56 protein-coding genes (2 of these 56 running past the window's edge) are annotated in these 55,472 nt (G+C 75.8%); 26 read left to right on the forward strand and 30 right to left on the reverse strand.

The window, feature by feature from the left end; all coding sequences use genetic code 11:
* Together NF338_RS09170 and NF338_RS09175 are read left to right on the forward strand one after the other, a co-directional pair.
* Positions 1-392, forward strand: partial view of an MBL fold metallo-hydrolase gene (locus tag NF338_RS09170; protein WP_264030466.1) — the end only. It extends 451 nt beyond the left edge of the window; 392 of the gene's 843 nt are visible here — the last part of the coding sequence; the start codon falls outside the window, past its left edge; the stop codon is at positions 390-392.
* Positions 389-652 (forward strand): DUF2510 domain-containing protein, encoded by a 264-nt coding sequence (locus NF338_RS09175; protein ID WP_264030467.1) that lies wholly within the window; start codon positions 389-391, stop codon positions 650-652. Before NF338_RS09170 ends, NF338_RS09175 begins: the two co-directional genes overlap by 4 nt.
* Before the next feature lie 46 nt (positions 653-698).
* Here the strand turns inward: NF338_RS09175 and NF338_RS09180 are convergent, their stop codons facing one another.
* The 7 genes from NF338_RS09180 to NF338_RS09210 form a co-directional block, all read right to left on the reverse strand.
* A complete protein-coding gene (locus tag NF338_RS09180) occupies positions 699-1,952 on the reverse strand; it encodes a phospholipase D-like domain-containing protein (RefSeq protein WP_264030468.1) in 1,254 nt (417 codons plus the stop codon).
* Positions 1,953-2,055: 103 nt separating this feature from the next.
* Positions 2,056-2,325, reverse strand: a complete 270-nt coding sequence (locus tag NF338_RS09185) for a Rho termination factor N-terminal domain-containing protein (protein ID WP_264030469.1) — start codon at positions 2,323-2,325, stop codon at positions 2,056-2,058.
* A gap of 143 nt (positions 2,326-2,468) precedes the next feature.
* The gene (locus NF338_RS09190) at positions 2,469-3,938 is read right to left on the reverse strand and encodes a PQQ-like beta-propeller repeat protein (protein WP_264030470.1); all 1,470 of its coding nucleotides are present in this window, start codon (positions 3,936-3,938) and stop codon (positions 2,469-2,471) included.
* A 33-nt stretch (positions 3,939-3,971) separates the two neighbouring features.
* Complete coding sequence (locus NF338_RS09195) at positions 3,972-5,033, reverse strand: tyrosine-type recombinase/integrase (RefSeq protein ID WP_264030471.1); 1,062 nt, start codon at positions 5,031-5,033, stop codon at positions 3,972-3,974.
* 115 nt (positions 5,034-5,148) lie between these two features.
* Positions 5,149-5,856 carry a histidine phosphatase family protein gene (locus tag NF338_RS09200; RefSeq protein WP_264030472.1) on the reverse strand — a complete coding sequence of 236 codons (708 nt, stop codon included), beginning with the start codon at positions 5,854-5,856 and terminating at the stop codon, positions 5,149-5,151.
* A gap of 225 nt (positions 5,857-6,081) precedes the next feature.
* Positions 6,082-6,552, reverse strand: coding sequence for a hypothetical protein (locus NF338_RS09205; protein ID WP_264030473.1), 471 nt, complete (start codon positions 6,550-6,552; stop codon positions 6,082-6,084).
* A gap of 153 nt (positions 6,553-6,705) precedes the next feature.
* The gene (locus NF338_RS09210; RefSeq protein WP_264030474.1) at positions 6,706-7,269 is read right to left on the reverse strand and encodes a TetR/AcrR family transcriptional regulator; all 564 of its coding nucleotides are present in this window, start codon (positions 7,267-7,269) and stop codon (positions 6,706-6,708) included.
* Positions 7,270-7,373: 104 nt separating this feature from the next.
* On the opposite strand from NF338_RS09210, the gene NF338_RS09215 reads away from it, so the two are divergent.
* Together NF338_RS09215 and NF338_RS09220 are read left to right on the forward strand one after the other, a co-directional pair.
* A complete protein-coding gene (locus tag NF338_RS09215) occupies positions 7,374-8,207 on the forward strand; it encodes an oxidoreductase (RefSeq protein ID WP_264030475.1) in 834 nt (277 codons plus the stop codon).
* 65 nt (positions 8,208-8,272) lie between these two features.
* Entirely contained in the window at positions 8,273-8,695 is a 423-nt protein-coding gene (locus NF338_RS09220; protein ID WP_264030476.1) for a hypothetical protein, read from the forward strand.
* Positions 8,696-8,741: 46 nt separating this feature from the next.
* Here NF338_RS09220 and NF338_RS09225 read toward each other — a convergent pair whose 3' ends face one another.
* Positions 8,742-9,266: a putative immunity protein gene (locus NF338_RS09225; RefSeq protein ID WP_264030477.1), complete on the reverse strand. Its 525-nt coding sequence runs from the start codon at positions 9,264-9,266 to the stop codon at positions 8,742-8,744.
* Positions 9,267-9,552: 286 nt separating this feature from the next.
* On the opposite strand from NF338_RS09225, the gene NF338_RS09230 reads away from it, so the two are divergent.
* Positions 9,553-10,311 (forward strand): DinB family protein, encoded by a 759-nt coding sequence (locus tag NF338_RS09230; protein WP_264030478.1) that lies wholly within the window; start codon positions 9,553-9,555, stop codon positions 10,309-10,311.
* 6 nt (positions 10,312-10,317) lie between these two features.
* Here the strand turns inward: NF338_RS09230 and NF338_RS09235 are convergent, their stop codons facing one another.
* A complete protein-coding gene (locus NF338_RS09235) occupies positions 10,318-10,815 on the reverse strand; it encodes an AAA family ATPase (protein ID WP_264030479.1) in 498 nt (165 codons plus the stop codon).
* Positions 10,812-11,591, reverse strand: coding sequence for a class I SAM-dependent DNA methyltransferase (locus NF338_RS09240; RefSeq protein ID WP_264030480.1), 780 nt, complete (start codon positions 11,589-11,591; stop codon positions 10,812-10,814). The genes NF338_RS09235 and NF338_RS09240 overlap by 4 nt, the downstream gene beginning before the upstream one ends.
* Before the next feature lie 99 nt (positions 11,592-11,690).
* On the opposite strand from NF338_RS09240, the gene NF338_RS09245 reads away from it, so the two are divergent.
* A complete protein-coding gene (locus NF338_RS09245; protein WP_264030481.1) occupies positions 11,691-12,131 on the forward strand; it encodes a pyridoxamine 5'-phosphate oxidase family protein in 441 nt (146 codons plus the stop codon).
* Positions 12,132-12,157: 26 nt separating this feature from the next.
* Here NF338_RS09245 and NF338_RS09250 read toward each other — a convergent pair whose 3' ends face one another.
* The 3 genes from NF338_RS09250 to NF338_RS09260 form a co-directional block, all read right to left on the reverse strand.
* Positions 12,158-12,907 carry an SHOCT domain-containing protein gene (locus tag NF338_RS09250; protein ID WP_264030482.1) on the reverse strand — a complete coding sequence of 250 codons (750 nt, stop codon included), beginning with the start codon at positions 12,905-12,907 and terminating at the stop codon, positions 12,158-12,160.
* 150 nt (positions 12,908-13,057) lie between these two features.
* Complete coding sequence (locus NF338_RS09255; RefSeq protein ID WP_264030483.1) at positions 13,058-13,696, reverse strand: CE1759 family FMN reductase; 639 nt, start codon at positions 13,694-13,696, stop codon at positions 13,058-13,060.
* Between the two features lie 170 nt (positions 13,697-13,866).
* Positions 13,867-15,054, reverse strand: a complete 1,188-nt coding sequence (locus tag NF338_RS09260; protein ID WP_264030484.1) for an LLM class flavin-dependent oxidoreductase — start codon at positions 15,052-15,054, stop codon at positions 13,867-13,869.
* Positions 15,055-15,419: 365 nt separating this feature from the next.
* On the opposite strand from NF338_RS09260, the gene NF338_RS09265 reads away from it, so the two are divergent.
* Positions 15,420-15,764 (forward strand): RNA polymerase-binding protein RbpA, encoded by a 345-nt coding sequence (locus tag NF338_RS09265; RefSeq protein ID WP_021483180.1) that lies wholly within the window; start codon positions 15,420-15,422, stop codon positions 15,762-15,764.
* Positions 15,765-15,863: 99 nt separating this feature from the next.
* Here NF338_RS09265 and NF338_RS09270 read toward each other — a convergent pair whose 3' ends face one another.
* The 10 genes from NF338_RS09270 to NF338_RS09315 form a co-directional block, all read right to left on the reverse strand.
* A complete protein-coding gene (locus NF338_RS09270; protein ID WP_264030485.1) occupies positions 15,864-16,676 on the reverse strand; it encodes a polyprenol monophosphomannose synthase in 813 nt (270 codons plus the stop codon).
* Positions 16,673-18,409: an apolipoprotein N-acyltransferase gene (lnt, locus tag NF338_RS09275; protein WP_412846477.1), complete on the reverse strand. Its 1,737-nt coding sequence runs from the start codon at positions 18,407-18,409 to the stop codon at positions 16,673-16,675. The genes NF338_RS09270 and lnt overlap by 4 nt, the downstream gene beginning before the upstream one ends.
* A 309-nt stretch (positions 18,410-18,718) precedes the next feature.
* On the reverse strand, positions 18,719-20,359 hold the full coding sequence (locus NF338_RS09280) for an amidohydrolase (protein ID WP_264030486.1): 1,641 nt from the start codon (positions 20,357-20,359) through the stop codon (positions 18,719-18,721).
* 126 nt (positions 20,360-20,485) lie between these two features.
* Positions 20,486-23,479 carry a DEAD/DEAH box helicase gene (locus NF338_RS09285; protein ID WP_264030487.1) on the reverse strand — a complete coding sequence of 998 codons (2,994 nt, stop codon included), beginning with the start codon at positions 23,477-23,479 and terminating at the stop codon, positions 20,486-20,488.
* Between the two features lie 9 nt (positions 23,480-23,488).
* Positions 23,489-24,574: a diacylglycerol/lipid kinase family protein gene (locus tag NF338_RS09290; RefSeq protein WP_264030488.1), complete on the reverse strand. Its 1,086-nt coding sequence runs from the start codon at positions 24,572-24,574 to the stop codon at positions 23,489-23,491.
* A 43-nt stretch (positions 24,575-24,617) separates the two neighbouring features.
* On the reverse strand, positions 24,618-25,361 hold the full coding sequence (tatC, locus tag NF338_RS09295; protein WP_087472063.1) for a twin-arginine translocase subunit TatC: 744 nt from the start codon (positions 25,359-25,361) through the stop codon (positions 24,618-24,620).
* Between the two features lie 36 nt (positions 25,362-25,397).
* Positions 25,398-25,664 carry a Sec-independent protein translocase subunit TatA gene (gene tatA / locus NF338_RS09300; protein WP_264030489.1) on the reverse strand — a complete coding sequence of 89 codons (267 nt, stop codon included), beginning with the start codon at positions 25,662-25,664 and terminating at the stop codon, positions 25,398-25,400.
* Positions 25,665-25,721: 57 nt separating this feature from the next.
* Positions 25,722-26,048 (reverse strand): hypothetical protein, encoded by a 327-nt coding sequence (locus NF338_RS09305; RefSeq protein ID WP_087472958.1) that lies wholly within the window; start codon positions 26,046-26,048, stop codon positions 25,722-25,724.
* A gap of 10 nt (positions 26,049-26,058) precedes the next feature.
* The gene (locus tag NF338_RS09310) at positions 26,059-27,072 is read right to left on the reverse strand and encodes a helix-turn-helix transcriptional regulator (protein ID WP_264030490.1); all 1,014 of its coding nucleotides are present in this window, start codon (positions 27,070-27,072) and stop codon (positions 26,059-26,061) included.
* Entirely contained in the window at positions 27,065-28,171 is a 1,107-nt protein-coding gene (locus NF338_RS09315) for a helix-turn-helix transcriptional regulator (protein ID WP_264030491.1), read from the reverse strand. The genes NF338_RS09310 and NF338_RS09315 overlap by 8 nt, the downstream gene beginning before the upstream one ends.
* Before the next feature lie 36 nt (positions 28,172-28,207).
* On the opposite strand from NF338_RS09315, the gene NF338_RS09320 reads away from it, so the two are divergent.
* The 10 genes from NF338_RS09320 to NF338_RS09365 all read left to right on the forward strand — a co-directional run bounded on the left by NF338_RS09320 (position 28,208) and on the right by NF338_RS09365 (position 37,975).
* Positions 28,208-29,377, forward strand: coding sequence for a DUF3866 family protein (locus NF338_RS09320; RefSeq protein ID WP_264030492.1), 1,170 nt, complete (start codon positions 28,208-28,210; stop codon positions 29,375-29,377).
* A complete protein-coding gene (locus NF338_RS09325; protein ID WP_264030493.1) occupies positions 29,374-30,171 on the forward strand; it encodes a DUF4129 domain-containing protein in 798 nt (265 codons plus the stop codon). The genes NF338_RS09320 and NF338_RS09325 overlap by 4 nt, the downstream gene beginning before the upstream one ends.
* A complete protein-coding gene (locus tag NF338_RS09330; RefSeq protein ID WP_264030494.1) occupies positions 30,168-30,731 on the forward strand; it encodes a hypothetical protein in 564 nt (187 codons plus the stop codon). The genes NF338_RS09325 and NF338_RS09330 overlap by 4 nt, the downstream gene beginning before the upstream one ends.
* The gene (locus NF338_RS09335; protein ID WP_264030495.1) at positions 30,728-31,735 is read left to right on the forward strand and encodes an AAA family ATPase; all 1,008 of its coding nucleotides are present in this window, start codon (positions 30,728-30,730) and stop codon (positions 31,733-31,735) included. The genes NF338_RS09330 and NF338_RS09335 overlap by 4 nt, the downstream gene beginning before the upstream one ends.
* A complete protein-coding gene (locus NF338_RS09340) occupies positions 31,732-33,087 on the forward strand; it encodes a DUF58 domain-containing protein (RefSeq protein ID WP_264030496.1) in 1,356 nt (451 codons plus the stop codon). Before NF338_RS09335 ends, NF338_RS09340 begins: the two co-directional genes overlap by 4 nt.
* A complete protein-coding gene (locus NF338_RS09345) occupies positions 33,084-33,638 on the forward strand; it encodes a hypothetical protein (protein WP_264030497.1) in 555 nt (184 codons plus the stop codon). The genes NF338_RS09340 and NF338_RS09345 overlap by 4 nt, the downstream gene beginning before the upstream one ends.
* Positions 33,639-33,741: 103 nt before the next feature.
* Positions 33,742-34,320 carry a Dps family protein gene (locus NF338_RS09350; protein WP_264030498.1) on the forward strand — a complete coding sequence of 193 codons (579 nt, stop codon included), beginning with the start codon at positions 33,742-33,744 and terminating at the stop codon, positions 34,318-34,320.
* A 178-nt stretch (positions 34,321-34,498) separates the two neighbouring features.
* The gene (locus NF338_RS09355) at positions 34,499-34,993 is read left to right on the forward strand and encodes a VOC family protein (RefSeq protein ID WP_264030499.1); all 495 of its coding nucleotides are present in this window, start codon (positions 34,499-34,501) and stop codon (positions 34,991-34,993) included.
* A gap of 734 nt (positions 34,994-35,727) precedes the next feature.
* Positions 35,728-37,176 carry an argininosuccinate synthase gene (gene argG / locus NF338_RS09360; RefSeq protein ID WP_204541653.1) on the forward strand — a complete coding sequence of 483 codons (1,449 nt, stop codon included), beginning with the start codon at positions 35,728-35,730 and terminating at the stop codon, positions 37,174-37,176.
* Between the two features lie 142 nt (positions 37,177-37,318).
* A complete protein-coding gene (locus NF338_RS09365; RefSeq protein WP_264030500.1) occupies positions 37,319-37,975 on the forward strand; it encodes a YigZ family protein in 657 nt (218 codons plus the stop codon).
* A gap of 119 nt (positions 37,976-38,094) precedes the next feature.
* Here NF338_RS09365 and NF338_RS09370 read toward each other — a convergent pair whose 3' ends face one another.
* Complete coding sequence (locus NF338_RS09370; RefSeq protein ID WP_264030501.1) at positions 38,095-39,516, reverse strand: UTP--glucose-1-phosphate uridylyltransferase; 1,422 nt, start codon at positions 39,514-39,516, stop codon at positions 38,095-38,097.
* 94 nt (positions 39,517-39,610) lie between these two features.
* On the opposite strand from NF338_RS09370, the gene NF338_RS09375 reads away from it, so the two are divergent.
* Entirely contained in the window at positions 39,611-41,152 is a 1,542-nt protein-coding gene (locus NF338_RS09375) for a lipase maturation factor family protein (protein ID WP_264030502.1), read from the forward strand.
* Positions 41,153-41,191: 39 nt separating this feature from the next.
* On the opposite strand, the gene NF338_RS09380 is transcribed toward NF338_RS09375, so the two are convergent.
* The gene (locus NF338_RS09380; RefSeq protein ID WP_264030503.1) at positions 41,192-41,812 is read right to left on the reverse strand and encodes an L-threonylcarbamoyladenylate synthase; all 621 of its coding nucleotides are present in this window, start codon (positions 41,810-41,812) and stop codon (positions 41,192-41,194) included.
* A gap of 65 nt (positions 41,813-41,877) precedes the next feature.
* Positions 41,878-42,858, reverse strand: coding sequence for a threonine/serine dehydratase (locus NF338_RS09385; RefSeq protein ID WP_264030504.1), 981 nt, complete (start codon positions 42,856-42,858; stop codon positions 41,878-41,880).
* Positions 42,859-42,952: 94 nt separating this feature from the next.
* Between NF338_RS09385 and NF338_RS09390 the strand changes: the two genes are divergently transcribed.
* The 3 genes from NF338_RS09390 to NF338_RS09400 are packed head-to-tail and all read left to right on the forward strand — an operon-like array spanning position 42,953 to position 45,878.
* A complete protein-coding gene (locus tag NF338_RS09390; protein ID WP_264030505.1) occupies positions 42,953-43,861 on the forward strand; it encodes a LysR family transcriptional regulator in 909 nt (302 codons plus the stop codon).
* Positions 43,862-43,908: 47 nt separating this feature from the next.
* Entirely contained in the window at positions 43,909-45,021 is a 1,113-nt protein-coding gene (locus NF338_RS09395; RefSeq protein ID WP_264030506.1) for a Dyp-type peroxidase, read from the forward strand.
* A complete protein-coding gene (locus NF338_RS09400; RefSeq protein ID WP_253049496.1) occupies positions 45,018-45,878 on the forward strand; it encodes a family 1 encapsulin nanocompartment shell protein in 861 nt (286 codons plus the stop codon). Before NF338_RS09395 ends, NF338_RS09400 begins: the two co-directional genes overlap by 4 nt.
* 9 nt (positions 45,879-45,887) lie before the next feature.
* Here NF338_RS09400 and NF338_RS09405 read toward each other — a convergent pair whose 3' ends face one another.
* Complete coding sequence (locus NF338_RS09405) at positions 45,888-46,742, reverse strand: UbiA family prenyltransferase (RefSeq protein ID WP_264030507.1); 855 nt, start codon at positions 46,740-46,742, stop codon at positions 45,888-45,890.
* Between the two features lie 102 nt (positions 46,743-46,844).
* On the opposite strand from NF338_RS09405, the gene NF338_RS09410 reads away from it, so the two are divergent.
* Genes NF338_RS09410 through NF338_RS09430 form a run of 5 tightly spaced genes read left to right on the forward strand, consistent with a single transcriptional unit; the run spans position 46,845 to position 50,635 of the window.
* Entirely contained in the window at positions 46,845-47,981 is a 1,137-nt protein-coding gene (locus NF338_RS09410) for a type III polyketide synthase (protein WP_264030508.1), read from the forward strand.
* Complete coding sequence (locus NF338_RS09415) at positions 47,978-48,523, forward strand: isoprenylcysteine carboxyl methyltransferase family protein (RefSeq protein WP_264030509.1); 546 nt, start codon at positions 47,978-47,980, stop codon at positions 48,521-48,523. The genes NF338_RS09410 and NF338_RS09415 overlap by 4 nt, the downstream gene beginning before the upstream one ends.
* Positions 48,520-49,611, forward strand: coding sequence for an NAD(P)/FAD-dependent oxidoreductase (locus tag NF338_RS09420; protein WP_264030510.1), 1,092 nt, complete (start codon positions 48,520-48,522; stop codon positions 49,609-49,611). The genes NF338_RS09415 and NF338_RS09420 overlap by 4 nt, the downstream gene beginning before the upstream one ends.
* Before the next feature lie 46 nt (positions 49,612-49,657).
* Positions 49,658-50,212 carry a hypothetical protein gene (locus NF338_RS09425; RefSeq protein ID WP_264030511.1) on the forward strand — a complete coding sequence of 185 codons (555 nt, stop codon included), beginning with the start codon at positions 49,658-49,660 and terminating at the stop codon, positions 50,210-50,212.
* Between the two features lie 60 nt (positions 50,213-50,272).
* Positions 50,273-50,635, forward strand: coding sequence for an ACT domain-containing protein (locus NF338_RS09430; RefSeq protein WP_264030512.1), 363 nt, complete (start codon positions 50,273-50,275; stop codon positions 50,633-50,635).
* Between the two features lie 69 nt (positions 50,636-50,704).
* Here NF338_RS09430 and NF338_RS09435 read toward each other — a convergent pair whose 3' ends face one another.
* The 3 genes in view from NF338_RS09435 to NF338_RS09445 are tightly spaced (at most 16 nt apart) and all read right to left on the reverse strand, a layout consistent with a single transcriptional unit that may run on beyond the window.
* Entirely contained in the window at positions 50,705-51,415 is a 711-nt protein-coding gene (locus NF338_RS09435) for a GNAT family N-acetyltransferase (RefSeq protein ID WP_264030513.1), read from the reverse strand.
* Complete coding sequence (locus NF338_RS09440) at positions 51,412-53,724, reverse strand: penicillin acylase family protein (RefSeq protein ID WP_264030514.1); 2,313 nt, start codon at positions 53,722-53,724, stop codon at positions 51,412-51,414. The genes NF338_RS09435 and NF338_RS09440 overlap by 4 nt, the downstream gene beginning before the upstream one ends.
* Before the next feature lie 16 nt (positions 53,725-53,740).
* Positions 53,741-55,472: the 3' portion of a GNAT family N-acetyltransferase gene (locus tag NF338_RS09445; protein WP_264030515.1), read on the reverse strand. The gene runs 743 nt beyond the window's last position; the window shows 1,732 of its 2,475 coding nt (coding positions 744-2,475); the start codon falls outside the window, past its right edge; its stop codon occupies positions 53,741-53,743.

Raw genomic sequence — 55,472 nt, forward strand, 5'->3', positions numbered from 1 at the left:
TCGGGGGGAGGCGGCTCGACGTGCTCCTCGCACCGGTGGCCGCGCCCTGGCTCAAGCTCGCCGAGACGATCGACTTCGTGCGCGGGCTCGACCCGCGCGTCGTCGTGCCGGTCCACGACGCCCTGCTCTCGGCCGCCGGGCACGGCATGGTCGACCGTCTCCTCGGGGAGCAGCGCACGGGCGGGACGTACACGTACCGGCCGCTCGCGCCCGGTGAGGCGCTCGACGTCGCCGCGGGGAGCCTCGACGGGGTCGGTGACGCCGCGGCCCGCGCGCTGCGCGACGAGCACCCGGAGTACGGCGAGGTGGCCCTGCTCGAGGCCGACGAGACCGTGCCGCCGCGCCCCGAGGAGGAGGCGGCCGACGTCGCCCGCGCCGAGGCCGACCGGTGAGCGACTCCCCGGCGCCGGGCTGGTACCCGGACCCGTGGGGCGTGCGGGCCGAGCGGTGGTTCGACGGGCGCGCGTGGACGCCGCACGTCCGCGACCGCCCCGCGGGCTCCGGCGGCAGGCCCCGGATGCACCCCGGCGCGATCGTCGCGATCGTGCTCGGCGTGGTCCTCGCGCTGGCCGTCGTCGCGGCGGTCGTGGGGTTCTTCGTCGTCATGGTGCAGGGCGTGATCTGCGGCGAGGCGCCCCACTACTGCGACTGACGCGCCGCGGCTCCCGCACCAGCCCCTGACCCGTGCGGAGCTCGCGTCAGAGCAGGGGCCGCAGGGGCGTGAGGACGACCTCGCTGAGCTTCGCCGCCACCGAGCGGGAGTCCCACTCGGCCAGCGTCAGCTCGCGCGAGTTCGACAGGTCGACGTCGAACACCTTCTCCATCTGCGCGGCCACCCCGGGGTCGGTGATCTCGAGGTTCACCTCGTAGTTCCCGGTCAGGGAGAGCCGGTCGATGTTGGCCGTCCCGATCGTGGTCCACGCGCCGTCGATGGTCGCGGTCTTCGCGTGCACCATCGCGTCCCGGTACAGGTGGATGCGGACCCCGCCCTTGAGCAGCGCCGTGTACAGGCCGCGTGACAGCCAGTCCGCGAGCACGTGGTTGGAGCGCTCGGGGACCAGCACGCGGACGTCGACCCCGCGCGCGGCGGCCGCGAGGAGCGCCGCGAGGATCTCCCGGTCGGGGATGAAGTACGCCTGCGTGATGTAGACGTGCGAGCTGGCGCGGTCGATCGCGTCGAGGTAGATGCCGCGGATCGGGAACACGAGGTGCGCGGGCGCGTTGCGCGCGGCCCGCAGCCGCGGCTCCCAGTGCACCGACCCGGGGTCGGCGAGCAGCGGCTGACCAGGGGCGCGGTTCGCGTTCCAGAAGTCGACGAACGCGTTGCGGAGCTCCCACGCGCTCGGGCCCACGAGACGGATGTGCGTGTCCCGCCACTGCGTCGCGTACAGGGCGCCGATGTTGTACCCGCCGACGAACGCGATCTCGTCGTCGACCACGAGGATCTTGCGGTGGTCGCGGCCCGACTTGCGCACGTTGAGCATGAGGATGCCGGGGCGGAACACCGGGTAGCGGATCACGTGGATCGGCTCCGGCAGGTCGAAGAACGCTTGCGGCACGACGAGGTTCGCGAACCCGTCGTAGACGACGAACACCTCGACGCCGCGCTCGCTCGCCTCGACCAACGCCTGCTTGAACTCCTCGCCGAGCGCGTCGGCCTTCCAGATGTACGTCTCGAGCAGGATGCGGCGCTGCGCCCCGCGGATCGCGCCGAGCATCTCCCGGTAGACGTCCTCGCCGTAGGTGAAGACGGTCGTCGTGGTGCCCGCGACCTCGACGTCGGCGGGGGAGGAGCGGGGGAACGACGCCTCGGTGGTGTTGCGGCGCTTGCGGATCGCGTCGGCGGTGACGAGCACGCCCGCGACCGTGATCGGCGCCGCGACGGCGACCACGAGCGCGCGGGAGAGCAGACGGCGGGCGGTGCGCAGGGCGGAGTCGGGCGACAGGTGCACGGACTCACCGTAGCGGGCACGCTTCCGGGCGCGACCCCAGGACAGGCGCGCCGCGGGTGAGATCCCGCACCTCCGTCGCTCCCGGGTTCCTCGCGCGCCCGGGTCAGTGCGAGCGGAGGGCCTTGATCAGCTCGGCCTTGCGCATCGAGGAGCGGCCCTCGATGCCGATCTCCGCGGCACGCTTGCGCAGCTTCTCGACCGTCCAGTCGTCGTAGTCGCCGGCCTTGCCGCCCTTGCGTCCGACGCTCCTGCGGGACGAGCCCGCGGCGGCGTTCGCGATGCGCGCCGCCTTCTCCTTCGAGTCGCCCTCGTCGCGCAGCCTCTCGTACAGCTCGGGGTCCTTCACGCTCGGTCCGGGGTCGCGCTTCGGCACGGCGTCCTCCCTCGTCTCGAGCCGGCCACCTCGGCGCGGGGGCCGGTCTCCCGCCAGGCTCGCCCCGCCCTCGCCCGCTCGCACGCGGACCTCACCCGACCACCTCGCCTCGGTACCTCGTCCGAGCGCCTCATCCGAACACCTCATTCGAGCACCGTGACGCGCGACGAGCTCGGGTCCACGTGCACGACCCGCCCCGCCACCGCGGCGAAGCCGTGCGGGTCCGCGTCGTACCCGGCGTGCCAGCGCACCGACCCGTCGTCGAGGGACAGGCCGACCAGGAGCGAGCGTCGAGGGGCGTCCGGGTCGGGCACGACCACGGCGAGCGTCGCGCCGTCGGTGAACGCGGCCGTCACTCCGCCCGCGAGATCCGGTCCGGACCCGGGGCCGTCCGCGGACGCTCCCGGTGCGGACGGCGGCCACGACCACACCCGCTTGCCCGTGCGGGCGTCCAGGGCGACGAGCGCTCCGCCGGTGGCGAGCACCGCGCGGTCGTCGGTGAGCGCCACGGCCTGCACGACCGGCAGGTTCGCGCGCCACACCTCGCGCGGCGCGTCCGTGCCCGGGCCGGGCGCGGACACGAGCGCGCGCACCCTGCCCGGGGTCGTGACGAGCCAGGTGGTCGCGGCGCTGCCGGGTCCAACGAGAGGAACGAGGAGTCGCCCGGCGACGGAGGCACGGAGCGTGCCGTCCGGGGCGACGAGCTGGGTGGACTCGGTGCGGTCGGACAGCCGGACGGTCGTGCGCCAGGACGTGCCGTCCACGCGGGGCACGACGGCCGTCGTGATCGCGTCGCCGCGGGCGTCCAGGCGGTTCCCTGCGAGGGTGAGGACCGCGCTGAGACGGCATCCGCGGACGACGAGCAGGTCGTTCTCGACCGTGACCGCGGCCTGGCCCGCGACCTGGGGCCGGCACATCGCGGTGCGCTCCGCGTCGTCGGGCTGGATCTCCCGCTGCCAGCGCACGCGGGCGGTGCGGGCGTCCTGGAGCGCGAGGTGGACGACGCCGCCCGTGCGCGACCAGCGCAGCACGGTCGCGTCGGGGGCAGGGACCGCGCGGCCGAGGTCGTCGCCGAGGGGGACCGGGTCCGCCGTCGGACCGCCCGGGCCGAGGTCGTGCGCGACCGGTGCGAGGGCGGGGCCCGTCAGGCACGTGACGACGGCGGGGTGCGGAGCCGGGGCCGACGTCTCGCCGACGGCGGGCCCGCACCAGGCCGTCGGGTCGAGGGCCCGCCAGCGACGCGTGCCGGACGCGACGTCGTACCCCTCCACGCCGGCGCCGGTGACCACGGCGAGGACCGCGTCGCCGCGGTCGCCGACCACGACGAGCCGGGGGGCGGCGGCGTCCGTCTCCCACGCGGGCTCGGGTGGCACCGCGAGCGAGACCACGGCCCCGGGCCGGGCGAGGCGTTCCCGCTCCGCGGTGGTCGTGCGCCACGTCCCGACGGCGACGAGGGCGAGGACGAGCACCAGGAGGGTCGCGACGACGCGCAGGAGCAGCGCACGTCGTCGGGCCGGTGCCGCAGGCCCGCGTGCCCCCTCCGCGGGCGCGCCGCGCCCGCCCGGTGCGGGCTCGTCCTCCGGGACGAGCTCCACCCGGTGGAGCGAGGCCATACCGACGACGCTACGCGCCCCGCAGCACGGGCGTCAGGTCTCGGCCGGCTCGAGCGCCGCGGAGAGCGGGTGGGCGCGGATGGCGGCGGCGAGCTCGCCTTCGATCCGGTCGAGGTACACGCCCGTGGTCGCGATGGACGCGTGCCCGAGGAGCTCGGCCACGACCTTCACGTCCCACCCCTCGGCGGCCAGCAGGGTCGCGGTCGTGTGGCGCAGGGCGTGCGGCGTGGCCTCGCGCCGGAACTGCGCGGGCATGCGCTCGACGCAGCGCCGCAGGAGGCCACGGACCGCCTGCGCGTCGATGCGGCGGCCTCGCCAGGACAGCAGGAGCGCGCGCCGCGCGTCCGGGTCGTCGGGGCGGCGGGCGAGCAACGCGGGGCGCAGGCGCTCCAGGTACTCCTCGAGCGCGGAGGAGAGCGGAGGAGAGAGCGTCACCGTGCGGACGTGACCACCCTTGCCCTGGATGCGCCAGCGCGTCTGGTCGGGCTCGCGGGAGAAGTCGTCGAGGTTCGCGCGCTCCAGCTCGGAGACGCGCGGGCCGAGGACGAGCAGGAGCGCGACGACGAGGCGGTCGCGGAGCTGGAGGTCCTGGTCGCGCCGTGCCGCGCCCGGGTCTCCCGGCGTCCGGGCCGCGGAGACCTCGAGGAGCGACGCCGCGGAGCCTGCGGACAGCGCCGTGCGCGCGACGCGCAGCCCGTCGCGCAGGCGGGCTGGGGGAGAGGCCCACTGCATCGGGTCCGCCTGGACCCAGCCCTCGCGCGCCGCGTGGGAGAAGAAGCGGGTGACCGACTGGCGGAAACGGTTGACCGTCGCGGCGGACCGGCCCGAGCTCCCCGGCTTGCGCGACGCGTCCGCGTACCGGCCGTCGGGAGTGGTCTGGTAGCGCAGGAGGACGTCGTCGACGTCCTCGCCGGCGACGTCGTCCAGCACCCGGGCCGGGCCGGCGAGCCGCGCGAACTCCGCCACGTCCCGCTCGTAGCTGCGGCGCGTCGTCGGCGACAGGACGCCCCGCAGGGTCTGCGCGGCGACGGACGAGAGGTAGCGGTCGGCCGCCTCGGCGACGGTGATCCGCTCGAGGCGGGGCGGGGCGACCATGAGCAGGCCTCCTTCGGGGTGCGGTCGCCGCCAGCCTAGGTCGTGCCACCGACAACGATCCGACCGCTCGCCGCCCTGACCTGCGCCGACGCGCGGGGAGACGGAGGCAGTCGGCTCAGCGATCCTCGCCGAGGTGCGCGACGTCGCCCACGCTCAGCACCCCGCGGTTGTGGAAGAACCCGTCCTCGCGCAGGGTCGTGATGCTCCCGGAGGCGACCGGGAACGTGACGCTCCCGGCGGCCTCGACCGGCATCCCGATCCAGGCCGCGACGACGAACGTCGCCGCGAACCCGTGCGTGACCACCACCACCTGGTGGTCCGTGGCACGGCGGAGCAGGTCCGTCGTCGCCGCGTACACCCGCAGCGCGACGTCGAGCCTCGTCTCCGCGCCCGCGATGCCCACGTCGTGGCGCAGGCGGTCGCCCACGGCCGGCGGCGGGACGAAGCGCGCGTCGAGCCAGTCCTGAGGACGCCCGCCCGCCTCGCCGTAGGACGCCTCGCGCAGTCGGGCGTCCAGGCGGGGGACGGTGTCGAGCGCCGCGCCGATCGCGCTCGCGGTGCGGCGCGTGCGCAGGAGGTCGGACGTGACGACGTCGACCGCGGCGTCGTCCGGGATCCGGGCACGCAGCGCGGCCGCGACCAGAGCCGCCTGGCGTGCGCCCCGTGCGGTGAGGTCGGAGTCGTGGACGCCGCCGACCAGGCCCTCGACGTGGTGTGCAGCCTCGGGGTGGGTGACGACGTGGATCGTGCGTTCGCGCGCGCCGACGACCTCGGCGAGCGGCGGGGGAGGGAAGGGCGTCCGGGGAGGGGTGGAGTCGGGCACGCGCCCAGGGTGGCACACGCTCGGGCACCGGGAGCGAGAAGGAGGGCCGGAGAGCGGGGACCGCTCTGCGGGGTCCGGCGCGCCGGAGTGCTCTGAAGGACGCGCCGACGGTGGCGTGCTGTGCCACCGGCGAGCCACCTGCCGCAGCAGAGGTCGCGAGGATCAGCGACGACGCGTCACCACGCTGTTGACCTAAACACAATGGTTTGCGATGTATGTCCGATTCTAGGCATCGTAACCCAGAGTGCGGTCCCGCACCAGGCGTCGCCGGGGCGCACGGACGTCCGGGGCGTCCGACGGCTCGAACTCGTCCTGGGGCGCATCGGTGCCGCCGGACCCGGCCCGCGGCGCGCGCGCGGGGGACACCGAGCGCCAGGCCCAGACGGCGACGGTCGTCGCGCCCGCGGCGACGCCGACGAGGACGAGGACGAACGCCACCAGGGTCAGGGCGAGCGCCGGGACCCAGGCCAGCGTCACGAGCGTCGTCGCGACGAGCCGTCGAGGACGACGGCCGTCCGGTGCGAGCCCGGCGAACGGCGACGTCGCGGCGAACGTCCCGGAGACGGTTCCTGACGACGCCCGGGACGGCGCGAGCGCCACCAGGCCTGCGAGCAACCTCCGGCCGTCGCTCCGGTCCGCGCTACCGTCGCCGGAACGGTGCGTGCCGAGCCGGGGTGCGTACGTCGTCGTGCTCATGACGAAGGGGAGCGCGCGGGGGCCCTCCGTGATGCGCCAGGGGCGCCTCTTCGACAGCGAAATGACATAATGTACATTATCGGCGTCCTGACGGAGCGGGCCGCATCGACCCGAACCGCGTGCTGACATGCACCGAGACGCCACGCGGGTGAGTCACGCCGACGTGGTGATCCCGGGGAGGATCAGCTCCAGCCATCGCTGCCGCACAGAGGCCGGCTGATCCATCGGCGCCGTGCCCACGAGCAGATAGATGTCGGCGACCGTCACGCTCGGCCTGATGTCGCCCGCGCGCTGCGCGAGACGGATCAGCTCGCCGATCGCGGCGCCGGCCCGCTCTTCGTCCGGCTGTTCCCCGTGACCTTCCACGCCGAGCGCCCTGGCTGCGACCTTCACCGCGTGGTTGTGCGCGGTCGACTCCGCGACGCGATCGAGGAACCCCACGACCTCGTCGACCGCGCGCGCACCCTGACGCGCACGCTCCAGCGCAGCCTCGGCGTCGTCGGCGACCTCGGCGACGTACTCGGCGATCACCGCTGCCACGAGATCCGTCTTGTTCGGGAAGTGCCGGTAGAGCGTGCCAACGGCAACGCCCGCCGAGCGTGCGATCTCGTCCATCCCCGCGTCCTGCCCCGAGGCGCTGATCTGTTCCCGGGCTGCCGCCAGGATGCGGCCGCGGTTGCGGGCGGCATCGGCTCGTAGCGGTCGGGGCTGGCTCATCAGCGCTCCTCCAACTGAGATGTTGCCTCACGCTTGCGTAATGGTGAATCACGGTTCAGTATATATGGTGAACCGTGATTCACCTTACGTCGGGAGAGAGAACCATGACACCCAAGGTCGCCCTCGTCACCGGAGCCTCCTCGGGCATCGGCGAGTCCACCGCTCGCACACTGCAGAGCATCGGGTACACCGTCTACGGCGCCGCGCGCCGAACCGACAGGCTCCAGGAGCTCGCCGCAGACGGCGTCCGCCCGCTCGAGATGGACGTGACCGACGAGCAGTCGATGAAGGACGGGGTGGCGTCGATCGTCGCCGACACCGGCCGGATCGACGTGCTCGTCAACAACGCCGGCTACGGCTCCTACGGCGCGATCGAGGACGTCGACATGGACGAGGGCCGCCGCCAGTTCGAGGTGAACGTGTTCGGCGCGATGAGCCTCGTCCGGCTCGCACTCCCCCACATGCGCGAGCAGCGCGCCGGGACGATCGTGAACATCACGTCCATGGGCGGCAAGATCTACACCCCGCTCGGCGGCTGGTACCACGGCACCAAGTTCGCCCTCGAAGCGCTCAGCGACTGCCTGCGCCTGGAGCTCACCCCCTTCGGCATCGACGTCGTCGTCATCGAGCCCGGCGGGATCGCCACCGAGTGGGGCAGCATCGCGGCGGACAACCTCGAGAACACCTCGGCGAACGGCCCGTACCGGCGGCAGGCCGCCGCGGTGGCCAGGTCGCTGCGGTCGGAGGCCAACGCCCACCGCAACTCTCCGCCGTCGGTCGTCGCCGACGCGATCGCCAAGGCGGTCACCGCACGACGCCCGAAGACCCGCTACGCGGTCGGGTACGGCGCCAAGCCCCTCATCACCGCCGGCAACATCCTCAGCGACCGACAGTTCGACGCACTCATCACCCGCGCCACCGGGGTGCCTCGGAACTGACACCCGGACCCCCTCCCCCGGTGGCATCCGTCGCCGGGGCGGGCCTCGGGTGTCTACTGGCTGCCATGGGAACCGTCGTCCTCGAACCGTCCACCCGGTGCGCGATCGACGCCGTCACCGCGCTGCGCCTCGTGCACGACGACGTCGGCCTCGGCGCGCGGCGCCCGCTCGTCGGCCCTGCGGTCCTGCGCAGCCACGCGCTGTCGATGCTCTACGGCGACGTGCGCCGCGGCGTGCTCGACGAGAAGACCGCGCGCGCCCGCCTGGAGGGGGTCGCGACGCTGAAGGTCCGGCTGCTCGGCGACCGCGTCTCGCGGGCCACCGCGTGGCGGATCGCCCGTGATCTCGACGCGGACGACACGGCGGTCGCCGAGTACGTGGCGGTGGCCGTGCTCCAGGCCGACGTCCTCGTGGCCGGCGACGCGGACGTCGCTGCCGCGGCGGAGGGCCGCATCCCCCTCGCCACGTACGACGACCTCCTGCGCTGAGGCCTGGGACACCCGACCGGCCCGCGTCCCGGCGAACGGCCCGGCCTCAGTCGTCGAACACGTCCCAGCAGATCGCGCTGCGCCGCCGCTGGTCGTCGAGGACGAGCTCGCGCAGCTCCGCCGGGACGCGCTCGCGCTGCCAGTCCCGCTCCGCGAGCCGCGCGGTCTCCGGGTCCTCGCCTCGGGCGGCGGCGTCCGCGGCGGCGGCCCGTATGGCGTAGGCCGCCGCGCCGAGGTCGTGCGCCGCGACGTGCGCGACCGCCACCGCCTGCCCGGCCGCGAGCGCCACGTACTTGATGGGTGCGGGCTGGTCGCGCCCGGCGGCGTTGGTGACGAACGCGGTGCTGTGGGCGGTCTTCATGGGGACCTCGCCGCGGATCCACGCGCGGGCGACGTCGAGGGCGTCGCGGGGTCGGGTGTCGCCGGGTCGGGCGTCCTCGAAGATGGGCAGGACGTGCTCCGTGCACTCGACGGCCCACCGGGCGAGCTGGCGGTGGTGGTCGTCGGTGAGGGTGCCGCCGCGGCGGAGGGTGATGAGTCGGGGGTCGCGCTCGGTGGGCAGGATCGGCATGTCTCGATGTTCCCCCGTGCCCGTGCCCGACGGCCAGCCGGTGACCGGCGCGGTGGTGCCGGGTCGGTGCGGTCGGGAGGTCGTAGGGGCTTGGTCGTGTCGTCCTCTGGTGGGGTGCGGGTGGGGCGGCTTACGGTGCGTTCGTCGTCCCCGCTCGTCGTGACCGTCGAAGAGGCGCATGCCTCTCCCCCGCCCGGACGCCTCGGTGCAGCGCTGTCGCCGCACCAGGGCCTCTCCCCCGGGTGGTCGGGTTCCTCGGGTGGGTCACATCCACGAGGAGGCGCTCATGGCCCGGTTCGCACGCACGGACGACCTGCGGGGCGCGACGTTCGACGGCGTGGACCTGCACGGCGCGCGGTTCGTGGAGTCCGACCTGTCCGGCGTGGTCATGCGGGGCGTGCAGGTGGAGGGGGTCGACATCGACGCGCCCTGGCTCTCGGACGGCGACGCGACCTTCCGCGTGAACGGGGTCGACGTGACGGGCTTCGTGGAGGCGGAGCTGGACCGACGGTTCCCGGGGCGGGAGCTGCGTCGTGCCGGCGACCCGGAGGGGCTGCGCGCGGCGTGGGCGGCGCTGGAGGCGACGTGGGCGGCGACGCTCGAGCGGGCGGCGGTGCTGCCCGCGAGCGCCGTGGACGTGTCGGTGGACGGCGAGTGGTCGTTCGCGCAGACGTTGCGGCACCTGGTGCTGGCGACGGACGCGTGGTTGGGGCGGGCGGTGCTGGAGGTGGAGCAGCCGTTCCACCCGTTGGGTCAGGCGGGGCCGCAGGCTGCGGAGGACGGGCTGGACGTGTCGCTGTTCGTGACGGGGACGCCGTCGTACGCGGAGGTGCTGGAGGCGCGCGCGGGCCGGGTCGCGATGGTGCGGGACTTCCTGGCAGGGGTCACGCCGGAGGAGCTGGTGGAGGTGCGGCGCAACCCGTGGTCGCCGGAGTTCCCGGAGACGACGTTGTCGTGCGTGCACGTGATCCTCGAGGAGGAGTGGGAGCACCACCGCTTCGCGGTGCGTAACCTCGGTGAGATCGAGGGGTCGCTCGGTGCGTGAGGGTTCCTACGGTCCGCCGTCGACGACGCGGAGCGGCCCCTCCTGCGGGGTCGGCTCCTCGAAGCCGTCGAGGTAAGCGGCCGCGAGGTCCTCGGGGACGAGGACGTCGTCGGGCCCGGTGCCGCGTCGTCGTGCGAGCCGGGCGAGGAGGACGGCGCGCGGGGTCCGGACGTGGTGCACGACGGGTCGGACCCCGAGGGGTGCGAGGAGCTCGCGGTAGCGGTCCCGGGAGGCGCGGGACCAGAAGGACGTGTCGACGACGACGGGCACGCCGTCGGCGACGAGCGCGGTGAGGCGGGTGCTCAGGGCGGCGTGGACCTCGTCGGCGACGTCGGCCGGCAGGGGGTGGTCGCGGTGCCCGCGCCGCCACGCCTCCGCGTCGAAGGAGAGCAGGACGTAGCCGTTCCGGGCGAGGCTGCGGGCGTAGGTCGACTTGCCGGATCCCGCGGGGCCGCAGACGAGGACGACACGGTCGCCGGGGTACGCGCTGTCCTCGGTGCTCATGAGGCGTCCGCCGTCGTGCGCCGGTACACGGACACGTGGGAGCGGGACTCGGCGGTGAACGGCTCCTCCGCCCATCCGGCGTGCCGGGTCTCGGGCTCGAGCCCGGCGAGGCGGGCCATGAGGTCGAGCTCGGCGGGCCAGACGTACCGGTGGGGCGAGCGTCCTACCGTGGCGCTGCCGTCGTCGTCGAAGCGGACGTGGTGGGACACGACGTGCTGGTGCAGGACGTCGTAGGTGTCGACGCCGAGGTAGCCGGGCTCGTCGTGCCAGACGGTCGCGGTGCGGCCGGGCGGGAGGGCGCGCAGCTCGGGGACCCAGAGCTCGACGACGAACCGGCCCCCGGGAGCGAGGTGGCGGGCGGCGTTGCGGAAGCACTCGACCTGGGCGTCCTGCGTGAGCAGGTTCGCGATCGTGTTGTCCACGAGGTAGACGAGCGTGTGCTCCCCCGGCACCCGGGCGGTGGCCATGTCACCGACGATGACGGGCAGGGTCGTCTCGTCGACCTTCTCGCGCAGCCCGGCGACCATGTGCCGGGAGATCTCGATGCCGGTGACGGGCACGCCGCGCGCGGCGAGCGGGATGGCGACCCGGCCGGTGCCGACGGCGAGCTCGACCGCGCTCCCCTGGCCCGCGAGCGCCGCGAGCCGGGCGACGGCGGGATCGAGGACGTCGGGCGCGAACACGCCCTGGCCGGGGGTGTCGTACCGGGCGGCGGTGTCGGCGTCCCAGAGGCGTTCCTGGTCGGTGCCGGCGAGGTCGGTGCGTGTGTCCGTCATCGTGCGACGGTGTCAGACGGCGTCCGTGGCGGTCCAGGGATTTCGTGTCGCCGGGGGCCTTCCGTGTGTTCCGCCCAGCCGGGACGTTACGGTGGCGGCATGGATCGTGAGGAGTTCGTCGGCTATGTCCGTTCGCAGGGGTGGGGCGTCGTCGCGTCGCTCGGCGACGACGGCGGGCCCCAGGCCGCGTTCCTCGCGGTGGCGGCGACTGGCGCGGGCGAGCTGGTGTTCGACGCGCGCGCGACGTCGCGCAAGGTGGCGAACCTGGCCCGGGACCCGCGCGTCGCCGTGACGGTGGGCGGGACGGACGGCACGACGCTGCAGTGCGAGGGCCTGGCGGACGTCCCGGTCGGTACGGACCGGGACCGGTGTGCCGCGGCGTACGTGGCGGCGTTCCCGCAGTTCGCCGGGTCGCTGGCCGACGACGGCATCGTCCTGCTGCGGGTCGTGCTCGCGTGGGCGCGGTACGGGGACTTCCGTGATGGTGGGTCCGTGATGACGGCGGTCGACGTGACCGGGTGGGGCCCGACCAGGGACTGACGGCGGCCGGTCCCCGATCGGACCCGTCAGCCGAGCAGCGCCTGCTTCGCGCGTGCGAACTCGGTGTCGGTGAGGTCGCCCGCGCGGTGCAGGGCGGCGAGCCGTTCGAGGCGGGCGACGAGCGCCGCTCCCCCGTCGCCGGTCGGAGCGCTCGCGGCGGGTGCGCCGCGCCCGACGACGCGCCACAGGGTGCGCGCGAACACGCCGGGGCGTCGGGCGGTGCCCGCCTGGCCGGGCTGGAGGCGCGGCACGCGCGGCGAGGGGACAGTCCGGTCGTCGACGACGACGCTCCCGGGCCGGGTGTCCGCGAGCGAGCGCGCGAACCGGGCGAAGCGGGCGGACGACCCGTCGAGCAGGACGGCGCGGGTCGACCGCGACCCGGGGTGCTCGTCGCGCCACGTCACGACGACGGTCGGCCCGTCCCCGGTGACGGTCACGACGGGTCGCCCGGCGGGCTCGAGGACGGTGTCGTCGCCGCGGACGAGGCGCAGCCGTGCGCCGTCCCACACGAGCCGGCCGCCCGCGACGTGGAACATGGCCGGGTAGCGGGGCGCGGCGGCGAAGCGGGACGCGTCGGGGGCCCTGCCGGGGACCGTCACGACGCCGACGGGTCGCCTCCGTGGCGGGGCCGGGGGTCGGGTGTCGTCCGCGTGGGTGGCGAGCGCCTCGACGACCGGGACCGCGACCGTGACGGGGGCGACGGGCTCGGCGTCGGGCCCCGGGGCGGGGCGCGCAGGGTGCGCCTCGGTGTGGCCCTCGGTCGCGCTGGTGCTCATGGTGCTCCCCTGTCGTCGTCGGTCCCCCGATCCTGCCGCGCGACACCCTCCGAGAGCAACCCCTCGGGTGGTGTCGTCGCAGGTCAGGGAGACGTGAGCGCGCCCCCGGCCGGGAGCACGGTGACCGGGGGCGCGCAGTCAGGGAGCGGGTCAGAGCCCGCCGAGGAGCGCCGTGAAGTCGGGCGTGGCCGCGAACGGGTCGGCGGGCCCGGAGTTCTTGCGCAGGGCGACCTTCTCCGCGAGCTCGCGGCCCGCGCGCGCGATCCGGGCGGGCAGCCCGCCGCCGGCGTCGGCCTCGGCGGCCGCCCAGTCGTCGGTCGCGGCGAACACGGACGTCGTGGCGACGTCCGCGCGCAGGTAGGTGAACAGCGGCCGCAGCGAGTACTCGAGCGCGAGCGAGTGGCGGGCGGTGCCGCCGGTCGCGCCGAGCAGCACGGGCGTGCCGGTGAGCGAGTCCTTGTCGAGGACGTCGACGAACGACTTGAGCAGCCCCGAGTACGTGGTGGTGAACAGCGGGGTGGTCACGACGATCCCGTCGGCGGCGGCGAGGCGCTCGAGGACCCCGGCGAGCTCGCCCGTGGGGAACCCGGTGAGCATGGCGTCGACGACGGCGTGCGCGTGGTCGCGCAGCTCGACGGTCTCGACCTCGGCGCTCACGCCGAGGCCCTGGAGCTCGCGCACGGCGGCCTCGCCGAGCCGGTCGGCGAGCAGGCGCGTGGAGGACGGCTTGGACAGCCCGGCGGACACCACGACGAGGCGGCGGTCCGGGGCGGGGGTGCTGGCGGTCATGCGGTGCTCCTGGGGTGTGGCGGGTCGTGCGGGGCCGGCCCGTCACCGGGCCGGGTGGTGCGAGGTGCCCGACGGCGGCCGGTCGAGCGGGTGCGCGGGGCACCCCTCGACCGTACGCCGTCGGGCGGCCGGTCCCGCGGCCGGTGACGTCGGCCGCGGGACGGCGTGGGTCACAGCCCGAACGCGGCGCCGGCCTTCGCCAGCTCCTGGTCGTCCTCGGCGGTGCGCCCGGTCCAGCGGTCCTCGGTGCCGCCGACGTGCGCGGCGCCCTCGGTCCCGGAGGCCCTGGCGGCGGCGACGCGCTCGGCGTGGCTCGGCGGGTTCGCCGGCACGTGCGCGGGGCGCGCGGCCTCCATCTCCTTGCGGAGCACGGGCACGACCTCGCCCGCGAGGAGGTCGATCTGCTCGAGCACCGTCTTGAGCGGCAGGCCGGCGTGGTCCATGAGGAACAGCTGGCGCTGGTAGTCGCCCACGTGCTCGCGCATCGCGGCGTACCGGTCGATGACCTGCTGCGGGGAGCCGACGGTGAGCGGCGTCTCGCGCGTGAAGTCCTCCATCGACGGGCCGTGCCCGTACACGGGCGCGTTGTCGAAGTAGGGCCGGAACTCGTCCCACGCCTTCTGGGAGTCCTTGCGCAGGAACACCTGGCCGCCGAGACCGACGATCGCGGTGTCCGCGGGGCCGTGGCCGTGGTGCTCCCAGCGCTGGCGGTAGAACTGCACCATCTGCTTCGTGTGGCTGATGGGCCAGAAGATGTTGTTGTGGAAGAACCCGTCGCCGTAGTAGGCGGCCTGCTCGGCGATCTCGGGGCTGCGGATCGACCCGTGCCACACGAACGGCGGCACGCCGTCCAGCGGGCGCGGGGTCGAGGTGAAGCCCTGCAGCGGGGTGCGGAACTTACCCTCCCAGTCCACGACGTCCTCGGTCCACAGGCGGCGCAGCAGCGCGTAGTTCTCGATCGCGAGCGGGATGCCGTTGCGGATGTCCTGCCCGAACCACGGGTACACCGGGCCCGTGTTGCCGCGCCCCATCATGAGGTCCATGCGCCCGTCGGAGATGACCTGGAGCATCGCGTACTCCTCCGCGAGGCGCACGGGGTCGTTCGTCGTGATGAGGGTCGTGGACGTCGACAGGACGATGTTCTTCGTCACACCGGCGAGGTAGCCGAGCATGGTCGTCGGTGAGGACGGGACGAACGGCGGGTTGTGGTGCTCACCCGTGGCGAAGACGTCCAGGCCCGCCTCGTCCGCGTGCTTCGCGATGGTCAGCATCGCGCGCACGCGCTCGGTGTCGTCGGGGGTCCGGCCCGTCGTGGGGTCCGTCGTGACGTCTCCGACGGTGAAGATGCCGAACTGCATGGTGTGCTCCCGTGAGTCCTAGGTCGATGCGTTTGCATGTACATGGCGCTCAACCGGGGACCCCCCGGGTTTGTTCCGGGCCCCTGCGACCCCGGTGTGAGCGTGCGCACGTCCGGCCCCGCCAGGGCCTCGACGAGTTGCGTCGGGCATCGAAACCCGGGAGCCTGGGACCGCGACGCGCCGAGGCGGACCGGCTCGACGCCGTGGGGGCGGCCCGGCCGCGGAGACCCGCGACGTTCACCGGACCTTCACGACGCGCCGGAACACCGACCGACGGCGAGGCGTTGCCTCTCGTAGACCGGGCCGCTGTCCGCACCCCACCGGGAGCGCCCCACCCACCCCCGAAGACCCCTCAGGAGGACACCATGGCCGACCGTTCGCTGCGCGGGATGAGCATCGGTGCGAAGAGCATGGAGTCGGACGAGGGCGTCGACTTCGCCCCCCGCTTCCAGGCGCACTACGACTGCCCCAACGGGCACACCATCATCCTGCCGTTCTCGACCGACGCCGAGGTCCCCCCGGTGTGGGAGTGCCGCTGCGGCGCCGAGGCGCTGCTGCGCGACGCGGAGCGCCCCGAGCCCAAGGCGGGCAAGCCCGCCCGCACCCACTGGGACATGCTGCTCGAGCGCCGCACGATCTCCGAGCTCGAGGAGCTGCTCGACGAGCGCCTCGGCCTGCTGCGCGCCGGCAAGCTGCGCCGCAGCGCCTGACGGCCCCGCCGCAACGGAGAGGCCCGGACCCCCTCGGGGGTCCGGGCCTCTCACGTTTCCCGCGTCCCGTCAGCCGGACCGGGGCGCCCGTCGGGCGGCTCAGCGCGCGCCGCGCCGACCTGCGAGGGAGCGCACCGCCCCCGCGAGCTGGGCCGCGCGACGGCGCGCACCCCACACGGTGACCTTCCACAGCGCCTCGCTGACGATCGCGCGGCTCATCTTCGACCGGCCCGCGGTGCGCTCCACGAACGTGATCGGCACCTCGACCACCCGCCCGCCCGTGCGCTCGACCCGCCAGGCCATGTCGACCTGGAAGCAGTAGCCGTGCGACTCCACGCTCGCGAGGTCGACGGCGCGCAGCGCGTCGGCGCGGTACGCGCGAAAGCCCGCCGTCGCGTCACCCAGCCCGAGCCCGAGCGCGAGCCGCACGTACACGTTGCCCGCCCGGGAGAGCACCTCGCGGTGCCACGGCCAGTTCTCCACCCGCCCGCCCTGCACCCAGCGCGACCCGATGACGAGGTCCGCGCCGCCGCCGCGCTCCCCTGTCGCGGCGAGCGCGGCGAGCAGGGACGGCAGCTGCTCGGGCTGGTGCGACCCGTCGGCGTCCATCTCGACCAGGACGTCGTACCCGGCGGCCAGGCCCCAGCCGAACCCCGCGACGTACGCGGCGCCCAGCCCCTCCTTGCCCGCGCGGTGCAGCACGTGCACGCCCGGGTCTGCGGCTGCGGCGGCGTCGGCGAGGTCGCCTGTCCCGTCGGGGCTCGCGTCGTCGACGACGAGCACGTCCGCGTCCGGCACCGCGGCGCGCAGCCGCGCGAGCGTGCCCGGCAGGGTCAGCGCCTCGTCGTACGTGGGCACGACGACGAGCACGCGGCCGGCAGCGCCGGCACGCGTCCCGGGGTGCCCGCTCACGGCGCCTCGTCCACGGCGCCCGCGGCGGCGCGCGACGCACGGCGCTCGCGGACGACGCTCCCGACCCCCACGGCCAGGAGGCCGAGCGCGAGGAGCTCGACGACGCGGCCCGGCCAGTCCCCCGCCCGCACGGCCGGGGTCAGGCTCGTGCGCAGCGGCAGGTCCGCGACCAGCTGGTCGGCGGTGAACAGCCCGGTGCTCTGCAGGAGCTCGCCGTCGGGGGCGATGACGCCGCTCACGCCGACGGTCGAGACCTGCACGGTCGCGCGCCCGGTCGACACGGCCCGCAGGCGCGACATCGCGAGCTGCTGCGTGGACTCGGCGGTGTACCCGAAGGACGCGTTGTTCGTCTGCACGACGAGCACCTCGGCGCCCGCGTCCACGGCGTCGTTCACGAGGCCGTCGTAGGCGACCTCGAAGCAGATGACGACGCCGAGCGGCACGGTGCGCCCGAGGCGCTCGGACGCGAGGTCCACGACCCCGGTCTCGGTGCCGGGGATCATGTCGATGCTCACGCGGTCGACCTGGTCGGAGAAGATCCGCAGCAGGGACCGCAGGGGGATGTACTCGCCGAACGGCGCGGGGTGCTGCTTGGCGTACCGGTCCACGACGCCGGCGCCGGGCTCCCACAGCAGCGACACGTTGTACCGGCCGCCCGTGTCCGGGTACTCCTGCGCGCCGACGAGGATCGGGGCCTCCACCTCGCGCGCGGCGTCGTCGATGGCCCGGGCCACGTCGGGCGCGGTCTGCGGGTCGAGGTCGGAGCCGTTCTCGGGCCACAGGACGACGTCGAGGTCGCCGGGCTCCACCTGGTCCAGCAGCGCGACGGTCCCCTGCAGGTGGTTGTTCAGCACCTCGGCCCGGTTCGCGAACGACCCGAGCCCGGGCTCGCCCACGTTGCCCTGCACGGCCCCGACGGCGAGCGTGCCCGCCTCGGCGCGCGTGTCGAGCGGCACGAGGAGGGGTGCGGCCACGAGCGCGCCGGCCACGACGACCGGGACGACAGCCCCCGTCACGACGTCGCGGCGGCGCACCAGCGCGAGCACGGCGACCGCGAGCAGGGACCCGGCGAGCGCGACGAGCAGGGACACGAGCACCTCGCCCCCGAGCCACGCCGCGCGCCCGAGCGGGGAGTCCGCCTGGGAGAACGCGAGCCTGCCCCAGGGGAAGCCGCCGAACGGGACCTCGGTGCGCGCCTGCTCGACACCGACGAACAGCAGCGCGAACGCGACCGCCTGCGCCCACGGGCGCCCGGCCAGCCACGACCACCGCCGCGCCCACACCCACGCGGCGCCCAGCACGCCGACGAAGCACGCCTCCATGACGGACAGCGCGACCCACGGCACGGTCTCGGTCGCGTAGTTCGCCCACCACAGGTGCGGCAGGAAGAACGCGAGCCCCCACACGAGCCCGACGAGGAAGCCCCACCGCGCGCCGTCGCGCCGCAGCGCCCAGAACAGCGCGGCGACGCCGACGAACGCGAGGGGCCACCACCCGCGGTCGGGGAACGCCGCGTCGGTGACGAGGCCGCCCGCGAGAGCCAGGAGCAGCGTGAGCGGGCGCGACGGGGGCCCGACGAGGGCGCTGCCGTCCGCCGTGCCGGGAACGCGACGGGCGGTCGCGCCGGAGCCGGTCTCGGGGGTCGCGGTGGCCGGGGAGTCCGGCGCGGTGGCATCCGGACCAGCGGGACGGGGTCGCCCGGCCGGGGCGGCCGTGGGCTCGGGGGCGTGCACGGGTGCACCCTACGCCACGCACCTGCGCCGGAGCCGGAGAGACCGGCGGCCCGGCGGGTGAACACCGGATGGTCGCAGGGGGCCGGCGGAGGGCCGACGACGGGTGAGCGTGTGCGGGCTCGCGCGCCCTTCGGCCCGTACCCAGCCGCCACCGGCGGAGCACGTTTTCTACTGAGCGCGCGAGCCCGGCCAGGTACCCGGCGCGGCACGCCGAGGGGTCGTCGTCGGTGGCTGATCCCCCTGCGGCCGCGGGGGCCGGAACACCCTGTCGAACCTACTCCGGCTCACGGCCCTGTCAAGCGGTAGCGGTCAGACGAACGTGTCGAACAGCGGGACGCCGTCGCGCACGGTCTGCAGGCACCGCGGACGCGGGACGTCCGGACCGAGCTCCGGCAGGAGCGGCTGCCCGGCGCGCGCGTCCGTGCTCCAGGACGACGTCGTGCGCCCGAGCGCGCCCTGCACGACGAGATGCTCGCCCCGCCACACCGCCAGGTGCGCCGGCGCCCCGACGCGCAGCTGCCCGGCACCCGTGTGGTCCAGGCCCGCGATGCGCCACCCGCCGCGCGTGTGCGCGCGGAACGCGGCCCGCGCAGAGATCTGCTGGTCCGGGTCGACGTGCGACATCGCCGCGAGCACGCCCGCCCACGGGTCGAGCCGGGTCACCGGCGCGTCCGACCCGAACGCCAGCGGCACGCCCGCCCCCGCGAGGTCCGCGAACGGGCTCAGGCCCTCGGCGCGCGTCGCGCCCACGCGCGCCGCGTACATGCCCTGCGGCCCGCCCCACGCGGCGTCGAACCCCGGCTGGATGCTCAGGCTCACGCCGAACAGCAGGAGCGACGCCAGCGCCGTCGCGTCCACGAACAGCGCGTGCTCCACCCGGTGCCGCGCCGCGCGCACCGCGCCCTGGCCGTGGACCTCCGCGGCGACCTCGAGCCCGAGGACGAGCTCGTCCATCGCGCGGTCCCCGATGACGTGGAAACCGCCCTGCGTGCCCGCCGCCCCGACCGCGGACAGGTGGTTCGCGATCTGCTCCGCGCTCAGGTAGAGGTTCCCCCGGTCGGTGGGGTCCGGCCCGTCCTGGTAGGGCAGGCGCATCGCCGCGGTGCGCGACCCGATCGACCCGTCCACGTTGAGGTCGCCCGCGAGTCCCGTCAGACCGGGCACGTCCGCGAGGACCTCCCGCGCGTCGTCGACCGTGGTGCACAGCTCGCCCCGGTACCCGACGACGTGCGCCAGCCCCGAGGACGCCTCGCCCGTGAGCGCGAGCAGCTCGCGCAGCCCGGCACGTGTGTCGATGTAGGGGGCGCTCATCTCGTGCACCGACACGATCCCCTGCTCCGCCGCGGCGCGCAGCGCCGCCCGGTACAGGTCGGTGCGCCGCGCGGGCGACACGTCGCGCGCGACGTCCCGGGCGACGTGGTGCGCCTCCCCCGTGACCCAGCCGGACTCGTCCCAGCCCGGCCGCTCCGCCAGGGCGCAGCGCCGCGCGAGCGTCGTGGAGACCACGGCCGAGTGCACGTCGACCCGCGCCGCGTACACCGCGCGACCGCCCGCGGCGGCGTCGAGCTCGTCGCGCGTCGGCGGCCGGCCCTCGGGCCAGGACCGCTCGTCCCAGCCGAACGCGAGCACGACGTCGTCGTCCCCGACGTCCGCCGCGGCCTTCGCGACCGCCTCCAGCGCGGCCGTGAGCGTCGTCACGCCGGCGCTCGCGGACAGGTCGACGCCCGCGAGGGCGAGCCCGACCTCGAACAGGTGGACGTGCGCGTCGACGAACCCGGGAGCGACGAGCGCGCCGTCGAGGTCGATCACGCGGTCGGCGCGGGCGGCGAGCCCGTCGGCCGTGTCGTCGGCGCCGATCCAGGCGATGACGCCGTCGTCGACGAGGAGTGCTTCCGCGAACGGGTCGGCCTGGGAGTGGATCACGCCGCCGCGGTACAGGGTTGAGGCCACAATCCTTCACGATACCGCCACAACCGCCCGAAACTCACCGTTCCGGTGTGACGTCCGTGCAGGTCGCGACGGGTGTCGTGAACGTCACGCACCGTCCCGGCTTCCCGGGGTTCCCGCTCGGTCGGCTCAGACGCTCGAGTACGCGACGACGCCGCGCCGCAGCTTCTCGATCGCCTGGTGCGCGGTGCGCCGCACGGCGGGCGTGGGCGCGGCGGTCGCGACCTGGTCGAGGACGTCGATCACCTGCTTGCACCAGCGCACGAAGTCGCCGGCCGCGATCTCCGAGCCGCGCAGCACGGCGTCGAGGCTGCGGCCCACGGCCCAGCGGTGCACGGCCGTGACGAGGCCCTCGTCGAGGGCGCCGGTCGCGTCGATGTCGTGCGCCTCCTCCAGGTCGTCCACCTCGGACCACACGCGCGTGGTCGCCTCGAGCGCGCGGGCGAGCTTCCCGTGGGGCCCGCCGGGCACGTCGGGCTCGCCGTGGTCCTCGCGGCGCCCCGCGTACACGCACGTGGACACGACCGCCGCGAGGGCGGGGGCGTCGAGGTCCTCCCACACGCCGCGGCGCAGGCACTCGGCGAGCAGCAGGTCGTTCTCGGCGTACAGGCGCCGCAGCCACTGCCCGTCGCGCGTGACGCGCAGCCCGGCGCGGCCCGGCCCCGGTCCGACCGCGCCGCCGGAGCCGGCCCCGTCGTCGCGGGACCCGTCCGCGGGTTCCTCTGCGTCCAGGGCGTCCTCGAGCGGCGCGACCGGGTCGTCCGCGGCGTCGCCCGGGGCGAGGTAGCCGAGGGTGAGCAGGACGTCGCAGATGCGGTCGAACACGCGCGCGATGGACCCGGTGCGGCCCTCGACGCGGCGCACGAGCTGGTCGTGCTCCTTCTTCAGTCGCGCCCACCGCTCGGCCCAGCGCGCGTGGTCCTCGCGGTCGGGGCAGTCGTGGCACGGGTGGGCGCGCAGCTGCGCGCGCAGGCGGGAGAGCTCGGCGTCGTCCGCGGCGGCGGACCGGGAGCGGGCGGTGCGCCCGGGTCGGGCGCCGGGCTCGTCGAGCGCCCCGAGGGCGTTGCGCAGCGTGGAGGCGAGGTCGCGCCGCTGCGCGGGCACGCGCGGGTTGAACGTCTTGGGGATGCGGACGCGTCCCACGGTGCGGATGCCGCCGGGCGCGTCGGCCACGGTGAGCTTCTTCACCTGCCGGTCCTGCGTGAGCACGGTGGGGCGCGGGCCGTCGAACCCGGCCCCCTCCCCCGCGTCGAGCACGACGACGTAGCCCGCGCGCCGCCCGGACGGCACCTCGACGACGTCCCCGGGGCGCAGCCGCTCGAACGCGGCCACGACCTCCGCGCGGCGCGACCTGCTCGCGGCGCGCGACAGGTCGCCCTCGCGCGCGGTGATGCGCCGCCGCAGCGCCGCGTACTGGGCGAAGTCGCCGCGGTCGCACGTCATGGCCTGCGCGTACCCGTCGAGCGCCTCGGCGTGCGCCTGCGCCTGCTTCGCGAGCCCGACGACGCCGCGGTCGGCCTGGAACTGGGCGAACGACGTCTCCAGCACCTCGCGCGCCCGGTCCCGCCCGACCTGCGCGACGAGGTTGACCGCCATGTTGTACGTGGGCCGGAAGCTGGAGCGCAGCGGGTACAGGCGCTTGGACGCCAGTCCCGCGAGGTGCACGGGGTCCAGGCCCGCGTGGTCGACGACGACGGCGTGCCCCTCGACGTCGATGCCGCGCCGCCCCGCGCGCCCGGTGAGCTGGGTGTACTCGCCGGGGGTGACGTCGACGTGCGCGGTGCCGTCCCACTTGACGAGCTTCTCCAGCGCGACGGACCGGGCGGGCATGTTGATGCCGAGCGCGAGCGTCTCGGTCGCGAACACGACCTTGACGAGTCCGCGGCTGAACAGCTCCTCGACGGTCTCCTTGAACACGGGCAGCATCCCGGCGTGGTGCGCCGCGATCCCGCGCGCGAGCGACTCGGTCCACGTCCAGTACCCGAGCACGTCCAGGTCCTCGGCGGGAATCGTCTCGGTGCGCTCCTCGGCGACGCGCCGGATCTCCGCCTCCTCCGCGGGCGAGGTCAGGCGCAGCCCGGCGGCCAGGCACTGCTGCACGGCGCCCTCGCACCCCGCGCGCGAGAAGATGAAGTAGATCGCGGGCAGCAGCCCGTCCGCGTCCAGGGCGTCCACGACGGCGAACCGGGCCGGGGTGCGGCGCGCCCCGACCGCCGACCGGTCCGGACCGGGGCGGCGCCCGCCCCGCCCCCGGTACCCGCGGTCGCCCGGGCCGCGCCGCCCGCCGGGGCCCGACGCGCTCGTGCGCGGCGCCGCGCGGAACGCGGCCAGCAGGTCCGGGTTGATGGGCGGGTTCACGCCCGGGTCCGTGGGGTCCACGTGCCCCGCGTACAGGTCGAGCAGGTCCGCGCCGAGCGCACGCCCGCCGCCGGCGTGCGCGACCCCGGTCGCCGGGTTCGCGGACGCGACGAGCACGTGCTGCCACAGCGGCACGGGCCGGCGCTCGCTGACGACGACGGTCGTGTCGCCGCGCACCATCTCCAGCCAGTCGCCGAACTCCTCCGCGTTCGACACGGTCGCGGACAGGGAGACGAGCTGGACGTCGTCGGGCAGGTGGATGATGACCTCCTCCCACACCGGCCCGCGGAACCGGTCGGCGAGGTAGTGCACCTCGTCCATGACGACGAACGCGAGGCCGTCGAGCGTGCGCGAGCCCGCGTACAGCATGTTGCGCAGCACCTCGGTCGTCATGACGACGACGGGCGCCTCCCCGTTGATCGTCGTGTCGCCGGTGAGCAGACCCACGGAGTCGGCGCCGTAGCGGCGCACGAGGTCGCCGTACTTCTGGTTGGACAGCGCCTTGATCGGGGTGGTGTAGAACGCCTTGCGCCCGCCCGCGAGGGCGAGGTGGACGGCGAACTCGCCCACGACCGTCTTGCCCGCGCCCGTCGGTGCGGCGACGAGGACGCCGCGCCCCTCCTCGAGCGCCTCGCACGCGCGCTCCTGGAAGTCGTCGAGGGGGAAGTCGAGGACCTGCCGGAACTCCGCGAGCCGGGTGCGGGACGCCGCCTGGCGGGCCCGGGACGCGGCGTAACGGGCGGCGGGCGATTCAGCGGCCGTCATGGTGCCAGCCTACGGTCCGGCACCGACCTCCAGGACGTGCAGCGCGCCCGGGACCACGTCGACCCGCAGCGGCAGGGGACCCAGGTGCTCCCCGTCGGCGAACGCGTGCGGCGGGGTCGCGCCCGCCTCGGTCGCCGCGACCGTCACCGACGTCGCGCGCAGCGTCCCCACCCCGGGGTTCGCCAGGTGCCGTCCCGCGTACATGCCGGGGAAGATGCGCGTCGCGCCCCAGCGCCCGAACGGGCCGGCGACGACGACGTCGAGCAGGCCGTCGTCGAGCGCCGCGCCCGGCGCGATCCGGATGCCGCCGCCGATGCGCGGCCCGTTCGCGACCGACACGAGCGCGCCCGGCGACTCCCACACCACGGTCCGCCCGCCCTGCGCGTCGCGCCCGTCGGGGCTCGTCCCGACGGCGGCGCCGTCGAGCAGGAGGGGCGCCCCGGCGAGCAGGTCGGGCAGCTCGTCGCCCGCGGGCACGCCGCGCAGCGTGACCCGGTACCCGTAGGGGCGGTACCGCGTGATCTCCGTGAGCGCCGAGCGCGCGTACCGCGACCGGCCGCGCGGCCAGGTGGCCGCGTTGGCGTGCGCGTTGACGGCCGCGTCGATCCCCGCGGACAGCACGCCCGCGTACCAGCGCGGGGCGGGCAGGTGCTCGCCCGTGACCCGCGCGGCGTCGACGGCGCGCACGGACGGGGCGGCGCTCGCGGCGGTGCCGAGGGCCGCGAGGAGGGCGTCCACGCACCGGTCCGTGCGGGTCGTGGGCAGCCCGAGGCCATGCGCGAAGTCGTTGCCCGTCCCGACCGCGACGATGCCGAGCGGGACGCCGGTCCCGGCGGTCGCGTTGACGCCGAGGTGCACCATGCCGTCCCCGCCGACGACGACGAGGGCGTCCACCCCGGGCCGCGCTCCCGCGCCGTCGCCGCCCGGGCCGCGCACGGCGGCGTCGGCCGACTCCTGGGCGAGGGGCAGGCTCGGAGCGCTGAGGTCGACGACGGCGTGCCCGGCGGCGCGCAGCGCGGCGGCGGTGCGTTCCCCGGCCGCGCGGCCGCGGCCGCGCCCCGCCGTCGGGTTGACGACGAGGGCGACCGTGCTCACGCGCGGCCCCCGCGCCCACGGGGGCGCGGCCGGGGCGTGACGCTCACAGGGCGAGCCGTGCGGCGTCGAGCTTGTCGACGCGCCGGTCGTGGAGGTAGCTGATGCCGAGCGCCGCGAAGTACAGGCCGCAGATGGGCAGCGCGACGAAGATCATCGTCAGCGCGTCCGGGGTGGGGGTCATGACGGCCGCGAACACGAACGCGACGAGCACGGCCCACCGCCAGCCCTTGGCCATCGCGGACGCCCGCATGATCCCGGCCGCGTTGAGCGCGACGAGCACCACGGGCATCACGAACGCGAGCCCGAACGCCAGCACGAGGCGCATGACGAAGCTCAGGTAGCCCTGCGCGTCGGCCAGGTTGGTCGCGCCGTCGGGCACGAACCCGGCAAGGATGTCGACCGCGTGCGGCAGGACCCACCACGCCAGGAACGCGCCGCCGAGGAACAGCGGGACCGACGCGCCGAGGAACGCGAACGCGTACCGCTTCTCCCGGGTCGTCAGACCCGGGGTGATGAACGCCCACAGCTGGTACAGCCACCACGGGCACGTGACGATGACGCCGAGGAAGAGGGAGACCTTGACCTTCATGTCGAGCGCGGAGGCCAGGCCCGAGAAGTTCAGGCTGATGACCTTGCCCTGCTCCTCCGCCGCCTTGAGCAGCGGCGCCTGCAGGGCCTCGAGCAGCGGCTCGTAGAGGAACCACCCGACGATCGCGCCGACCACGAGGCCGCACGCGGCGAGGAAGAGTCGCTTGCGCAGCTCCAGGAGGTGCTCGCGGAGCGGCATCCGCCCCTCGGGGTCACGGGAAGTACGTGACACCGACTATCCCTTCGAGGTGTCGCCCGGTTCGGGCGACGTCGTCCCTCCGGTCACGGTCGGCGCGGAGGTGCCGGTCGACGCGGACGTCGTGCCGGCGCCACCCGCCGCGGGCGGCGTGGTGTCGTCCTCGCGCAGGTCCTTGACCTCGCTCTTGAAGATCTTCAGCGACTGCCCGACGCTCTTGGCCAGGTCGGGGAGCCGACGCGCACCGAACAGGAGCAGGATGACGACGACCAGCACGATGATGTGCCAGGGCTTGAGCATGCCCATGGGCTAACTCCTCCTCGAGGCGAACGGCGCTACGCGAGCGAGTCTACGCGGTGAACCCTACGCGTTGAACCGGCGCCAGCGGGACCAGACCTGCTCGTCGCGCCGCCGCCGCTGCACACGCCGCTCCGCCCGCTCGGCGCGCAGCAGGTCCACGCGCTCCTGGAGCACCACGGGGTCGTCGAACAGCGTCGGCGCGGTCGAGGGCTGCGCCTCCTCCAGCGCGCGCGACAGCTCGTCCGCCCGCGCGCTCATGTCCGCCGCGACCTGCGAGGCGCGCGACAGCTCGCGACCCAGCCCCTTCACCGACCGCCACAGGTGCCGCGCGAGGAAGAACGCACCGACGAGCGTGCCCACGACGAGGAGCGTCCAGACCCAGAACCACATGCCGCCCACCCTAGCCAGCGGCCCGGTCGCCGGACGGGTCGGCTCCCGGGCCGCCGTCGGTGTCGCCGGGCAGGTCCGCGTACGCGGACAGGGCGGCGCTCGCGGCCTCGCGCACGTCGCGGGCAACCGACGCCGGCTCGACCGCGAGGACGTGCCGCGCCCGCTCGGTGAGGAGCTGGCGCAACCACACCGGGTTGGTGACGCGCAGGCGCACCTCGAACGCGCCGTCCGGCAGGTTGCGCACGGACTCGACGGGGACCTGCTCGGCGACGGCGCGCGCAGGGCTGGCGAACGTGATCGTCGCGAGCGGCGCGTCGCCGGTGGGGGTGAAGTCGACGTCCGGGTCGACGTCGTGGCCCTCGACGGCCTGGTCGAGCTCGGTGGCGGCGAGGATGCGGTCGACGCGGAACGTGCGGCGCCCGCGGGCGCGGTGGCACCACGCGAGCAGGTACGCGTGCTGGTCCTGCGTGTGCAAGGACACGGGGTCGACGTCGCGCTCGGACTCCTCGTCCGCGGCCGTCACGTACCGGATCCGCAGGCGGTGCCCCGCGACGAGCGCGCTCGTGATCGCCGCGACCACACGCGGGTCGCCCTCGGGGGCGAGCTGCACGTCGAGCGCCGCCGCCGCCTCGCCGGTCGCGTCGGTGAGCTTGCGCAGCACCGACTCGACGACGCCCGCGCGCTCGGGGTCGGCCTGCACCGCCGCCGTCTCCCGCATGGCGCGCAGCGCCGCGATGAGCGCGACCGCCTCGCGCGTGCCGAGGCGCAGGGGCCGGGTCATGCCGCGCGCCTCGGTGAGCCGCACGACGCCGCGCTCGATCGAGTCGGCGTCGAAGTCGATGAGGTCGTCCGGCCAGTACCCGGGGGTGCCGGACACCCACAGGGCGTCGACGTCGTCCAGGACCTGGCGCTCGCTCACGCCGAAGTGCCGGGCGAGCTCGCCCACCGGCACCGGCCCCGCCCCGTCCAGGTACGCGACGATGCCCAGCAGGCGCACCAGCCGGTCGTCCGCGCGCTCAGCCACGCCCTGCCACCTCCGTCGTCCCCTCGCCCGCGCCCGCCCCGGCGTCCTGCGCGGAGCCCAGCGCCGCCGCGTCCCGCAGCCGTCGAACGACCGCCGCCCGCAGGTCCGGCGGCCCGAGCACCAGCACCGCGTCCCCGTACCCCACGACCTCGTCCGCCAGCGCGTACCGCACGTCGTACGCCACCTCCAGCACGTCACGACCCGCGCCGTCGCCCGCCCGCGCGTCCGGCACCGACCCCACGACCGTGCCGCGCGCCCGCAGCGCGCCCGCGCGCTCCGGCACGACCGCCAGACGCGCCACGCCGCCCGCGTCGCGCGTGCCCAGCGCCGCATCCACGTCCACGTCGGTCGGCACCTCGAACGCGTCGCGCGGGCCCGTCGCCCGCACCCGGCCCTCGACCCGGCTCAGCCGGTAGGACCGCGGCGCCGCCCGGTCCAGGTCGAACCCGACCAGGTACCAGCCGCCGCGCCGCGCCGCGATCCGCCACGGCTGCGCGCGCCGCGCCCGCACCTCGCCCGTGCTCGCCGCCCGGTACGTGAACGACACCGCCCGCCGGGCCGAGATCGCGTCCATGAGCGTCGCGTACGCGTCCCCCACGGGCCGCACCTGCGGCGCCAGCCCCGCCACGACGTCCATCGCGGTCTCCCCCGCGCCCGCCGCGCGCAGCTTCGTCAGCGCCCGCGAGATGTCCGTGCGCAGCGTCTTGTCCTGCCAGAACTGCGTCGCCAGCGCCAGCACGCCCAGCTCCGCCGGCGTGAGGTCCACCGCGGGCAGCGCGTACGCGTCCTGGTCGATCCGGTACCCCACCTCGTCCGCGTGCCCGCCCGCGTCCACCGTGACGATCGGGATGCCCAGGTCGCGCAACGTGTCCTTGTCGCGCTCGAACATCCGTTCGAACGCGTCCGGGGACGGGGCGTCGCCGTACCCCGCCACGCTGGTCCGGATCTGCTGCTTCGTCATCGACGCGTTCGTGTTCACCAGCGCGATCACGAGGTTCAGCAGGCGCGCGGCCGGGTTCGTCGGCGACGACCCCGACGACGGCGGCGCAGAGCCGGGCACGGGATCGGGCGCGGCGGAGGGGGGCGTGGGCTCGGACATCGGGGACCACGCTAGTCGGTCGATAGGGTGTGCCGCGTGATCACCTGGCGGACCGCGACCGTGGTGTCGCACGCGAAGACCTGGACCGGCGCCCAGGAGCTGCACGTGCGGCTCCACGACCCCCTGCCCGGGCGCGACGACGAGCCCGACGCCACCGTGCGCGCCCTCGCCTACACCCAGCTCGTCGGCACCCCCCAGCCCGGCGACCACGTGCTCCTCAACGTCTCCGCCCTCGCGCGCGGCCTCGGCACCGGCGGGTACGCCCTCGTCGTCGGACCCGCCCAGCCCGGCACCCCCCTCCCGCCCGACCCCGCACCCGGACCCGGCCACCTCGTCAAGGCCCGCTACACCCCCCTCCAGGCCCTCGTCCTCGGCGTCGACGAGCAGGAGTCCCCCCACCACGACACCCTCCGCGACGCCGACGACCTCGACGCCACCCCCGTCGTCGTCGCCGACCTCCACTCCGCCCTGCCCGCCGTCGTCGCCGGCGCCCGGCACGCCGCGGCGCTCGCGGGCCGCCCCGCACCCCGCGTCGCCTACGTCATGACCGACGGCGGCGCCCTGCCCGCCGCGTTCTCCCGCACCGTCGCCACCCTGCGCGACACCGGCTGGATCGACACCTGCCTCACCGTCGGGCAGGCGTTCGGCGGCGACCTCGAGGCCGTCACCGTGCACACCGGCCTCCTCGCCGCCCGCCACGTCACCGGCGCCGACCTCGTCGTCGTCGCCCAAGGACCCGGCAACCTCGGCACCGGCACCCGCTGGGGCTTCTCCGGCGTCGCCGCCGGCGAGGCCCTCAACGCCGTCGCCGCCCTCCGCGGCCACCCCGTCGCGTCCCTGCGCGTCTCCGGCGCCGACGCCCGCGACCGCCACCTCGGCATCTCCCACCACTCCCTCACCGCCTACGGCCGCGTCGCCCTCACCCCGAGCGACGTCCCCGTGCCCGTCCCCGCCCCCGACGTCGAAGCGCTCCCCGGGTGGGGCGCCGACCTCACCCGCCGCGTCACCCAGCAGGCCGCGACCCTCGCCGCTCCCGCCGGCCGCCACCACCTCGTCGACGTCCCCGCCGACCCCGCCCTCCTCGACGCCCTCCACGACACCCCCGTCCGGCTCTCCACCATGGGCCGCGGCCTCGACGCCGACCCCGCCGCGTTCGTCGCCGCCGCCGTCGCAGGCGTCCACGCCGAGTCGCTCCGGCCCGCATGACCGCACCGCAGGGGGACAGCCACCGCCGGCCCGGACCGGCACGCTTCGCCGCCGTCGCCGCACTGGCGCTCGCGGCGGTGCTCGCCGCGGCCGTCGGCGCGCCGTGGGGCTGGGAGGCGCCGGCCTGGTTCGACGACGTCGCGCAGGACCCGGTCGCGCCGCCCCCGGAGACCGCCACGACACGTGACGCGGACACCGGCCCGGACGACCTCCGGAACCTGGCCGACACCGGGGGCATGTCGTTCGACACGTACCTGCTCTGGTTCCTGGGCGCGGTGGTTCTCGTGGTCCTCGTCGTGCTCGCGCGCCGGTACCTCCCGGCACTCCTCGTGCGGCGACGCCGACGAGAGCTCCTCGTCGCGGCGACCGGCGACGTCTCCGTCCACGCGGCCGAGAACCCGGTCGTACCGGAGCTGCGGGAGGCGGTCGAGCGGGCGCACGACGACCTGCGCGCGCCCGACGCGGACCCGCACGACGCCGTCGTCGCCGCGTGGGTCGCGCTCGAGCACGCCGCGGAGCGGGCGGGTACCCGGCGCGACCCCGCCCAGACCCCGACGGAGTTCACGACCGCGGTCCTGGCCAGCACCCAGGTCGACCCGCACGCGGTCGCGACGCTGCGCGGCCTGTACCACCGGGCCCGGTTCGGCGAGACGCCGCTCGGCGAGCGCGACCTGGAGACCGCTCGCGCGGCGCTCGCCCGCGTCGCGGCCGACCTCACGACGCCGGTCGCCAACACCCAGGACCTGACCCCCGCGCCCCCCGACCGCCCGCTCCACGACGAGGCACGGCCGTGAGCGCGTGCGAACGCTGGAGGCGCCTGCGCCCGGCGGACCGGCACTCCCTGCTCGCAGGTGGCGTAGCCGTCGGGCTCGGCGTCGTCCTCGTGCTGCTCGGGTCCTCGCCCGCGCACGCCCTCATGCTCACCGCCCTGGGCATCGCGGGCGTGCTGCTGCGGCACCGCACCGGGTACGCCGGGGACACCGTGTGGCCGCGGATCCCCGACGTGCGGCGCGACGGCAACCGGCGCGACGTGTCCGACCTCGGGTGGTCCGTCCTGGGCCGCGACGGGCGGGTCACGGTCACCGCCGCCCGCCGGGTGCGGCACCTCACGGAGCGTCGCGTCGCCCACCACGGGATCGACGACCTCGCCGACCCCGGTGCCGCGACCGACCTGGCACGACTCCTCGGTCCCCGCGCGGCCCGCACCGTCCACGGCCTCGTCACCGACGGGCGGCTCCCCACACCCGCCGAGCTCGACGCCTGGCTCGCGGCGCTCGACCGGCTCGACCAGCTCGACCCGACGACCACCAGCCACGACACCCCGGACCGCCCCGACGGAGGGACACCCCGATGACCGCCGACCCCGCCGCCCGCACCACCGCGCAGCCCGCGACCCTCGACGTGCCCGCCGTCGCCGCGCACGGCAGCGCCGTCCTCGACGAGGTCGCGACCGCCGTCGTCGGCGCCCGCGAACCCCTCACCCTCGCGCTCGCCACCGTCCTCGCCGGCGGCCACGTGCTCTTCGAGGACGTCCCCGGGCTCGGCAAGACCCTCGCCGCCCGCAGCCTCGCCCGCGCGCTCGGCCTCGACTTCACCCGCCTGCAGTGCACCCCCGACCTCCTGCCCTCGGACGTCACCGGCTCCTCCGTGTACGACCCCGCGACCCGGACCTTCGAGTTCCGGCCCGGACCCGTCTTCACCGGGCTGCTGCTCGCCGACGAGATCAACCGCACCGCCCCCAAGACGCAGTCCGCCCTGCTCGAGTCCATGGCCGAGCGCCAGGTCACCGTCGAGGGCACCACCCACGCGCTGCCCCGCCCCTTCCACGTCGTCGCGACGTCCAACCCCGTCGAGCACGAGGGCACCTACCCGCTCCCCGAGGCACAGCTCGACCGCTTCATGGTGCGCCTCTCCGTCGGATACCCCGGCCGCGACGAGGAGCGCGAGGTCCTCACCCGCCGCATCGCCCGCCGCCACGACGACCCCGTCGTCCGCCAGGTCGTCGACCGCGACACCGTCCTCGCCATGCAGGCCGCCGTCGAGCAGGTCGACGTCCACCCCGACGTCGTCGCCTACTGCGTCGACCTCGCCGCCGCCACCCGCACCCACCGCGACCTCGAGGTCGGCGCGTCGCCCCGCGGGTCCCAGAACCTCGCCCTCCTCGCCCGCGGCGTCGCCGTCCTCGACGGGCGCGACGTCGTCCTGCCCGAGGACGTCAAGCGCGTCGCCGTCCCCGTGCTCGCCCACCGCCTCACCCTCACCCCCGGCGCCTGGGCCGCCGACCTCCGCCCCGAGACCGTCGTCGCCGGCATCCTCGGGACCGTCCCCGGACCCGCCACCGTCGGCGCTCGCGGATGAGCACCCCCACGGCGGACCGCGACACCGACGCGCCCCGCTGGCGCACCACCGTCCACCTCGCCGCCGGCGTCCTGCTCGGCACCACCCTCCTCGCCCTCGGCGTCCTCTTCCGCCGTCCCGACGTCGCCCTCCTCGGGCTCGCACCCCTGCTCGGCGCCGTCTGGGGCTGGACCCACCGCCCCCACGGACCGGTCACCGTGCGCGTCGTCCTCGACACCGACGCTCCGGCCGGGACCCTCGCCGCCCGCACCGTCGCCGACGTCCCACCCGGTGTCGAGCTGCTGCGACTGCGGGCCCTCGCCCCCGGCGGCCTCGTCACCGAACGCCTGGTCGGCACCACGGCCGGAACCCACGAGCTCGCCTGGCACGCGCCCTCCGCACGCACCGGCGTCACCGACACCCTCCGCGTCGACTACGCCGCCTACGGGCCCGACGGCGTCGAGGAGCAGGTCCCCCGCGTCGCCCGCGGACCGCGCCGCCTCGTCCTGCCCCGCCCGACCCCGCTCGGACGCCTGCCCCTCGCCTCCCGCCTGCGGGGACTCTCCGGCCCTCACACCTCCCGGCGCCCCGGCGACGGCACCGAGCTGCGCGACGTCGACGCCTTCCGCCCCGGCGACCGGCTCCGCCGCATCGACTGGCGCGCCACCGCCCGCCGCTCCCCCACCCTTGACACCCTCTACGTCCGCCGCACCTTCGGCACCGCCGAGGCGACCGTCGTCCTCGTCGTCGACTCCCGCGACGAGGTCGCCCCCGACCTCGCCACCTGGAGCGGCGTCGGCGCCCAGCGCCCCGACGAGGCCACCTCCCTCGACCTCGCCCGCCACGCCGCCGCGTCCGTCGCCCAGGCCGTCCTCGCCGACGGCGACCGCGTCGCCCTCGACGACCTCGGCCGCCTCGCCCGACCCGTCCGCTCCGGCGGCGGCCGACGTCACCTGCGCCGCATCCTCCACGGCCTCGCCCTCGCCCGACCCGTCGGCGACCCCTCGGCCCGCCACCGCCCGCCCCAGGTCCCCGCCGGCGCCGCCGTCTACCTCTTCTCGACCCTGCTCGACGACGAGGCGCCCCGCCTCGCCCGCCAGTGGCACGACACCGGGCACGTGGTCGTCGTCGTCGACGTCCTCCCGCTCGTCTCCGTCGCCGAGGTCGACGACCACGTCGCGACCGCCTGGGCCGTCACCCGCCACGAGCGCGCGGACCGCGTCCACGACCTGCGCGAGCGCGGGGTCGTCGTCGCACGCTGGTACGACGGCACACCCGGCGCCGACGGCGCCCGCGGGACGCTCGAGCTCGCGGCACGACGGCTCGACCGGCAAGGACCCGGTCGCCCGAGCCCGGCCGGAGCCACCCGATGAGTCGACTCGCCCGACGCGGCGTCGTCACCGCCGGACCGCGCCCTCGCCTCCAGGTCGAGACCGGGCGCACCTTCCCCGGGTGGAGCCTGCGCGTCGTCCTCCTCGTCCTCGCCACGACCTTCGCCGGCGCCGCGCTCCAGACGACCGGTCTCGCGCCGTCGTTCGTCTGGGGGGCCGGGCTCTGCCTCGGTACCGTCGTCGCCTGCCTGCCCGCACCGCCGGTGCCCCACCTCCTCGTGCTCCTCGGCGGGCTCGTCCTGCTCATGGAGGGGGACGCACCCTTCGACCCCGTCGTCCTCGCCCTCCTCCCGCTCGGCCACCTCGTCCTGCGCACCGCCTGGTGGTCGGACCACGTGCCGCCCGAGGCACACGCGGAGCTGCGCGCCGTCGTGCCCGACCTCCGCAGGGTCGGCGTGCTCCAGGCCGTGCTCCTCGGGGTGGCGCTCGCGGTGCAGGCGATCACCGCGGGAGACGTCTCGTCGGCGGTCGCCACCGCCCTCGGCGGGATCGCCGTGCTGGGCCTCGTGCTGCTCGTCACGCCGCGGGACTGACCTCGCGCTGCGAGCGGCCGGGGACCGCCCGACGATGGCGGGACGGCGCCCGACGCCGTCCCGCCGTCACCGCGGCGACCGCACCCGACCCGAGGAGGCACCCATGGCTGCTCGCTCCGACCTGCCGAAGTACACCGTCCCGTCGCTCACCCCCGAGGAAGGGGCGAAGGTCGCCGGGATCCTCCAGGAGCGCCTGCACGCGCTCAACGACCTGCAGCTCACGCTCAAGCACATCCACTGGAACGTCGTCGGACCGCACTTCATCGCGGTGCACGAGATGATCGACCCGCAGGTCGACGCCGTCCGCGCGATGGTCGACGCCGTCGCGGAGCGCATCGCGACCCTGGGCGTGTCCCCGAAGGGCACGCCCGGCGCGCTGGTCGCCGAGCGGAGCTGGGAGGACTACTCGCTCGGCCGCGCCTCGACCATCGCCCACCTGGGCGCCCTCGACGAGGTGTACGTCGGGGTCATCACGGCGCACCGCGAGGCCGCGACCGCGACCGAAGAGCTCGACGACGTGACGAACGACCTGCTCATCGGGCACCTGCACGACCTCGAGCTGTTCCACTGGTTCGTCCGGGCGCACCTCGAGTCGACCGGTGGTGACCTCTCCACCGACGGCGCGCGCACCGAGACCGGTGCCGCCCGCAAGGCCGAGCAGGCGGCCGCCCGCCAGCCCTGACGCCCGCTCCCCCGCCGGACTGCTGCTCCGCAGCCCCGAGCCGGCCGCGCGCCGCCGTCCACCCGACGCGGCGCGCGGCCGGCTCTTCCGTGCTGGGGTGGTGACTTGTGTACGGAGGGTGGGGTTGTTCGAGCCGCTTGGCACACTATTTTCTTGGAAGGTGTCATAGGGTCGTCGGATGAGCGACAACACCCCTCAGCGGCCCTCCGTCCGCCAGCTCCGCCTTGTCGTGGAGGCCGACGACTACGACGCCGCCCTCGCCTTCTACCGTGACGTCCTGGGCCTCCCCGAGCGCATCGCGTACGCCGACGGCGAGGACGACCGCGTGGCGATCCTCGACGTCGGGCACGCGACGCTCGAGATCGCGAACCCGGCCCACAAGCGGGCGATCGACGATGTCGAGGTCGGGCGCCAGGTCGCGGGCCACCTGCGGGTCGCGTTCGAGGTCGACGACGCGCGGGGCGCCACCGACCGTGCGGTCGAGGCCGGGGCGGAGCTCGTCGCTCCCCCGACCCGCACCCCGTGGGGCTCGCTCAACTCACGGCTCGACGCCCCCGCCGGCCTCCACGTCACCCTGTTCCAGGAGCTCGGCGGCGAGGAGGGCGTCCCGCCCGGCGTCGTCGCCGAGCCCGGGACCGGGACCGGCGACGGTCCCGCTCCCGGCCGGCGCTGACGCCTCGACCCACGCCCGCCGGACCTGCTCGAAGCGCGTCGGCAGCGGCGCCCGCACGGCGCCGTAGCGGGCGTTCGTCCGGTGCACGAACCGCCGCCACGAGAGCACCAGCCCCTGCTTCGTGATGGGCAGGCCGCTCGACACCGTGACGCCGTTGTCGTGCGTGTGGTGCACCGTGAGCAGCAGCGCGCGCGGCACCGATCCCTCGAGGTCCGCCGCGAGCACCTCCCGCACGGCCATCCAGCGGCGCAGCACGACGACGACGCTCGCGCTGAGCACGTGCTCGCGCACCGTGCGGTGCTTGCCGTGCGTGAGGACGACCCTCCCCTCCCCCGCGCGCGCCGTCGCGGGGCCGAGGTCGACCGCGTCCGCGGTGCAGCGCAGGAGGTCGCCGTAGCGGGCGCCCGTCGCGCGCGTGAGCCCCGCGATCACGGCGAGCCGCACCGTCTCCGGCTTCGCCGACTCCACCATCGCCTCGGTGGCGAGCGTCCGCCACACCCACTCGGCCTCGTCCAGCGAGACCGTCGGCCGGGGGTACCGGGACGGTGCGGCTGCGCGGCCGGTGGCCGTGTCGTCGGGGCCGTCGGGAGGTGAGGCGGCGGAGTCGGTGGCCATGGTTGAGAACCTACCCGCTTGGCACACTATTAGTGGCGAGACACACCGGAGCCTGCCCGGAGGAGCTCGGCCTGTCACACGAGATTGAATACCTATGCAGATTCGCGCATACTTTGACCATGTCCAAGGTTCTCACCTCCCTCCCCGTCGGCGAGCGCGTCGGGATCGCGTTCTCCGGCGGCCTCGACACGTCCGTCGCCGTCGCCTGGATGCGCGACAAGGGCGCCGTGCCCTGCACCTACACCGCCGACATCGGCCAGTACGACGAGCCCGACATCGCGTCGGTGCCGGGACGCGCCACGGCCTACGGCGCCGAGGTCGCGCGCCTGGTCGACTGCCGCGCGGCGCTCGTCGAGGAGGGCCTCGCGGCCCTGGCCTGCGGGGCGTTCCACATCCGCTCCGGCGGCCGCGCGTACTTCAACACCACTCCCCTGGGCCGGGCCGTCACCGGCACCCTGCTGGTGCGCGCGATGCACGAGGACGACGTCCAGATCTGGGGCGACGGGTCCACGTTCAAGGGGAACGACATCGAGCGGTTCTACCGCTACGGCCTGCTCGCCAACCCGGCCCTGCGCATCTACAAGCCGTGGCTCGACGCCGACTTCGTCACCGAGCTCGGCGGTCGCAAGGAGATGTCGGAGTGGCTGCTCGCCCACGACCTCCCCTACCGCGACAGCACGGAGAAGGCGTACTCGACGGACGCCAACATCTGGGGCGCCACGCACGAGGCGAAGACGCTCGAGCACCTCGACACCGGCATCGAGACCGTCGACCCCATCATGGGCGTGCGGTTCTGGGACCCGTCGGTCGAGATCGCGACCGAGGACGTGACGATCGGCTTCGTCCAGGGCCGTCCCGTCACGATCGACGGGCGCGAGTTCGAGTCCGCCGTCGACCTGGTGAACGAGGCCAACGCGATCGGCGGCCGCCACGGCCTCGGCATGTCCGACCAGATCGAGAACCGCATCATCGAGGCCAAGAGCCGCGGCATCTACGAGGCGCCCGGCATGGCCCTCCTGCACGCCGCGTACGAGCGCCTCGTCAACGCGATCCACAACGAGGACACGCTCGCGCAGTACCACACGGAGGGCCGTCGCCTCGGCCGCCTCATGTACGAGGGCCGCTGGCTCGACCCGCAGGCGCTCATGATCCGCGAGTCGCTCCAGCGCTGGGTCAGCACCGCCGTCACGGGCGAGGTCACGCTGCGCCTGCGCCGGGGCGAGGACTACTCGATCCTCGACACCACCGGTCCGGCGTTCAGCTACCACCCGGACAAGCTCTCGATGGAGCGCACCGAGGACTCCGCGTTCGGTCCCATGGACCGCATCGGCCAGCTCACCATGCGCAACCTCGACATCGCGGACTCGCGCGCCAAGCTCGAGCAGTACGCCGGCATCGGGATCGTCGGCACCGCGCACGCGGCGCTCATCGGAGCCGGGGCCGGGGCGACGACCGAGCTCATCGGCGCGATGCCCGAGGGCGGCGCCGAGGTCATCGCCTCGCGCGGCATGGCCGAGGGCGACGACGCGCTCCTCGACCGGGCTGCCATGGAGTCGGGCACGGACTGACCCGACCCGGGCCACGCGCAGCGGGACGACGACGCACGGCCGCGGAGACCAGCTCTCCGCCGCCGTGCGTCGCCCGTCCGGCGGCAGGTCGCCCTCTCGCAGGCGGGCGTGGCGCCTCCCGGTGCACGGATAGGCTCGCGGGATGAGCGCGGGCACCGGTGAGCTGTGGGGCACGATCGCACGACCGGTCGACCACGAGCTCGTCGTCAAGAAGTCCCGGTTCCTCGCGCACCTCTCCCCCGTCGCCTCGGTCGCGGAGGCGGACGCCGTGATCGCCCGCGTGCGCAAGGAGCACTGGGACGCGCGGCACCACTGCGTCGCGCTCGTCGTCGGCACCCACGCCGACCAGCAGCGCTCCACCGACGACGGCGAGCCCTCCGGGACCGCGGGCGCCCCCATGCTCGAGGTGCTGCGGCACCGCCAGGTCACCGACCTCGTCGCCGTCGTCACGCGCTACTTCGGCGGCGTGCTGCTCGGCGCGGGCGGGCTCGTCCGGGCGTACTCGTCCGCGGTGAGCGAGGCGCTCGACGTGGCGCCGCCCGTGCGCCGCGCGGTCCTGACCGAGGTGCGCGTCGACGTCCCCCACGCCGACGCCGGCCGCCTGCACGGCGTCCTGCGCGACTGGTGCGCCCAGCATGACGGCGCCCTCGACGACGTCACCTACGGCACCGAGGCGCAGTTCACCGTCCTCGTCCCCCCGGCCGAGCTCGACCGGTTCGACGCCGACCTCGCCGCCACCTCGTCCGGCACCCTCACGGCCCGCAGGGGCGAGGACCGCGTCGTCGACCTCCGCGCCTGACCGACCCCCGACCCCCGGCCCCGGCCACGGGCCACCGCCCAGCGCCGGGTACGACTCGTCCTGGTCGCCGGACGCGCCAGAACGGCCTGCTCGGCCCGCCGGGGTCGCCTGGTCGGTGGTCAGTCGCTGACCCCGTCCGGGCCGACGACGGCGCCGTCGGGGACGCGCGAGGAGCCGCCCGGGTCGGCGAGCTCGGCGTCGCCCGTGACGGTGACGCCGGAGCCGAAGGTCCAGTCGCCGCGGACCGTGAGGGAGCGCGCGGCGCGCAGGGAGGGCGTGCCGTCGTCGAACCGGGCGTCGAACGCCGCGATGGTCTTGTAGTAGGCGGTGTCGAGGTCGACGAGCGGAGCGTCGGTCCGGGCGACGAACCGGTACCGGTCGTCGAGGTCGTAGACGTCGGAGCGCAGGACGAGGAGGTCGTTGGTCGTCTTCACGGGCAGGAACCGGTCGCGGCCCACCTCGATGGCGACGGCGCCGTCGAACACCTCGACGGCGGCGCCCATGGCGGACTCGATCTGGACGACCTCGGGCGAGGACGGGTCGGTCGGGTCGACTGTCTTCGTGTTCTTGATGAGCGGGAGCTCGAGCACGCCGCCGGTGCGGTCGAGCTCGGCCGCGAGCGCCTCGAGGTCGAACCAGAGGTTGTTGGTGTTGAAGTACCGGTGCCGGCCGATGTCGGCGGCGGCGTCCTGGTCGTCCTGCGGCGTCTGAGCGGTCTCGCGCAGGACGAGGCGTCCGTCGCTGCGGCGCACGACGAGGTGTCCGCCCTTGCGGTCGGCGGGGGTGCGACGGGCGACCTCGGCGGCGAAGGGGGCGCCGCTGGCGGCGAACCAGCCGGCCATGGCGGCGTCGGGCGCGGCGCCGAGGTTGTCGGAGTTGGAGACGCTCGCGTAGCGGTAGCCGGCGTCGAGGAGGGCGCGGAGCGCACCGGAGGCGAACAGGGCGGTGTAGAGGTCGCCGTGGCCGGGCGGGCACCACTCGAGCTCGGGGTCGGCGGGCCAGTCCACGGGGGTGAGGTCGTCGGCGCGGAGCTTGGGCTCGCGGTTCTGGAGGAAGTCGAGCGGGAGCCCGGTGACGGGGAGGTCGTCGTGGGGGGCGAGCGCGGCGAGGGTGTCGTCCTGGGTGCGGAACGAGTTCATGAGGAGCAGCGGCAGGGGCGCTCCGGTGGCGTGCCGGGCGGCGCGGACCTGGGCGACGATGACGTCGAGGAAGGTGAGGGGGCCGCTGTCGGGGCGCTGCGGGTCGGCGTCGCGCACGGTGAGGAGGGACTTGGCGCGGTCCATGCCCATGGAGGTGCCGAGGCCGCCGTTGAGCTTGATGATCGCGGTGCGCTGGAGCGCGTCGCGGGCGGCGTCGTCGGGGACGTCGAGCGCGTCGCGGTGGGCGACGTCGGTGAGGGGTTCGACGTCCGCCTCGGGGATCATGCCGGTCGCGCCGGACTCGAGGAGCCGGTAGAAGCGGGTGAAGACGTCGATGGCGGCGGGGGCGACTCCGGCGTCGCGCATGCGGTCGGTGGACTGGGTGAGGCCCTGGCTGCTCATGGCTCGATCGTAGGGGCGGGGACCTGCTCGGGGCAGGGCGGCGGGAGCCTGCCGCGCTCGGGTGAGACGCGGGTCACACGCCTACCGTGGAGGGATGGCGGACGGGTGGCCCGGCCGCGGGGCGACGTGGCTGGGGTCGTGGTTCTGGGCGCCGGACTACGACGTGGCACGCGAGGTGCTGCAGCGCGGCACGGCGGCCGTGCTCGTGGTGGCGTTCGTCGTCGTGGTGCGGCAGTGGCGGCCTCTGCTGGGCGATCGCGGGCTCCTGCCCGTGGCCGCGTTCGTGGACCGCACGTCGTGGCGGGACGGGCCGAGCGCGCTGCGGCGGTGGTGCTCGGACCGGTTCGTGGTGGGCTTGGCGTGGTGCGCGGTCGTGCTCGCGGGGCTGCTCGTGGTGGGGGTGCCGCAGCGGGGCCCGTGGTGGGTGACGACGCTCGCGTTCCTGCTGCTGTGGGCGGCGTACCTGTCGGTGGTGAACGTCGGGCAGCGGTTCTACGGGTTCGGCTGGGAGTCGCTGCTGTGCGAGGTGACGTTCCTCGTGGGCTGGCTGGGGTCGTCGGGCGGGGGCGCCGCTCCCCCGGTGCTGGTGCTGCTGGCGGCCCGGTGGTGCCTGTTCCGGGTCGAGCTGGGCGCGGGGCTCATCAAGATCCGCGGGGACCGGGTCTGGCGGGACCTGACGGCGCTGTACTACCACCACGAGACGCAGCCGCTGCCCGGCCCGTTCTCGTGGCACGCGCACCACCTGCCGCGGTGGTGGCACCGGGTGGAGGTGGCGGGCAACCACGTGACGCAGCTCGTGGTGCCGTTCGCGCTGTTCGCGCCGCAGCCGGTCGCGAGCGTGGCGGGCGGCGTCGTGGTGCTCACGCAGGCGTGGCTGCTGGTGACGGGCAACTTCGCGTGGCTGAACTGGCTCACGGTCGTGCTGGGGCTGGGGGTGGTGAGCGACGGCGCGTGGGCAGCGGTGGGGTCGTGGCTCGTGCCCGCGCTCGGGCGGGGCGAGGCGCCGGTGCCCGACGGCGGGACCGGCCTGGGCGGCCCGGTCGCCCTGGTCGTGGTGGTGCTCGCGGTGTCGGCGCTGCTGCTCGTGCTGAGCGTGCGCCCGGCACGCAACCTCGTCGCGCGCCGCCAGCTCATGAACGCGAGCTTCGAGCCGTTCCGGCTCGTCAACGCGTACGGGGCGTTCGGATCCGTGTCGCGGCGGCGGGACGAGGTCGTGGTGGAGGGCACGACGGCCCGCTCCCCCGGCCCGGACGACTGGGTCGAGTACGCGTTCCGCGGCAAGCCCGGCGACGTGAGCCGGCGTCCGCCGCAGGTCGCGCCGTACCACCTGCGCCTGGACTGGCAGATGTGGTTCCTCGCGCTCGGGTCGCCGGGCACCCGGTGGTTCGAGGTGCTGCTGCTCCGGCTCCTGGAAGCGGACCGCCCTACCCTGCGCCTGCTCGCGGCGGACCCGTTCGCGCACGACGCGGAGGGACCCGCGCCCCGGTGGGTCCGGGCCCGCGTGTTCCGCTACCGGTACACGACGCGCGACGAGCGGCGGCGGTCGGGCGACTGGTGGGTGCGCGAGGAGCGCGGCACGCTCGTCGACCCGGTCGACCTCGCGCGCCTGCGCCGCCTCCTCGGCCCGGTCGCCTGACCCGGCGCGTGGCCTCCCACGCAGGTCCGCCCGCGGTCCCTACTCGAAGCGCGACGGGTCGCCCGCGCCCGCGCGGACGACCTCGGGGGCGCCGTCGGAGAAGTCCACGACCGTCGTCGGCTCGCTCCCCCGCTCGCCGCCGTCCACGACGGCGTCGACGACGTGGTCGAGCTCTTCCTTGATCGCCCACCCGTCGGTGAGCGCCTCGGCAGAGCCCGGCAGGATGAGCGAGCTGGACAGGATGGGCTCGCCGAGCGCGGCGACGATGGCCTGCGCGACGGCGTCGTCGGGGATGCGCACGCCGACGGTCTTCTTCTTGGAGTGCGCGAGGCGCCGCGGGACCTCGGACGTCGCGCGCAGGATGAAGGTGTACGGGCCGGGCGTGGCGGCCTTGATGGAGCGGAACGCGGAGTTGTCGACCATGACGAAGTGGCCGAGCTGCGCGAAGTCCGCGCACACGAGCGTGAAGTGGTGCCGGTCGTCGAGGTGGCGGATCCGCCGGATGCGGTCGGCACCCTCCCGGTCGTCCATGCGGCACCCGAGCGCGTAGCCGGAGTCGGTCGGGTAGGCGACGAGCCCACCGTCCTCGAGGAGGGCGACGACCTGCGCGATCGCGCGCGGCTGCGGGTTGTCGGGGTGCACGTCGAGGTAGCGGGCCATGTCCCGAGCCTAGGCCCGGCCTTGCGGGTGACCGGCGCTCGCGCCCGGCGTGCCGCCGACCCCGGCTACGCGGGCAGGTGCGCCGCCACGCGCCGCAGCTCCGCCGGGCTCGCGTTGCCGCCCGAGCAGACGACGCCGACCCGGCGGCCCGCGAACCGCTCCGGGTCGGCGAGCACCGCCGCGAGCGCCGCCGCGCCCGCTCCCTCGGCGACGGTGTGCGCGGCGGTGAGGTAGAGCGCCGCCGCGCGGTCGATCGCGTCGTCGTCGACGAGGACGAAGTCGGCGAGGTGCTCGCGCAGCATCGCCTGGGTGAGCGCGAAGCCGGTGCCGGTCGCCAGCCCCTCGGCCCGCGAGGCGTTGGGCCGCGCGAGGAGGTCCCGGGCGCGCCAGGAGTCGTGCGCGGCGGGCGAGGCCGCGGACTGCACGGCGACGACCTCGAGACCGGGGGCGAGCGCGCGGGCGACGAGGCACGCGGCAGCGGCGCCGCTGCCCCCGCCCACCGGGACCACGAGCACGTCGAGGTCGGGCGCGCGCTCGAGCAGCTCGAGGTACGCGGTCGCGACGCCGGCGACGAGCAGCGGCTCGTTGGCGGCGCTGACGAGCCGGGACCCGTCGTCGGCCGCGAGCGCCGTGGCGTGCTCGCGGGCGTCGTCGAACGTGGTTCCGGCCAGGACGAGGCGGGCGCCCAGGTCGAGGACGGCGTCGGCCTTGGTGGGGTTGGGGTCGGTGGGCATGACGATGGTGCAGGGGGTGGCGGTGGTGCGGGCGGCGTAGGCGACGGCCTGGGCATGGTTGCCGGTGGAGAAGGCGGTGACGCCGCGGGCGCGCTCGTCGGGCGCGAGGCGCTGGAGGAGGTTGAGGGCGCCGCGGACCTTGAACGCGCCGGTGGGCTGGAGGTTCTCGTGCTTGACGACGAGGTGCGCCCCGGTGGCACGGTCGAGCGCGGCGTAGGTGCGCGCAGGTGTGGGGTCGAGGTGCGCGGCGAGGAGGCGGCGGGCGTCGAGGACGTCGCGCATGGTGGGTGGGGCGAGGTCTGCGGGGGCCATGCGTCCACGGTGCCGTGCGCCGTCCCATAGGTCCAATGCCTGTTCTGAGTGGATCGATCGATCGGATCTATGCTTCGTCGGTGAGGGAGTCGAGATGGACCTGACGCGGCTGCGCATGCTGGCGGCAGTGGCGCGCGAGGGGTCGGTGACGGCGGCGGCGCGGTCGCTGCACTACGCGCAGCCGTCGGTGAGCCACCACCTGGCGCGTCTGGAGGCGGAGGTGGGCGTGCCTCTGCTGGAGCGGCACGGGCGCGGGGTGCGCCTGACCGCGGCGGGGCGGCTCCTCGCCGCGCGGGCGGAGGAGATCCTGGGGCGCGTGGGCGCGGCGCGGGACGAGCTGGACGCGCTGGTGTCGCTCTCGGCGGGGCGGGTGCGCCTGGCGGCGTTCCCGTCCGCCTTGGCGACCTTGGTGCCCGACGTCGTGGCGCGGCTCGCGCGGGACCATCCGGGGCTGGGCGTGGGGCTGGTGGAGGCGGAGCCGCCGGAGGCGCTGGACGCGCTCCGGCGTGGCGCGGTGGACGTGGCGCTCGTGTTCGAGCACGACCGCTCCCCCGTCGACGTGGAGGGTCTGCGCGCGGTGCCGGTGCTCGCCGAGGAGCTGTTCCTCGTGCGGGCGGCAGACGATGCGGCACCCACCGGCGGGTGTGGCAGCGCGCCGGGGGCAGGCACCGTGCTCGCCGACCTCGCGCCGCTCGCGGACGCGGCGTGGATCGCGGGCTGCGAGCGGTGCCGCGCGGACCTGGTGGGCCGGTGCGAGCGGGCGGGCTTCACCCCGCGGGTCGCGTTCGAGACGGACGACTACGTCGCGGTGCAGTCCCTCGTGGCGGCCGGGGTCGGGGTCTCGCTCCTGCCGGCCCTGGCGCTGCGCGCCCACCGCGACCCGCGGGTGGACGTGCGGCCCCTGCCCGGCGCCGCGCGCCGGGTGCTCGCGGTCACCTACGGGGACCGCCCCGCCCCGGGCGCGGCCGCCGTCGTGGAGGGCCTGGTGCGCGCGGCGGCGTGACGTCGCGCGCGGGTGCGCTCCCCGGGCGCGCGTGGCACGCTCGCCTCGTGCCGCAGAACACGACCCAGGGAACCGGCGCGAGCATCGCCGTGCCGGCCGACGTGCCCGAGCCGCAGCCCGTCCTCGGCGGGCTCACCGAGTCCGCGGTCTTCCTCGTCGTCAGCGCCACGGGGTCGCCCGGGTCGCGCGAGCGCCTGCTGGACGTCGCGTCGTCGGTCAACGACCTGGTGCGCGCCGTCGGGTTCCGCCAGTCGGCCGCGGGGCTGACGTGCGTCGTCGGGCTGGGGTCGGCGTTCTGGGACGCCGTCCGCCCGCCCGGGGCCGCGCGGCCCGAGGGGCTGCACCCGTTCCGCGCCGTCCAGGGCGCGGTGCACGACGCCCCCTCGACCCCCGGCGACGTGCTGTTCCACGTGCGCGCCGACCGCGCCGACCTCACGTTCGAGCTGACCCGGCAGGTCATGGCCGCGCTCGGCGACACGGTGCGCGTCGACGACCACGTGACGGGCTTCCGCTACTTCGACTCGCGCGACCTGCTCGGCTTCGTCGACGGCACCGAGAACCCGACGGGACGCTCGGCCGCGGGTGCCGCGATCATCGCGGACGGCCCGTTCGCGGGCGGCAGCCACGTCATCGTGCAGAAGTACGTGCACGACCTCGCGGCGTGGGGCGCGGTGCCCGTCGAGGCGCAGGAGCGCATCATCGGGCGGACCAAGCTCGACGACGTCGAGCTCGCGGACGACGTGCAGCCTCCGGACTCGCACGTGTCGCTCAACACGATCGTCGACGACGACGGCACCGAGCGCGACGTCCTGCGCGACAACATGGCGTTCGGCGACCCGTCGACGGGCGAGTTCGGCACCTACTACATCGCGTACGCCGCCGACGTGGGCGTCGTGGAGCGCATGCTGGACAACATGTTCGTGGGGAACCCGCCGGGCCGGTACGACCACATCCTCGACGTGTCGACGGCGCTGACGGGGACGTCGTTCTTCGTCCCCTCGCTCGACCTGCTCGAGTCGCTGGCCGACGACGCCCCGGACGCCCTCGGCCAGGACACGCCCGCCGACCCGGGTCCCGCGACCGCGGAACCCGCCGCACCCGCCACCACCGCGCCCGTCGGTTCGCTCGCGATCGGGTCGCTGAAGGGAGAACCGTCGTGAGCACCTCGGAACCGGACCTGGGCTCGGTCGTCCCCACGAGCGGCGCCGGCGCGCCCGGGGACTCGAACCTGCACCGCTGGCTCGCGCCCGTCACGGACGCGGCGTGGGAGGAGATCGCCGACGAGGCGCGCCGCACGTTCGTGCGCAACGTGGCCGGGCGGCGCGTGGTCGACGTGACGGGCCCCCTCGGCTTCGGCACGGCGTCCGCCCGCACGGGCCACGTGACCGACGTCGAGGCCCCGCACGACGGCATCCGGGCACGCCTGCGCGACGTCGTGCCGCTCGTGGAGCTCCAGGTGCCGTTCACGGTGTCCCGGCAGGCGGTCGACGACGTCGCGCGGGGATCCAAGGACTCCGACTGGCAGCCCGTCAAGGACGCGGCCACCGCGCTCGCGCGCGCCGAGGACCGCGCCGTGTTCGAGGGGTACGCGGCCGCCGGGATCCGCGGCATCGGCCCCGGGTCGGACAACCCGCCGATCGCGGTCCCCGCCGACCCGCGCGACCTGCCCGACGCCGTCGCCGCCGCTCAGACCGAGCTGCGGCTCGCGGGCGTGGAGGGCCCGTACGCCCTCGTGCTCGACGCCGACCTGTACACCGCGGTGTCCGAGACCCGCGACCACGGCTACCCGATCCGCGAGCAGCTCGAGCGCATGGTGCAGCGCGACATCGTCTGGGCGCCAGCGCTGCGCGGCGGCTACCTGCTCACCACGCGCGGCGGGGACCACGAGCTGACGATCGGGCAGGACGTGTCCATCGGGTACCTCGACCACACGGCCGACGAGGTGCGCCTCTACCTGTTCGCCTCGCTCACCTTCCAGACCTACACCGCCGAGGCGTCCGTCCACCTCACGCGCTGACCCACCCGCTCAGCCCGGGACGACGACCGCGGGCGCCGCGAGCACGAGCAGCACGACGCACACGCCCGCCACGGCCATCGACAGCGCGAACGGGGCACGGCTGCGGGGCCGCACCACGCCCACGACCCCGGCCGCGCCGGCGACGAGCAGCCCCGCCCCGCCCAGCACCCAGGCCGCGGCGTCCGGTGCCCCCGGGGGCACCAGGACGACGAGGAGCGCGGCCACGCCGAGCAGCACGGGCGCGAGCACGCTGCTCGCACGCCGACCGAGCCGGTGCGGCAGGCCCCGCACGCCGGTCGCGGCGTCGCCCTCGAGGTCGGGCAGCGTGTTCGCGACGTGCGCGCCCACGCCCAGCAACGCCGCGGCCGCCACCGCCCACGGCGCGGGCCGGCCGTCCCCGGGCGCGGCGAGCACGACGAACACCGCGAGCAGGCCGAAGGAGAGCGCGTAGGGCGCCCACGACCACCACGTCGCCTTGAGCAGCGCGTTGTACGACCAGGCGCTCGCGACCGCGACGACGTGCACCAGCCCCGGCACCACGCCCGTCGCGAACGACAGCACCACGCACGCGCCGAGAGCCGCGAGCGCCGCCGTGCGCAGGGTCGCGGGCGTGACGAGACCGGTCACGACGGGCTTGTCCGCGCGCCCGACGGCGAGGTCGCGGCGTGCGTCGAGCCAGTCGTTGCTCCACCCGACCGAGAGCTGGCCGGCGAGGACCGCGAGCGCGACGAGCGTCGTCGTACGGGCACCCGCGCCGATCCCGGCCGAGAGCGCGAGCGCGAACAGGGTGACCATCACCGTGGGCGGGAAGTGGCTCGCGACGACCAGCCCCCGCACGAGCCCCCGCGACCGCCTCGACGCCATGGCCGCAACGTAGCGCCCCGGACGCTCGCGCGCCCGGGCCCGCGACCGACCCGCTCTGCTCGCCCCCGCGCGGGCGGGGCAGGCCGGTGGGACGATGCGGGCATGTCGCGCGTCGTCGCCGTCGGGACCTCGCTGCCCGACCATGCGTACCGCCAGGACGAGATCTCCCGGGTCACGAGCGAGCTGCTCACGGACGACCCGGTGCGGCGTGCGCTCACACGCCGCCTGCACGCCCACGCGGGCGTGGAGACCCGTCATCTCGCGCTGCCCGTCGAGGACTACGGCGGGCTGACGTTCGGGTCGGCCAACGACACGTTCCTCGCGCTCGGCACGGACCTCGCGGAGCGGGCCTGCCGGGCCGCCCTCGACGACGCGGGGCTGCGCGCGGACGAGGTGGACCACGTCGTCCTGACGACCGTCACGGGCGTCGGCGCGCCCACGCTCGACGTGCTGGTCGCCGCCCGGCTGGGCCTGCGCACCGACGTGCGGCGCACGCCGTCGTTCGGGTGGGGGTGCGCGGGAGGTGCGGCGGGCCTGGCGCGCGCGGACGACCTGCTGCGGGGCCGCCCGCGCGACGTCGCGCTCCTCGTGGCGGTCGAGCTGTGCTCGCTGACGCTGCAGCGCGGGGACCCGTCGACGGCGAACCTCGTCGCGTCGGGCCTGTTCGGCGACGGCGCGGCCGCGGTGGTCCTCGTGGGCGACGAGCACCCGCTCGCGCGGCGCCCCGGCCCGTACGGGCGGTCCGGGAGCGGGGCCGCGCGGGCGCGCGGGGCGCGCCTCGTCGACTCCCGCTCCCACCTGCACCCGGGCACGACGGGCGACCTCGGGTGGCGCGTGGGCGACACGGGCTTCGAGATCGTGCTGTCCGCGCGGCTGCCGGAACTCATCGGCGCGCACCTGCTCGGCGACGTGAAGGCGCTCCTCGCCGAGCACGACCTCGAGCCGGTCGACGTCGGCGCGTGGGTCGTGCACGCGGGCGGCCCGCGCGTGCTGGACGCGGTGCGCGACGCACTGGGCCTCGCCGAGGAAGACCTCGCGCTCAGCCGCGCTTCCCTGCGCGACGTCGGGAACTTGTCGTCCGCGTCCGTGCTGCACGTCCTCGCCGCGACCCTCGCGCGCCCCGCCGCCCCGCCCGGGACGCCCGCCGTCCTCATGGCCTTCGGGCCTGGCGTGAGCACCGAGCTCGTGCTCCTGCGCCTCGACGGTCGCGGGACGCCTCGCGCGGGGGCGGGCGGATGAGCCTCGCCTGGTACGTCGTGCTCGTCGGCGCCACCGCCGTCGAGCGGCTCGCGGAGCTCGTCGTGTCGGCGCGCAACGCGCGCTGGTCCTTCGCGCGCGGCGGCGTCGAGTCGGGCCGGGGGCACTTCCCCGCCATGGTCGCGCTGCACACCGGGCTGCTGCTCGCGTGCGTCGCCGAGGCGTGGCTCGCCGACCGGCCGTTCCTGCCCTGGCTGGGCTGGCCCATGCTCGCCCTCGTGCTCGCGAGCCAGGGGCTGCGCTGGTGGTGCATCGCGACGCTCGGACCGCGGTGGAACACGCGCGTCATCGTCGTGCCGGGCCTTCCCCTCGTGGCACGGGGGCCGTACCGGTGGCTGCGCCACCCGAACTACGTCGCGGTCGTCGTCGAGGGCGTCGCCCTCCCCCTGGTGCACTCGTGCTGGGTCACGGCGCTCGCGTTCACCGTCCTCAACGCCGTGCTGCTGGCCCGGTTCCGCATCCCGGCCGAGGAGCGCGCGCTCGCCCTCGCCACCGCGGACGGGCCCCGCCCGGCGTCGCCGTGACTCCCGCGCGCACCGACGTGCTCGTCGTCGGGGGCGGGCCCGTCGGGCTCGCCGCCGCGCTGCACGCCCGCCGCGCCGGGCACGACGTCGTCGTGGTCGACCGCCGCGCGGGCGTGATCGACAAGGCGTGCGGCGAGGGGCTGCTGCCCGGCGCGCTGGCCGCGGTGCTCGCGCTCGGCGTCGACCCGCCCGGGCACCCGCTCGCCGGCATCAGCTACCGGGACGCGACCCGCCACGCCGACCACCCGTTCGCGGTCGGGCCAGGCCGTGGTGTGCGGCGCACAGCCCTGCACGCGGCGCTGCGCGAACGGGCCCTCGCCGAAGGCGTGACGATCGAGCACGCGACCCTGCGCGCGCTGCGCCAGGACGAGCGCGGGGTGGAGGTCACGCTCGACGCCGCACGCGACGAGGGCGGGGCACGCTCGGTCGTGCGTGCCGGCTGGGTGCTCGGCTGCGACGGGCTCCACTCCACCGTCCGGCGCCTCACCGGGCTCGACGCCCCGCCGCGCGGGCGCGCCCGGTTCGGGCTGCGCACCCACTACTCCGTCGCACCCTGGAGCGACCTCGTCGAGGTGCACTGGGCCGCGCACGCCGAGGCGTACGTGACCCCGGTGGGGCCCGACGTCGTCGGCGTCGCCGTGCTCACCCACCGCGCCCCCGCGAGCCGGGAGACGGGCTCCGGGCCGGGGAGCCGCCCCGCCACGGGGCTGGACGCCTTTCCCGGGCTCGCGCAGCACCTGCGCGACGCCCCGGTGCTGGGGCGGGTGCGCGGTGCCGGTCCGCTGCGCCAGCGTGCCCGACGCCGCACGGCCGGGCGGGTGCGCCTCGTCGGCGACGCGTCCGGGTACGTGGACGCGCTCACCGGCGAGGGGGTGCGCGTCGGGCTCGCCCAGGCCGAGGCCGCGGTGCGCCACCTGGACGACGCCGCCGCCTACGAGCGGGCCTGGGCGCGCGCGACGCGCGACTACCGCGTCCTGACCACCGGCCTGCTCGCGTGGGCGGGCAGCCCCGCCCGCGGCGCGATCGTGCCCGCCGCGAGCGCCGCCCCGTGGCTGTACGGGGCGGTCGTCGAACGCCTCGCCCGCTGAGGAACGCGGCTGCGCCCTGCCCGACGACGGCCGGTAGGGTCGCCGCGTGGCACGGTCGCAGCGGGTGGGGGCGGGGCCCCGCCGACAGTGGGGTGCGCTGGTCGCGGGCGTGGTCGCGTTCGGCGCCGTCGAGGTGCTCACGGTGCACCTCGTCGCCGGGGCGCTCCTGCCCGACGCCGCGGCCCTCGTCGTCGACGTGGTGCTCGGGCTCGCGACGGTGGGCCTCGTCGTGGTCCTCGCGTCACCCCTGTGGGCGTCCTACCGTCTCGGCCCCGACGCGCTCGTCCTGCGGTTCGGCTGGGTCGGCGGCGTCGTCGTCCCGCGCGCCGACGTCGTGGGCGCGGCGCCGTACGAGGGCACACCGGCGCGGCCCGTCGAGCTCGGCGCGGGCCACGATCCGGGGACCGCGGACGTGGGCGGGCGCGCTGCCGAGCCCGCCCACGGCGTCGTGTCGTTCGTGCGGTCCACGCGGTCGCCCGTGGTCCGCCTCGACCTCGCCGCCCCGGTCGTGGCCCGCGTAGCGGGGACCCGGCGCGTCACGGCGGCCACCGTCCTCGTCGGTGTCGACGACCCCGAACCGGTGCTCGCGCTCGCCCCGTAGCGTGCCCACGGCACCGACGCGACGACGGCCGTGTGGGCGCGGGCGGCTACGGTTCCGCGCATGACCTCGCTGGACCTGCACGTCGTCCCCGACCGCTTCCTCCTCGCCAACGTCCCCGGCGCCACGTTCCCGGAGGACGACGAGTGGGTCGCGCTCGTGCGTGCCCCCGAGGGGCTGACGGTCGTGCGGCACGCGTCGCCCTTCGACGACGCCGAGCGGTGGGCCGGCTTCTACGGCTCGGCGCACGACCTGGCGTCGACCGGGGTGCTCGCCTCCGTCGTCGGGCCGCTCGCGGACGCGGGCATCGCCGTCTTCGTCGCCTCGACGTTCCACGCGGACCTCGTGCTCGTACCCGAGGACCACCTCGACCGGGCCACGCGTGCCCTGCGCGACGCCGGGCACGCCGTCGCCGGTCCGCGCTGAGACCCGCACCCGGGCCCAGGGCGTACTGCCTCCGGGGCCTCCCCCGTGGACGGTCTCCCGCGCGGGACGTCAGTCGCGCGCGGCGGCCGCCGCAGCAGCGAGGAGGTCGCGGGCGCGCTCGCGGGTGAGGAACGCCAGGACCGCGTTCTTCTCGCCCACGCGCACCCTGTCGGCGACCTCGAAGCCGAGCGCACGGATCCGGGCGTGGGCAAGCTCGTTCGCGGCATCCGGCTCGACGACGAGGCGGTCCACGCGCGGGTCGGCGAAGCAGAACCCGACGAGCAGCGGCCCGACCGCGCCCCACAGGTCCGCGCCGCGGGGCCCTCGCGCCCCGAGCAGGAAGTGCGCCCCCGCGTCGCCGGGCCGCGCCGGGTACGCCTCGCCGACCGGGTCGTGCTCCGGCTCGTACGTCTGCAGCAGCGCCACGGGAGTCTCGTCCCACCGCACGAGGAACGCGTGGTGCGACGGCAGCGAACCGACGTACGCGTACAGGTCGCGCAGCTCGGCCCGGGACAGCTCGGCCAGACCCCAGAAGCGTGCCCGCGGCTGGGTCACCCAGTCGTGCAGCACGTCGAGGTCGGCGTCGGGGTCGAGCACGCGCAGCGTCAGCCGACCGCCGCCCGGGGCGTCGTGCGTCAGCAGGAGCTCGCCGGGCGCCCCCGTCCGCAGCCGCCCGCTCCCCGCGGGAGCGACGTCGGCAGCGGGCGCGGGGCGGTCGGACTCGCCGCCCGGTCCGGTCGGCGCCTCGGGGCGGGTCTCGGTCCTCGCGGGGGTGGTCATCGGGTCTCCTCGTGGCGCAGCAGGGTCCAGTCGGTCACGACGGGCACGGTCTCCGCGGCCGCCCACGCCGTGAGCTGGTCGGTGAAGTGCGGCGAGCGGGGGTCCCCGCTCGCGCCGAACGGCACGCCCCACCGGCTCGCGTCGCGGTCGGCCAGGTCCCACACCCAGCGCGCGACCGACCCGCGCACGCACACGTCGCTGATCCCGGGCACGCTCGCCGTGCAGCGCACGGTGTCCGTGTCGCCGCCGAGCGGCAGCGACGGCACGCGCGGCGCTGAGACCCCCGGGACGTCGAGGAGCACATGCAGGCCGAGCACGCGGTGGGTCGCGCCCCACACCGGCACGGTGCTCGCCAGCACGGTGCTCGTGCCGTCGGGGTCCGGCAGCACCCGGTCCGGCCCGTCGGGGCCGTCGTCACGCGCGCCCGCGGGATCACGCACGACCTCGCGCAGCGCGGCCCACGCCTCGCCCGTCCCGTCGATCCCCAGCCACGCGGCGCCGAGCAGCGCCGGCAGCGCGTCCGCGACGCGCGCCGTGACCGACAGCCACGGGGCGAAGACGGCGTCGAGCCCGTGCGGCGCGTGCAGGGGCGCCAGGGCGGGATGCGCGGCGACCCGGCGCACGAGGGCCGCACGCCACGCGGCGAACAGGGCCGCGTCCGCGCTGTCCGCGTCCATGCGACAGTCCCACGCCCGCAGGCGGCGGGCCGCCCGCGCCGATGCGGGGTCGCCGTCCGTCGCGCCGACGGTCGCGCCGGACGCGCCCTCGCCGGCCCCGGACCCGCCACCCGGGGACCCGCCGCCCGCGGGCCCGCCGAGCCAGCGCAACAGGTCGTCCGCGACGCCGAGCAGCGTGTCGGCGTGGACGCGCGACTGGTCCGCTGCCGTCGCGTCGCCACCGGCCGTGTCGAGCAGCGCGCGGATGCGCCGCGCGCGGTGCGGCGGTGCGTAGGTGTGGCCGAGGTCGATCTCCGGGCGCGCGGGCCGCTCGTTCGCGTCGACCGCCACGTCCTCCACGACCACGGGACCGGGCGGGACGACCCAGGGGCGGGCGCGCGCGGCGTCGGACCACGCGGGCAGCGGCAGGGCCCGCCCCGCCACGTCCTGGTGCGGCACGCGGCCGGCGGTGACCGTCAGCACCGTGTCCCGGTCCGCCGCGAGCACGCGGTCCACGGGGTCGACCCACGTGGCGAACGCGTCCGTGACGTCGCGCGCCGAGCGGGCCCGCAGCAGCCGTCGCCACGCGGCGACGCCGAGGTCGGCGTCGACCCGTGCGGGCAGCCGGACCGCGAACGTGCGGTCGGGCTCGTCCGGTCCGCCGGTCACGACGACCCCGCGCGCCGTCTCGACCGTCTCCACGCGGTGCTCCACGGGTCCTCCCGCGGCGCGCACGCGCACCGTGGCGACGAGAACCTCCGCGGGTTCGGGGCCGTCCGGGCCCAGCGCCTCCACCCCGCCGTCGGCGGTCCGGCGCAGGCGTTCGGCGACGACGTCGACGTGGTGCGCCATCGCGTTCGTCACGCCCCAGGCCGCGTCACCGGCGTGGCCGAAGTGCGGCAGGCCGGGCACGCCCGGGAACGCGAGGCCGACGACGTCGTAGTCGTCGCACGCCAGGCGCACCTGCTGGTAGACGCCCGGCAGCTCGAGCAGGCGGTGCGGGTCGCCCGCGAGCAGCGGCGCCCCGCTGCGGGTGCGCGCGCCCGCGAGCGCCCACGCGTTCGACCCCGAGCCGGGACCGCCGTCCACGGCGAGCAGGTCGAGCACGGCGGTGAGCGGGACGTCGGGCCGCGACCGCGCGACGGCGGCCCCGAGCGTGCGGGCGACGTGGTCGCGCCACAGCACGTGCGGGAAGCCGGAGAAGAGGACGTGCGCGACGAGGAACACGCCGAGCGGCGCCCACGCAGGCCACGGCTCGTGCGGCAGGAGGTCGCCCCCGCCCGGCCACCCCGGGTCGGCGAGCGCGTGGAGCTCGGGCACGTCGCGGCCCCGACCCAGGCCCTCGTTGACGCCCGCGGTGTACGCGTCGACCCAGGCGCGGTCGTCGTCCGCGAGCGCCGCGTAGGCGCGGCGGGCTGTGTCGGCGAGGCGGACGCGGTGGGCGAACCGGTCCCAGGTGAGACCGGGCTCGCCGAGGCGTTCGGCGAGGCGGCCCTCGGCGCGCCACCGGTCGACCTCGATCTGCCAGCCGCGGTCGAGCGCGGTGACGTACCCCTGACCCCGCGCGAGCGCGAGCTCGTCGGCGGCACGCACGTGCGGCACGCCCCACGCGTCGCGGTGCACGGCGAACCCGCCGGGCGGGGCGCCCGGCACGCCCGGGGCCCCCACGTCAGGCGTCCCGCGCTGCGGGGTTGGCGAGCGTGCCCGCGTACAGGAGGGACGCGGACTGGTCGGCGAGGTCGACCATCTGGAGCGTGTTGCGCAGCTGGAGCCGGTTGAGGCACGAGTGCGCGAACCGGGGTGCGCGCAGGTCGACGCCGCTGCGCAGGTCCGGGTGGTCGGCGCGGTGGGCGTCGAGGCACTCGGCGACCAGGCCCCAGAACCGGTCCTCGGGCAGCACGCCGTCCCCGGCGAGGACCGCGGCGAGGTGGCGCAGGACGCCGTCGAACACGTCGGTGAAGATCGCGAGCGCCTTCTCCTCGTCGTCGACGACGGCCCGCACGCGTTCGACCCCGGGCGGCAGCGCGGCGTCCCCGAGGACCGCGATCTCCTCGCCGACGTCCTTCATGACGGCCCGGACGACGACGTGGTCGCGCAGGACGAGGATGAGGTTCTCCCCGTGCGGCATGAACGCGAGGTCGTGCGCGAGGAGCGCGTGAGCGAGCGGGCGCAGGTAGGCGTCGAGGTAGGACCGGACCCAGTCGGCGGGATCGAGCCCGGAGGCGCGCACGAGCGCGGTGGCGTGGGCGGCGCCGTCGGGGTCGCGGTGCAGGAGCGCGGCCATGGTGGCCAGGCGCTCCCCGGGTGCGGTGCGCGGCACGGGGCTTTCGCGCCACAGCGCGGCGAGCATCTTGCGGTGCGCGGACGGGGTCGTGGTGCGGTGGTAGACGTCGCCGGTGTACCCGATCGAGGCGAGCTCGCGGAGCACGGTGAAGCCGCGCCCGCCGAGCTCCGGGTCGGCGGCGACGAGGTCGGCCACCCAGTCGTTGATCGCCGGGGTGTCGCGCATGTAGGCGGGCGACAGCCCGCGCAGGAACCCCATGTTCTGGATCGCGAGCGCGACCTTGACGTAGTGGCGGCCGGGCCGGGTGAGGTTGAACAGGGTGCGGATCGACTGCTGCGGCTGGTACTCGTCGGCGCCCTGCCCGACCGGCACGAGGTCGCCGCGCGCGACGTCGGCGGCGAACGTGATCGGGACGCGGTGCTCCCACTGCCACGGGTGCACGGGCAGGTAGAGGTAGTCGGCCGGGTCGAGGCCGCGCGCGGCGAGCCGGTCCGCGAACGCCGCGCGCTCGTCGTCGGACAGCTCGCCCGCGTAGTGCGACGCCTCGTCGAGCCCGGCGCCGAGCGCGAGGTGGGTGTGCTCGCGCCGTGCGGCGAGCCACACGAGGCGTACGCGCCCGCCGTTCTCGGGCGCGTACGCGCGGTACTCCGCGAGACCGAACCCGATGCGCCCGTTGTTCGCGACGAACCCCGGGTGCCCCTCGGTCATGGCGGCCTCGACCTCCTGGAACGAGGCGCCCAGCAGGTCGACGGCGCTCGGCCCGCCGGTGCGCTCGTACCGCTCGGTCTTGGCGGTCGCGCTCGCGAGCGTCGAGGACACCTCCTCGAGGTAGGTGGCGAGCAGGTCGTCGGGGATGTCCAGGTCGGGCTGCAGCTCGACCACGAGGTCGAGCGCGTCCACCGGCAGGTCGTGCCGCGCGCCCGTCTCCCCGGGTCCGTCGCCGGGCACGGCGGCCCGCCGGATCGACGCCTCGTCGAGCACCCAGTGCTCCAGCGCGTAGCGGCGCGCGACGAAGCGGTACTCGACGGCGCCGCCGGCGACGGGCAGCACGTACTCGCCGGGGCCGTTCGCCTCGACCGGCCAGACCTCGGTCCGCGGCGCGAGGAGGCGCTCGTGC

The sequence above is a fragment of the Cellulosimicrobium sp. SH8 genome (assembly GCF_025818875.1).
Classification (GTDB): domain Bacteria; phylum Actinomycetota; class Actinomycetes; order Actinomycetales; family Cellulomonadaceae; genus Cellulosimicrobium; species Cellulosimicrobium cellulans_D.

What these genes read in the sequence shown, in the direction of transcription:
- NF338_RS09315 (WP_264030491.1), bottom strand. Translation starts at nt 28,171, where the DNA reads ATGTCCGAGCCCACGCCCCCCTCCGCCGCGCCCGATCCCGTGCCCGGC.
- NF338_RS09215 (WP_264030475.1), top strand. Translation starts at nt 7,374, where the DNA reads ATGACACCCAAGGTCGCCCTCGTCACCGGAGCCTCCTCGGGCATCGGC.
- NF338_RS09285 (WP_264030487.1), bottom strand. Translation starts at nt 23,479, where the DNA reads ATGACGGCCGCTGAATCGCCCGCCGCCCGTTACGCCGCGTCCCGGGCC.
- NF338_RS09305 (WP_087472958.1), bottom strand. Translation starts at nt 26,048, where the DNA reads ATGTGGTTCTGGGTCTGGACGCTCCTCGTCGTGGGCACGCTCGTCGGT.
- NF338_RS09250 (WP_264030482.1), bottom strand. Translation starts at nt 12,907, where the DNA reads ATGAGCACCAGCGCGACCGAGGGCCACACCGAGGCGCACCCTGCGCGC.
- NF338_RS09260 (WP_264030484.1), bottom strand. Translation starts at nt 15,054, where the DNA reads ATGCAGTTCGGCATCTTCACCGTCGGAGACGTCACGACGGACCCCACG.
- NF338_RS09390 (WP_264030505.1), top strand. Translation starts at nt 42,953, where the DNA reads ATGGACCTGACGCGGCTGCGCATGCTGGCGGCAGTGGCGCGCGAGGGG.
- NF338_RS09255 (WP_264030483.1), bottom strand. Translation starts at nt 13,696, where the DNA reads ATGACCGCCAGCACCCCCGCCCCGGACCGCCGCCTCGTCGTGGTGTCC.
- NF338_RS09375 (WP_264030502.1), top strand. Translation starts at nt 39,611, where the DNA reads ATGGCGGACGGGTGGCCCGGCCGCGGGGCGACGTGGCTGGGGTCGTGG.
- NF338_RS09410 (WP_264030508.1), top strand. Translation starts at nt 46,845, where the DNA reads ATGTCGCGCGTCGTCGCCGTCGGGACCTCGCTGCCCGACCATGCGTAC.
- NF338_RS09350 (WP_264030498.1), top strand. Translation starts at nt 33,742, where the DNA reads ATGGCTGCTCGCTCCGACCTGCCGAAGTACACCGTCCCGTCGCTCACC.
- NF338_RS09430 (WP_264030512.1), top strand. Translation starts at nt 50,273, where the DNA reads ATGACCTCGCTGGACCTGCACGTCGTCCCCGACCGCTTCCTCCTCGCC.
- NF338_RS09435 (WP_264030513.1), bottom strand. Translation starts at nt 51,415, where the DNA reads ATGACCACCCCCGCGAGGACCGAGACCCGCCCCGAGGCGCCGACCGGA.
- NF338_RS09370 (WP_264030501.1), bottom strand. Translation starts at nt 39,516, where the DNA reads ATGAGCAGCCAGGGCCTCACCCAGTCCACCGACCGCATGCGCGACGCC.
- NF338_RS09405 (WP_264030507.1), bottom strand. Translation starts at nt 46,742, where the DNA reads ATGGCGTCGAGGCGGTCGCGGGGGCTCGTGCGGGGGCTGGTCGTCGCG.
- NF338_RS09225 (WP_264030477.1), bottom strand. Translation starts at nt 9,266, where the DNA reads ATGCCGATCCTGCCCACCGAGCGCGACCCCCGACTCATCACCCTCCGC.
- NF338_RS09205 (WP_264030473.1), bottom strand. Translation starts at nt 6,552, where the DNA reads ATGAGCACGACGACGTACGCACCCCGGCTCGGCACGCACCGTTCCGGC.
- NF338_RS09190 (WP_264030470.1), bottom strand. Translation starts at nt 3,938, where the DNA reads ATGGCCTCGCTCCACCGGGTGGAGCTCGTCCCGGAGGACGAGCCCGCA.
- NF338_RS09345 (WP_264030497.1), top strand. Translation starts at nt 33,084, where the DNA reads ATGAGTCGACTCGCCCGACGCGGCGTCGTCACCGCCGGACCGCGCCCT.
- NF338_RS09210 (WP_264030474.1), bottom strand. Translation starts at nt 7,269, where the DNA reads ATGAGCCAGCCCCGACCGCTACGAGCCGATGCCGCCCGCAACCGCGGC.
- NF338_RS09380 (WP_264030503.1), bottom strand. Translation starts at nt 41,812, where the DNA reads ATGGCCCGCTACCTCGACGTGCACCCCGACAACCCGCAGCCGCGCGCG.
- NF338_RS09235 (WP_264030479.1), bottom strand. Translation starts at nt 10,815, where the DNA reads ATGAGCACCGAGGACAGCGCGTACCCCGGCGACCGTGTCGTCCTCGTC.
- NF338_RS09415 (WP_264030509.1), top strand. Translation starts at nt 47,978, where the DNA reads ATGAGCCTCGCCTGGTACGTCGTGCTCGTCGGCGCCACCGCCGTCGAG.
- NF338_RS09195 (WP_264030471.1), bottom strand. Translation starts at nt 5,033, where the DNA reads ATGGTCGCCCCGCCCCGCCTCGAGCGGATCACCGTCGCCGAGGCGGCC.
- tatA (WP_264030489.1), bottom strand. Translation starts at nt 25,664, where the DNA reads ATGGGCATGCTCAAGCCCTGGCACATCATCGTGCTGGTCGTCGTCATC.
- NF338_RS09245 (WP_264030481.1), top strand. Translation starts at nt 11,691, where the DNA reads ATGGATCGTGAGGAGTTCGTCGGCTATGTCCGTTCGCAGGGGTGGGGC.
- NF338_RS09335 (WP_264030495.1), top strand. Translation starts at nt 30,728, where the DNA reads ATGACCGCCGACCCCGCCGCCCGCACCACCGCGCAGCCCGCGACCCTC.
- NF338_RS09240 (WP_264030480.1), bottom strand. Translation starts at nt 11,591, where the DNA reads ATGACGGACACACGCACCGACCTCGCCGGCACCGACCAGGAACGCCTC.
- NF338_RS09355 (WP_264030499.1), top strand. Translation starts at nt 34,499, where the DNA reads ATGAGCGACAACACCCCTCAGCGGCCCTCCGTCCGCCAGCTCCGCCTT.
- NF338_RS09325 (WP_264030493.1), top strand. Translation starts at nt 29,374, where the DNA reads ATGACCGCACCGCAGGGGGACAGCCACCGCCGGCCCGGACCGGCACGC.
- NF338_RS09265 (WP_021483180.1), top strand. Translation starts at nt 15,420, where the DNA reads ATGGCCGACCGTTCGCTGCGCGGGATGAGCATCGGTGCGAAGAGCATG.
- NF338_RS09220 (WP_264030476.1), top strand. Translation starts at nt 8,273, where the DNA reads ATGGGAACCGTCGTCCTCGAACCGTCCACCCGGTGCGCGATCGACGCC.
- NF338_RS09340 (WP_264030496.1), top strand. Translation starts at nt 31,732, where the DNA reads ATGAGCACCCCCACGGCGGACCGCGACACCGACGCGCCCCGCTGGCGC.
- argG (WP_204541653.1), top strand. Translation starts at nt 35,728, where the DNA reads ATGTCCAAGGTTCTCACCTCCCTCCCCGTCGGCGAGCGCGTCGGGATC.
- tatC (WP_087472063.1), bottom strand. Translation starts at nt 25,361, where the DNA reads ATGCCGCTCCGCGAGCACCTCCTGGAGCTGCGCAAGCGACTCTTCCTC.
- NF338_RS09365 (WP_264030500.1), top strand. Translation starts at nt 37,319, where the DNA reads ATGAGCGCGGGCACCGGTGAGCTGTGGGGCACGATCGCACGACCGGTC.
- NF338_RS09385 (WP_264030504.1), bottom strand. Translation starts at nt 42,858, where the DNA reads ATGGCCCCCGCAGACCTCGCCCCACCCACCATGCGCGACGTCCTCGAC.
- NF338_RS09230 (WP_264030478.1), top strand. Translation starts at nt 9,553, where the DNA reads ATGGCCCGGTTCGCACGCACGGACGACCTGCGGGGCGCGACGTTCGAC.